41 protein-coding genes (2 of these 41 running past the window's edge) are annotated in these 57,671 nt (G+C 60.4%); 20 read left to right on the top strand and 21 right to left on the bottom strand.

The features are described from left to right. The 3 genes from HV782_RS18720 to HV782_RS18710 all read right to left on the bottom strand — a co-directional run. Positions 1-805, bottom strand: the 5' portion of a protein-coding gene (locus HV782_RS18720) for a gamma-carboxygeranoyl-CoA hydratase (protein WP_128615417.1). Its footprint begins 5 nt before the window's first position; 805 of the gene's 810 nt are visible here — the first part of the coding sequence; its start codon is at positions 803-805; its stop codon lies off the left edge, out of view. Between the two features lie 13 nt (positions 806-818). Continuing rightward, positions 819-2,423 (bottom strand): carboxyl transferase domain-containing protein, encoded by a 1,605-nt coding sequence (locus HV782_RS18715; protein WP_123462379.1) that lies wholly within the window; start codon positions 2,421-2,423, stop codon positions 819-821. Between the two features lie 104 nt (positions 2,424-2,527). Beyond that, positions 2,528-3,691 (bottom strand): isovaleryl-CoA dehydrogenase, encoded by a 1,164-nt coding sequence (locus HV782_RS18710; protein WP_186744406.1) that lies wholly within the window; start codon positions 3,689-3,691, stop codon positions 2,528-2,530. Between the two features lie 296 nt (positions 3,692-3,987). Here HV782_RS18710 and HV782_RS18705 point away from each other — a divergent pair, with 296 nt between their 5' ends. Continuing rightward, entirely contained in the window at positions 3,988-5,685 is a 1,698-nt protein-coding gene (locus tag HV782_RS18705) for an AMP-binding protein (RefSeq protein WP_186744404.1), read from the top strand. 665 nt (positions 5,686-6,350) lie between these two features. Here HV782_RS18705 and HV782_RS18700 read toward each other — a convergent pair. The 3 genes from HV782_RS18700 to HV782_RS18690 all read right to left on the bottom strand — a co-directional run bounded on the left by HV782_RS18700 (position 6,351) and on the right by HV782_RS18690 (position 8,871). Beyond that, entirely contained in the window at positions 6,351-7,250 is a 900-nt protein-coding gene (locus tag HV782_RS18700; protein WP_128616369.1) for a hydroxymethylglutaryl-CoA lyase, read from the bottom strand. A gap of 144 nt (positions 7,251-7,394) precedes the next feature. Continuing rightward, positions 7,395-7,793, bottom strand: coding sequence for a MerR family transcriptional regulator (locus HV782_RS18695; protein ID WP_042559912.1), 399 nt, complete (start codon positions 7,791-7,793; stop codon positions 7,395-7,397). 142 nt (positions 7,794-7,935) lie between these two features. Further along, a complete protein-coding gene (locus HV782_RS18690) occupies positions 7,936-8,871 on the bottom strand; it encodes a LysR family transcriptional regulator (RefSeq protein ID WP_128616368.1) in 936 nt (311 codons plus the stop codon). A gap of 171 nt (positions 8,872-9,042) precedes the next feature. Between HV782_RS18690 and HV782_RS18685 the strand changes: the two genes are divergently transcribed. Then, entirely contained in the window at positions 9,043-10,272 is a 1,230-nt protein-coding gene (locus tag HV782_RS18685; RefSeq protein WP_123462387.1) for an acyl-CoA dehydrogenase, read from the top strand. A 144-nt stretch (positions 10,273-10,416) separates the two neighbouring features. Here the strand turns inward: HV782_RS18685 and HV782_RS18680 are convergent, their stop codons facing one another. Together HV782_RS18680 and xthA are read right to left on the bottom strand one after the other, a co-directional pair. Then, entirely contained in the window at positions 10,417-11,751 is a 1,335-nt protein-coding gene (locus tag HV782_RS18680) for a substrate-binding domain-containing protein (RefSeq protein ID WP_186744402.1), read from the bottom strand. Between the two features lie 180 nt (positions 11,752-11,931). Continuing rightward, positions 11,932-12,744, bottom strand: a complete 813-nt coding sequence (gene xthA, locus HV782_RS18675; protein ID WP_186744399.1) for an exodeoxyribonuclease III — start codon at positions 12,742-12,744, stop codon at positions 11,932-11,934. 326 nt (positions 12,745-13,070) lie between these two features. On the opposite strand from xthA, the gene HV782_RS18670 reads away from it, so the two are divergent. The 3 genes from HV782_RS18670 (at position 13,071) to HV782_RS18660 (ending at position 19,186) form a co-directional block, all read left to right on the top strand. Next, positions 13,071-13,721 carry a GNAT family N-acetyltransferase gene (locus HV782_RS18670; RefSeq protein ID WP_186744397.1) on the top strand — a complete coding sequence of 217 codons (651 nt, stop codon included), beginning with the start codon at positions 13,071-13,073 and terminating at the stop codon, positions 13,719-13,721. Between the two features lie 66 nt (positions 13,722-13,787). Then, positions 13,788-15,515: an autotransporter assembly complex protein TamA gene (locus HV782_RS18665; RefSeq protein WP_186744396.1), complete on the top strand. Its 1,728-nt coding sequence runs from the start codon at positions 13,788-13,790 to the stop codon at positions 15,513-15,515. After that, entirely contained in the window at positions 15,512-19,186 is a 3,675-nt protein-coding gene (locus HV782_RS18660; protein ID WP_186744394.1) for a translocation/assembly module TamB domain-containing protein, read from the top strand. Before HV782_RS18665 ends, HV782_RS18660 begins: the two co-directional genes overlap by 4 nt. 165 nt (positions 19,187-19,351) lie before the next feature. Here the strand turns inward: HV782_RS18660 and HV782_RS18655 are convergent, their stop codons facing one another. The 8 genes from HV782_RS18655 to HV782_RS18620 form a co-directional block, all read right to left on the bottom strand. Next, positions 19,352-21,862 (bottom strand): fimbria/pilus outer membrane usher protein, encoded by a 2,511-nt coding sequence (locus HV782_RS18655; protein ID WP_186744392.1) that lies wholly within the window; start codon positions 21,860-21,862, stop codon positions 19,352-19,354. An 85-nt stretch (positions 21,863-21,947) separates the two neighbouring features. Then, positions 21,948-22,697, bottom strand: a complete 750-nt coding sequence (locus tag HV782_RS18650) for a fimbrial biogenesis chaperone (RefSeq protein ID WP_186744390.1) — start codon at positions 22,695-22,697, stop codon at positions 21,948-21,950. 72 nt (positions 22,698-22,769) lie between these two features. Then, positions 22,770-23,369 carry a fimbrial protein gene (locus HV782_RS18645; protein WP_186744388.1) on the bottom strand — a complete coding sequence of 200 codons (600 nt, stop codon included), beginning with the start codon at positions 23,367-23,369 and terminating at the stop codon, positions 22,770-22,772. A 109-nt stretch (positions 23,370-23,478) separates the two neighbouring features. Then, positions 23,479-24,126 (bottom strand): response regulator, encoded by a 648-nt coding sequence (locus HV782_RS18640; protein WP_123462406.1) that lies wholly within the window; start codon positions 24,124-24,126, stop codon positions 23,479-23,481. A gap of 22 nt (positions 24,127-24,148) precedes the next feature. Continuing rightward, the gene (locus tag HV782_RS18635) at positions 24,149-27,316 is read right to left on the bottom strand and encodes a hybrid sensor histidine kinase/response regulator (RefSeq protein WP_186744385.1); all 3,168 of its coding nucleotides are present in this window, start codon (positions 27,314-27,316) and stop codon (positions 24,149-24,151) included. Between the two features lie 86 nt (positions 27,317-27,402). After that, positions 27,403-28,590 (bottom strand): response regulator cyclic di-GMP phosphodiesterase PvrR, encoded by a 1,188-nt coding sequence (gene pvrR, locus HV782_RS18630; protein ID WP_186744383.1) that lies wholly within the window; start codon positions 28,588-28,590, stop codon positions 27,403-27,405. Continuing rightward, complete coding sequence (locus HV782_RS18625; RefSeq protein WP_186744381.1) at positions 28,577-31,390, bottom strand: ATP-binding protein; 2,814 nt, start codon at positions 31,388-31,390, stop codon at positions 28,577-28,579. Before HV782_RS18625 ends, pvrR begins: the two co-directional genes overlap by 14 nt. A 94-nt stretch (positions 31,391-31,484) precedes the next feature. After that, positions 31,485-32,489 (bottom strand): fimbrial protein, encoded by a 1,005-nt coding sequence (locus HV782_RS18620; protein WP_186744379.1) that lies wholly within the window; start codon positions 32,487-32,489, stop codon positions 31,485-31,487. A gap of 317 nt (positions 32,490-32,806) precedes the next feature. Here HV782_RS18620 and HV782_RS18615 point away from each other — a divergent pair, with 317 nt between their 5' ends. The 4 genes from HV782_RS18615 to HV782_RS18600 all read left to right on the top strand — a co-directional run bounded on the left by HV782_RS18615 (position 32,807) and on the right by HV782_RS18600 (position 37,733). Beyond that, positions 32,807-33,289, top strand: a complete 483-nt coding sequence (locus HV782_RS18615; protein ID WP_077573642.1) for a MarR family winged helix-turn-helix transcriptional regulator — start codon at positions 32,807-32,809, stop codon at positions 33,287-33,289. Further along, positions 33,279-34,748 carry an efflux transporter outer membrane subunit gene (locus HV782_RS18610; protein ID WP_186744377.1) on the top strand — a complete coding sequence of 490 codons (1,470 nt, stop codon included), beginning with the start codon at positions 33,279-33,281 and terminating at the stop codon, positions 34,746-34,748. Before HV782_RS18615 ends, HV782_RS18610 begins: the two co-directional genes overlap by 11 nt. A 15-nt stretch (positions 34,749-34,763) precedes the next feature. Beyond that, positions 34,764-35,966, top strand: a complete 1,203-nt coding sequence (locus HV782_RS18605; protein ID WP_186744375.1) for an HlyD family secretion protein — start codon at positions 34,764-34,766, stop codon at positions 35,964-35,966. 237 nt (positions 35,967-36,203) lie between these two features. Beyond that, the gene (locus tag HV782_RS18600; RefSeq protein ID WP_123462419.1) at positions 36,204-37,733 is read left to right on the top strand and encodes a DHA2 family efflux MFS transporter permease subunit; all 1,530 of its coding nucleotides are present in this window, start codon (positions 36,204-36,206) and stop codon (positions 37,731-37,733) included. A gap of 406 nt (positions 37,734-38,139) precedes the next feature. Here HV782_RS18600 and lpxH read toward each other — a convergent pair whose 3' ends face one another. Together lpxH and HV782_RS18590 are read right to left on the bottom strand one after the other, a co-directional pair. After that, complete coding sequence (gene lpxH / locus HV782_RS18595; RefSeq protein WP_123462421.1) at positions 38,140-38,886, bottom strand: UDP-2,3-diacylglucosamine diphosphatase; 747 nt, start codon at positions 38,884-38,886, stop codon at positions 38,140-38,142. Then, the gene (locus HV782_RS18590) at positions 38,883-39,389 is read right to left on the bottom strand and encodes a peptidylprolyl isomerase (RefSeq protein ID WP_186744373.1); all 507 of its coding nucleotides are present in this window, start codon (positions 39,387-39,389) and stop codon (positions 38,883-38,885) included. The genes lpxH and HV782_RS18590 overlap by 4 nt, the downstream gene beginning before the upstream one ends. Before the next feature lie 250 nt (positions 39,390-39,639). Here HV782_RS18590 and HV782_RS18585 point away from each other — a divergent pair, with 250 nt between their 5' ends. The 3 genes from HV782_RS18585 to HV782_RS18575 all read left to right on the top strand — a co-directional run bounded on the left by HV782_RS18585 (position 39,640) and on the right by HV782_RS18575 (position 44,423). Beyond that, positions 39,640-41,340, top strand: a complete 1,701-nt coding sequence (locus tag HV782_RS18585; RefSeq protein ID WP_128614802.1) for a glutamine--tRNA ligase/YqeY domain fusion protein — start codon at positions 39,640-39,642, stop codon at positions 41,338-41,340. A 15-nt stretch (positions 41,341-41,355) separates the two neighbouring features. Continuing rightward, positions 41,356-42,738 carry a cysteine--tRNA ligase gene (cysS, locus tag HV782_RS18580; protein WP_186744371.1) on the top strand — a complete coding sequence of 461 codons (1,383 nt, stop codon included), beginning with the start codon at positions 41,356-41,358 and terminating at the stop codon, positions 42,736-42,738. A gap of 467 nt (positions 42,739-43,205) precedes the next feature. Continuing rightward, positions 43,206-44,423: an MFS transporter gene (locus HV782_RS18575; protein ID WP_186744369.1), complete on the top strand. Its 1,218-nt coding sequence runs from the start codon at positions 43,206-43,208 to the stop codon at positions 44,421-44,423. Between the two features lie 189 nt (positions 44,424-44,612). On the opposite strand, the gene HV782_RS18570 is transcribed toward HV782_RS18575, so the two are convergent. Beyond that, complete coding sequence (locus HV782_RS18570) at positions 44,613-46,463, bottom strand: sigma-54-dependent Fis family transcriptional regulator (RefSeq protein ID WP_186744367.1); 1,851 nt, start codon at positions 46,461-46,463, stop codon at positions 44,613-44,615. A 372-nt stretch (positions 46,464-46,835) separates the two neighbouring features. Here HV782_RS18570 and HV782_RS18565 point away from each other — a divergent pair, with 372 nt between their 5' ends. From HV782_RS18565 to HV782_RS18540, 6 genes are read left to right on the top strand one after another with little or no spacing between them, the layout of a single operon-like run. Then, positions 46,836-47,930 carry an ABC transporter ATP-binding protein gene (locus HV782_RS18565; protein WP_123462433.1) on the top strand — a complete coding sequence of 365 codons (1,095 nt, stop codon included), beginning with the start codon at positions 46,836-46,838 and terminating at the stop codon, positions 47,928-47,930. Beyond that, complete coding sequence (locus tag HV782_RS18560; protein ID WP_186744365.1) at positions 47,930-49,039, top strand: ABC transporter ATP-binding protein; 1,110 nt, start codon at positions 47,930-47,932, stop codon at positions 49,037-49,039. The genes HV782_RS18565 and HV782_RS18560 overlap by 1 nt, the downstream gene beginning before the upstream one ends. Next, the gene (locus HV782_RS18555) at positions 49,036-49,902 is read left to right on the top strand and encodes a carbohydrate ABC transporter permease (protein ID WP_007912484.1); all 867 of its coding nucleotides are present in this window, start codon (positions 49,036-49,038) and stop codon (positions 49,900-49,902) included. The genes HV782_RS18560 and HV782_RS18555 overlap by 4 nt, the downstream gene beginning before the upstream one ends. 10 nt (positions 49,903-49,912) lie before the next feature. Continuing rightward, on the top strand, positions 49,913-50,713 hold the full coding sequence (locus HV782_RS18550) for a carbohydrate ABC transporter permease (RefSeq protein WP_123450806.1): 801 nt from the start codon (positions 49,913-49,915) through the stop codon (positions 50,711-50,713). 10 nt (positions 50,714-50,723) lie between these two features. After that, entirely contained in the window at positions 50,724-50,996 is a 273-nt protein-coding gene (locus HV782_RS18545) for a DUF2160 domain-containing protein (RefSeq protein WP_007912485.1), read from the top strand. A gap of 47 nt (positions 50,997-51,043) precedes the next feature. After that, complete coding sequence (locus tag HV782_RS18540) at positions 51,044-52,786, top strand: ABC transporter substrate-binding protein (RefSeq protein ID WP_123462437.1); 1,743 nt, start codon at positions 51,044-51,046, stop codon at positions 52,784-52,786. Between the two features lie 130 nt (positions 52,787-52,916). Here HV782_RS18540 and HV782_RS18535 read toward each other — a convergent pair whose 3' ends face one another. After that, on the bottom strand, positions 52,917-54,350 hold the full coding sequence (locus tag HV782_RS18535; protein ID WP_186744362.1) for a heavy metal sensor histidine kinase: 1,434 nt from the start codon (positions 54,348-54,350) through the stop codon (positions 52,917-52,919). Beyond that, positions 54,347-55,021 carry a heavy metal response regulator transcription factor gene (locus tag HV782_RS18530; protein ID WP_128614809.1) on the bottom strand — a complete coding sequence of 225 codons (675 nt, stop codon included), beginning with the start codon at positions 55,019-55,021 and terminating at the stop codon, positions 54,347-54,349. Before HV782_RS18530 ends, HV782_RS18535 begins: the two co-directional genes overlap by 4 nt. Positions 55,022-55,617: 596 nt before the next feature. Here HV782_RS18530 and HV782_RS18525 point away from each other — a divergent pair. Beyond that, a complete protein-coding gene (locus HV782_RS18525; RefSeq protein ID WP_186744360.1) occupies positions 55,618-56,865 on the top strand; it encodes a TolC family protein in 1,248 nt (415 codons plus the stop codon). Between the two features lie 49 nt (positions 56,866-56,914). Then, positions 56,915-57,671, top strand: partial view of an efflux RND transporter periplasmic adaptor subunit gene (locus HV782_RS18520; protein WP_186744359.1) — the 5' portion only. The gene runs 437 nt beyond the window's last position; only the first 757 of its 1,194 coding nucleotides appear in the window; its start codon is at positions 56,915-56,917; the stop codon falls past the right edge of the window.

Here is a 57,671-nt window from a genome sequence, read left to right as displayed (position 1 = left end):
GCGACTCCTTGGTGATGGCTTGCCAGCTCGGCGGACGTTTTTGCAGAAAGGCGCGCAAGCCCTCCTGGCCTTCCGGGCTGACGCGGATCCGGGCGATGGCGTTTTCGGTGTAGCGCCGCAGCGCCGGAGTCAGCGCGCCGTTGCCGACCTCACGCAGCAAATCCTTGCTGGCGCGCATCGCGGCGGGGCTGTTGAGCAGCAGGTTGTCGATCCATTGCTCGACGGCCTGATCAAGCTCGGCAGCCGGGTAGCTCTCGGACAGCAAGCCGATTTCGCGTGCCCGCTGCCCGCCAAAACGCTCGGCGGTCAACGCGTATCGACGCGCAGCACGTTCGCCGATGGCCTGCACCACGAACGGACTGATCACTGCCGGCGCCAGACCGATGCGCACTTCCGACAGGCAGAATTGCGCGTCATCGGTGCCAATTGCCATGTCGCAGCAACTGATCAGGCCCAGCGCGCCGCCGAATGCCGCACCTTGCACCACGGCCACGGTGGGGATCTTCAGTTTGGCCAGGTTGTACATCAACTCTGCCAGTTCCCGGGCGTCGTCGAGGTTGGTGTGGTAATCGAGTTCAGCCGACTGCTGCATCCACGCCAGATCGGCACCGGCACTGAAATGTTTGCCACGCCCGCGTACCAACAGAAAGCGCAGGCTGGCATCGCTGGCGACCTTGTCCAGCGCCAGGATCAGCTCACGGATCATCTCGGCATTGAAGGCGTTGTTCTTTTCGGCGCGGTTGAGCCACAGGGTGGCGAAGCCTCTTGGGTCGCGCTGCAGTTCCAGGGTGTTGAAATCGCTCATGAGATTCTCCCGATCACATCCGGAACACGCCGAAGCGGCTCGGTTCGATAGGCGCGTTCAGCGACGCGGACAAGGCCAGGGCCAGCACATCGCGGGTCTGCGCCGGGTCGATGACGCCGTCGTCCCACAGCCGTGCGCTGGAGTAATAGGGGTGACCCTGCTCTTCGTACTGGTCGAGGATCGGTTGCTTGATCTCGGCTTCCTGCTCGGCGCTGAAGCCCTGACCGCTGCGTTCGGCTTGTTCACGCTTGACCTGCACCAGCACGCCGGCAGCCTGCTCGGCACCCATCACGCCGATGCGTGCATTCGGCCACATCCACAGGAAACGCGGATCGTAAGCCCGCCCGCACATGCCGTAGTTGCCGGCGCCGAAGCTGCCGCCGATGATCACGGTGAACTTCGGCACCTTGGCGCAAGCCACCGCCGTCACCAGTTTTGCACCGTGCTTGGCAATGCCGCCGGCCTCGTATTTCTGGCCGACCATGAACCCGGTGATGTTTTGCAGGAACAGCAGCGGAATGCCGCGCTGGCAAGCCAGTTCGATGAAGTGCGCGCCTTTTTGCGCGGCTTCGGCGAAGAGGATGCCGTTGTTGGCGAGGATCGCTATCGGGTAACCGTGCAGGTGCGCAAAACCGCAGACCAGCGTGGTACCGAACAGCGCCTTGAATTCATCGAACACCGAGCCATCGACCAGCCGCGCGATCACTTCACGCACGTCGAACGGCTGCTTGGCGTCGGCCGAGACCACGCCATACAACTCGTCGCTGGCGTAAAGCGGCGCAATCGGGGTGCGTTGTTGCACCTCGCCCAGCTTGCGCCAATTGAGGTTGGCCACGCTGCGGCGGGCGAGGGCGAGGGCGTGTTCGTCGCTCTCGGCGTAATGGTCGGCCACCCCGGAAACCTTGCAGTGCACATCGGCACCGCCGAGGTCTTCAGCGCTGACCACTTCACCGGTCGCCGCTTTCACCAGTGGCGGGCCGGCGAGAAAAATCGTCGCCTGATTGCGCACCATGATCGCTTCGTCGGCCATCGCCGGCACATACGCGCCACCGGCAGTGCACGAGCCCATGACCACGGCAATCTGCGGAATGCCCATCGCGCTCATGTTGGCCTGGTTGAAGAAGATCCGGCCGAAGTGTTCGCGATCCGGAAACACTTCGTCCTGACGCGGCAGGTTGGCGCCGCCCGAGTCCACCAGATAGATGCACGGCAGGCGATTTTGCTGAGCGATGGTCTGCGCGCGCAGGTGTTTTTTTACGGTCAGCGGGTAGTACGAACCGCCTTTCACCGTCGCGTCGTTGGCGACGATCATGCATTCGACGCCTTCGACCCGGCCGATCCCGGCGATCACGCCGGCCGCCGGTACGTCTTCGCCATACACGGCGTGCGCGGCGAGCTGGCTGATTTCGAGAAAAGGCGAACCGGGGTCGAGCAAACGGTTGATCCGCTCGCGCGGCAGCAATTTACCCCGCGAGGTGTGGCGTTCCTGGGCTTTTGCGCCGCCACCCTGCGCCACTTGGGCGAGCAGGGTGTGCAGGGCGTCGACCTGTTCAAGCATCGCCGCGCTGTTGGCAGCGAACTCCGCTGAACGGGGATTGAGCTGAGTGTGCAGAATCATGGGCTACTCCGTAGCAGCTTGAAGTTTCAAGCTACAAGCTGCAAGTTGAGTCAAGAGCGCATGTCTCTTGTCGCTTGAGGCTCGCAGCTTGCCGCTGACGAAATTCATTTCGTTTCGTTGAACAGCTCGCGGCCGATCAGCATGCGGCGGATCTCACTGGTGCCAGCACCGATTTCGTACAGCTTGGCGTCACGCAGCAAACGGCCCGCCGGGAATTCGTTGATGTAGCCGTTACCGCCGAGAATCTGGATCGCGTCGAGGGCCATTTGCGTGGCGCGCTCGGCGGTGTAGAGGATCACCCCGGCGGCATCCTTGCGGGTGGTCTCGCCGCGCTCGCAAGCCTGGGCCACCGCATACAGGTAGGCGCGGCTGGCGTTGAGTTGGGTGTACATGTCGGCGACTTTGCCCTGGATCAACTGGAACTCGCCAATGCTCTGGCCGAACTGTTTGCGGTCGTGGATGTACGGCACGATCAGGTCCATGCACGACTGCATGATCCCGGTCGGGCCGCCGGACAGCACCACGCGTTCGTAATCGAGGCCGCTCATCAGCACTTTCACACCGCCGTTGAGCACGCCGAGGATGTTCTCTTCCGGTACTTCAACGTCATCGAAAAACAGCTCGCAGGTGTTGGAGCCGCGCATGCCGAGCTTGTCGAACTTGTTGCTGCGGCTGAAGCCTTTCCAGTCGCGCTCGACGATGAACGCGGTGATGCCGTGCGGGCCTTTTTCCAGGTCGGTCTTGGCGTAGATCACGTAGGTATTGGCGTCAGGGCCGTTGGTGATCCAGGTCTTGCTGCCGTTGAGGACGAAGTGGTCGCCGCGTTTGTCGGCACGCAGTTTCATCGAAACCACGTCGGACCCTGCGTTCGGCTCGCTCATCGCGAGGGCGCCGACGTGTTCGCCGCTGATCAGCTTCGGCAGGTATTTGCTTTTCTGTTCGTGGTTGCCATTGCGATTGATCTGGTTGACGCAGAGGTTGGAGTGCGCGCCGTAGGACAGTGCCACCGAGGCCGACCCGCGGCTGATTTCTTCCATCGCCACCACGTGCGCCAGGTAGCCCAGACCTGCGCCACCGTACTCTTCCGGCACGGTGATGCCGAGCAGGCCCATATCGCCGAATTTGCGCCACATGTCGGCGGGGAACAGGTTGTCGCGGTCGATCTGCGCAGCACGTGGAGCGATCTGATCGGCGACGAAGGACTGAACCTGATCGCGCAGCATGTCGATGGTTTCACCGAGGGCGAAGTTCAGGGATGGGTAGCTCATGGGTCACCTTTTGGCTTTTTTGTAGGGTGGGGAGGGCGGTCGAACGGCTCTCACCTTTACGTTAACGTAAGCCTGCGGCGGATGGCTGTCAATCACCCTTTACGTTAACGTCAACTTGAGCCAGAGTAAGGGCAGTTCAAGATTGAAGCGGAGCAGACCTTGTGGGAGCGAGCTTGCTCGCGAAAGCGTCAGATCAGTCAACATGGATGCTGAATCCGCTGGCCTCTTCGCGAGCAAGCTCGCTCCCACCGGGATTAAATCCGACAAACCCATAAATAAAGACAATAGGGGTCGTCATGGATCAACCCAGTGCAAACCCGCAGCGCAGCTACACCCGTGGTTCTCAGGACAAAGCCCTGCTGGCGATGACCATCGGGCAGAAGTTCGATCACACCGCCGCGCAATATCCTGACGGTGAAGCGCTCGTCGTGCGCCATCAGCAACTGCGCTATTCCTGGCGACAACTGGCCGATGCGGTGGACCTGCACGCCAGAGCGCTGCTGGCGCTGGGTATGCAGGCGGGCGATCGGCTCGGAATCTGGGCGCCAAACTGCGCGCAATGGTGCATCACGCAAATCGCCACGGCGAAGATCGGCGTGATTCTGGTCAACATCAACCCGGCCTACCGCAGCACCGAACTCGAGTACGTGCTCAAGCAATCCGGCTGCCAATGGCTGGTCTGTGCCGGAGCGTTCAAGTCCTCCAACTACCACACCCTGTTGCAAGGGTTGGTGCCGGAACTGGCCGAGCAATCCATTGGCCAGTTGCGCAGCGAACGCCTCCCCGAACTGCGAGGGGTAATCAGTCTTGACGCGCAACCACCGTCAGGTTTTCTGGCGTGGTCGCAACTGGCTGATCTGGCCACCAGCATCTCTCCCGAACAACTACACGAACGCAGTGACAGCCTGCACTTCGATCAAGCGGTCAACATTCAGTACACCTCCGGCACCACCGGTTTCCCCAAGGGCGCGACCCTCAGTCACTACAACATCCTCAACAACGGCTACATGGTCGGCGAAAGCATCGGCCTGACGCCTGCCGATCGCCTGGTGATCCCGGTGCCGCTGTATCACTGCTTCGGCATGGTCATGGGCAATCTCGGCTGCATTACCCATGGCAGCACGATGATTTACCCCAACGACGCTTTCGATCCGTTGCTGACCCTGCACGCCGTGGTCGAAGAGAAAGCCACCGGTCTGTATGGCGTGCCGACCATGTTCATCGCCATGCTCGACCAGCCGCAACGTGGCGAATTCGATCTGTCGAGCCTGCGCACCGGGATCATGGCCGGTGCCACGTGCCCGATCGAAGTGATGCGGCGAGTCATCAACGAGATGCACATGAGCGAAGTGCAGATCGCCTACGGCATGACCGAAACCAGCCCGGTGTCGCTGCAGACCGGGCCAAACGATGAGCTTGAATTGCGCGTGACCACCGTCGGCCGCACCCAGCCGCAGCTGGAAAGCAAGATCATCGACGAAGCCGGCAATCTGGTGCCGCGTGGCACCATCGGTGAACTGTGCACCCGCGGTTACAGCGTGATGCTCGGCTACTGGAACAACCCGCAGGCCACTGCCGAAGCCATTGATGAGGCGGGCTGGATGCACACCGGCGACCTGGCGAGCATGAACGCCGAGGGCTATGTGAACATCGCCGGGCGCAACAAGGACATGATCATTCGTGGTGGCGAGAACATCTACCCGCGTGAGCTGGAGGAGTTTTTCTTCACCCATCCGGCCGTGGCGGATGTGCAGGTGATCGGCATTCCGTGCTCGCGCTATGGTGAGGAGATTGTTGCCTGGATCAAATTCCACCCGGGCCACAGTGCCACCGAGCTGGAATTGCAAACTTGGTGCAAGGAGCGCATTGCGCACTTCAAGACGCCGCGTTACTTCAAGTTCGTCGAGGATTTTCCGATGACGGTGACGGGCAAGATCCAGAAATTCAGGATGCGTGAAGTCAGCATCGAAGAACTACGCGAAAAGCAGGCTTGATAGGGATCAAATGTAGGAGTGAGCCTGCTCGCGATTGCGGTGTGTCAGTCGATGCAAATATTGACTGATGCACCGGCATCGCGAGCAGGCTCACTCCGACAGGGGATTTGGGGGGATTCAGGAATCGCAGAAAGCACAAAGGGGAGCCGAGGCTCCCCTTTAATTTTGTCGTCGCGTGCTCTTTTTATTATTGAGGGGCGGTCTGTTGTTGTTTTTGGCAACCGTTGCCCTTTACCGCTGTTTTTGGCGACCCCCATCCGGGGTCAAGAGCAAACGTATTTTTTTGAGCGCTGATCTGCTTTCTCGTTAAACGATCCAACCGATTCGGGAGCTACCTGAAGGTAGTTTTATTGTTCTCTGCCCGGTTGCGGGTCACTCCTGAGAGCACCCTGAAAAGCACACCTTCTCCAAAAAAATCTGTTAGCTGCGTCTCTGCCGTGTTGTTTTTGTTATGTCAGAGTCGGTACGTCTTATTTTTATTGGTTTGCTGCTTTTTATTCTTGTTATGCCATAGAGATAGCAGAAGCCGTGCCAACTTTTAAAATGCCTTATAAATCAATGTCTTAAGATTTTTCAGGATTTTTTGATCAGGCAGAACCAGACAATTTGTTTCCGTGTTACCCGCTTGCGTCCACATTTCGGACGCAGCGGTAACACCCATCCCCTCACTGTGCGCTACGGGCCTTGGCCACGCGCGAACCGCTCGGGCGACCGAGCACGGCACTGATTTGCTGACCCGCGGCAATCAAGGCGTCCAGGTCGATACCGGTCTGAATACCGAGGCCATTGAGCAGGTACACCACATCTTCGGTGGCCACGTTACCGCTCGCGCCTTTGGCGTACGGGCAGCCGCCCAGCCCTGCGATAGAGCTGTCGAACACGGCAATACCTTCGAGCAGGCTGGCATAGATGTTGGCCATGGCCTGGCCGTAGGTGTCGTGGAAGTGCCCGGCGAGTTTTTCCCGTGGCACTTGCGCCGACACCACCTCGAACAGACGGCGAGTCGCGCCCGCCGTGCCGGTGCCGATGGTGTCGCCGAGGGACACTTCATAGCAGCCCATCGCATACAGCTCGCGGGCGACCATCGCCACTTGCTCGGGGGCGACCGTGCCTTCGTACGGGCACCCGAGCACGCAAGACACGTAACCGCGCACGGTAACGCCGTGCTGTTTTGCGGCTTCCATGATCGGTGCGAAGCGCGCCAGGCTTTCGCTGATCGAGCAGTTGATGTTGCGCTGCGAGAACGCTTCGGAGGCGGCGGCGAACACCGCGACTTCCTTGACCCCGGCGGCGAGGGCGTCTTCAAAACCGCGCAGGTTCGGCGCCAATGCACCGTAGGTGACGCCGGGCTTGCGCTGAATCTGCGCGAACACCTCAGCCGAACCGGCCATTTGCGGTACCCACTTGGGCGAAACGAAACTGCCGACTTCTATATAGCCAAGACCGGCAGCGCTGAGTGCATCGACCAGTTGCACCTTGTCGGCCACGCTGATCGGTTGGGCTTCGTTCTGCAGGCCATCGCGCGGGCCGACTTCGATCAGGCGTACTTGGGAGGGGAGGGACATGGGCGGACCTGCTCTGGTAAATTCGTGGAGAACCCCTGTAGGAGTGAGCCTGCTCGCGATCGCGGAGTGCCAGATAAAAACTGCTTGACTGATACACCGCTATCGCGAGCAGGCTCACTCCTACAGGGGGATTTGTGTTGTTTGTCAGATGGCCTGCTGGCTCTTGAGCGTCTGCTCCAGCGCCTGCACGCAGCGCTCTTCGGCGGTATCGAGTTCCAGCTTCATCTGCTCAATGTCGAGCAACTGTTGCTCCAGTTGTTCGCGACGCTCGCTGATTTTCGCCAGCATGCTGTTGAGCTGTTTGGTGTTACCGCTGGAGGGGTCGTAGAGTTCGATCAGTTCGCGGCATTCGGCCAGGGAAAAACCGATGCGCTTGCCGCGCAGGATGAGCTTCAGGCTGACCTTGTCGCGGGGCGAATAGATGCGTTCCTGACCGCGACGCTCGGGGCTGAGCAGGCCTTGTTCTTCATAAAAACGGATCGCCCGGGTGGTGATGTCCAGCTCGCGGGCGAGGTCGGAAATACTGTAGGTCTGACTGCTCATGAAAGCGCTCGAAAGAAGGTCTTGGCGCTAAGCTAATGGCTGGTTGACGTTTACGTCAAGCAAGAAAAGGATCGCAGCCTTGGGCGACTCCTGCACCTGTCTGTGCAGGAGCTGCCGAAGGCTGCGATCTTTTGCTCTTTCTTCAAACCGCCTGCTTATCCAGCTTCTTCTCCTGCGCCGTCACCTGCTGGCACAACTCGATCATCTGTTCTCGCATCCAGCGATTGGCCGGATCCTGATCGGTGCTTTCATGCCAATACAGGTGCGTTTCCACCGGCGGCACATCATTCACCGGTAAATTGAACGCCTGCAGTTCATGGCGTCGGGCAAACCGCTCCGGCACCGTCATGACCATGTCGGTCTGTTGCATCACCTGCGATGCCATCAGATAGTGCTGCGAGCGCAGGGCAATCTTGCGCTGAATGCCCATTTTGCCGAGGGCCAGATCGACATACCCCAGGCCGCTGCGGCGGCTGGAAATATGGATGTGGGTCAGCGACAGGTAATCATCCAGCGACAGTTTTTCCTTGCCCGCCATGGGGTGACCCTTGCGCATCGCGCAGACGTAACGGTCTTCCATCAATTTGACGTGGCGCACCTGCGGGTCGGTGTTGAGCGGCGCATCCACGGCGAAGTCGAGGCGCCCGGCGGCCAGTTCCTTGGTGGTTTCCCGGCGTTTGGACAGAAAACTTTCGATGATCACCGTCGGCGCCAGACGACGCAGGCGCTGGAACAGCGGCGGCAGAATCACCGCTTCGGTGAGGTCGGTCATGCTGATGCGGTAGGTCTTGACCGCTTGCGCCGGGTTGAAAATGCGGCTTTCCTGAACCGATACGCGCAGCAGCGACAGGGCGTTGCGCACCGGGCCGATGATGTTCTGCGCCATCGGCGTCGGCACCATGCCCTGGGCTGTGCGCACGAACAGCGGGTCGTTGAAGGTTTCACGCAACCGCGCCAGGGCGTTGGACACCGCCGGCTGGGTGATGCCGACAATCTGCCCGGCGCGGGTCAGGTTGGCTTCGGTGTAGATCGCGTCGAAGACGATGAAAAGGTTGAGGTCGACCTTACTCAGATTCATAACGCGGCTTCTCTTGTTTTTAGGGGCGAGTGTTCAGGGGCTGATGATCAGTGAATCATATATCGGTGATGAATGTTTATACACGCCGAGAATAGGCTAGGTAAATTATCAGCGCTGTTCTAGCATCGAATGCATGACTTAAACAACCTCTGCCACAGAAGGTATTCGCTCATGGATTTCGCTTATTCGCCCAAGGTGCAAGAACTGCGTGAGCGCGTGACCGCGTTCATGGACACTTACGTTTACCCGGCCGAAGCCGTGTTCGAACGCCAGGTTGCCGAAGGCGATCGGTGGCAACCAACGGCGATCATGGAAGAGCTCAAAGCCAGGGCGAAGGCTGAAGGTCTGTGGAACTTGTTTCTGCCCGAGTCAGAACTCGGCGCCGGCCTCACCAACCTGGAATACGCACCCCTGGCGGAAATCATGGGCCGCTCGTTGCTCGGTCCTGAGCCGTTCAACTGCTCGGCGCCGGACACCGGCAACATGGAAGTGCTGGTGCGCTACGCCAATGAAGAACAGAAACAGCGCTGGCTCGAACCGCTGCTGCGCGGCGAGATCCGTTCGGCGTTCGCCATGACCGAACCGGACGTTGCCTCGTCCGACGCCACCAACATGGCCGCCCGCGCCGTGCGCGATGGCGACGAGTGGGTGATCAACGGCAAGAAGTGGTGGACCTCCGGCGCGTGCGATCCGCGTTGCAAGATCCTGATCTTCATGGGCCTGAGCAATCCCGACGCTCCGCGTCACGCCCAGCACTCGATGATCCTCGTGCCGGTCGACACCCCCGGGGTGAAAATCCTCCGTCCGCTACCGGTATTCGGTTATGACGATGCGCCCCACGGTCACGCCGAAGTGCTGTTCGACAACGTGCGAGTGCCGTACGAAAACGTTCTGCTCGGTGAGGGCCGCGGTTTCGAAATCGCTCAGGGGCGACTTGGCCCAGGCCGCATTCACCACTGCATGCGTTCGATCGGCATGGCCGAGCGTGCGCTGGAATTGATGTGCAAGCGTTCAGTGAGTCGCACCGCGTTCGGCAAACCCTTGGCGCGTCTGGGCGGGAATGTCGACAAGATCGCCGACTCGCGGATGGAAATCGACATGGCACGCCTGCTGACATTGAAAGCGGCCTACATGATGGACACCGTCGGTAACAAAGTGGCGAAGAGCGAGATCGCGCAGATCAAGGTGGTTGCGCCGAATGTGGCGCTGCGGGTGATCGACCGGGCGATCCAGATGCATGGCGGGGCCGGGGTGTCGAACGATTTCCCGCTGGCCTACATGTACGCCATGCAGCGCACCCTGCGCCTGGCCGACGGCCCGGACGAAGTGCACCGCGCAGCGATTGGCAAGTTCGAGATCGGCAAGTATGTGCCGAAAGAGATGCTGCGCAGCGAGCGCTGATCCTGGACTGAGTTATCGTTCATCGCTGGCAAGCGAGCTCCCACAGTGTCCGAGTCGTACACAAAATTTATGTACGCTCAAAAAACCTGTGGGAGCTGGCTTGCCAGCGATGACGCAAGCAGGTTCAACACATCAACATCAGGCTCAATACACCCAAACCTCAACCCGCCGATTCTTGATTCGCCCCTCATCCGCGCTGTTCGCCGCCACCGGCATCAACGCGCCAAACCCGCGTACCTCACGCAACACCACGCCGTTCTTCACCAACTCCCGTCGCACCGCCATCGCGCGCAGTTTCGACAATAAATCCGCCCGCGCCGGGTCATCCTTTTCATCACCAAAGCCCACCAGCGTCACCGCCCGGTCGGTTTTGTCATGGCGTTCTATATAGTCGAGTACGCGGGCGAGATCCTGACGCGCCTTATTGTCCAGGTTCGCGCTGCCTTCCTCGAAACGGAAGTTCACCGTCAGACGTTGGGCGTGGCGGCTGAGGGATTGATAGCCCTCGGGCATCAGTGCATTCGGCGCGACGCTCATGGCGTGTACGGTCTGGCTGATAAAACCGTTGGCTGCGACGATTGCCTGCCCCTGCGGACTTTGCGCAAACGCAACCAACGCCTTCGCCCATGGATGGTTGCTGTCGGGCGGTAGGTAGAAGAACAAGCGCCGCGACAGCGGATAGTCCTCGGTGGCGATCAGGCTGTTGAAGGGGAGCATTGATTGCGACGCGCCATCGGCAATCGCCACGGCTTTGGCCTGACGCACATAGGGCAAACCGATAAAGCCAATGCCCTGCGGATCGGCGCTGACCGCGTCGGACAATTGCTCGCTGGACTCAAAGCGTTTCGCCGCGCTGTTCAGACTTTTCCCGCGACGATTGAGGACCAGTTCCTTAAACGTGTCGTAGGTGCCGGACTGGTCATCACGCGCATATAAATGAATCGACCCGCCACGCCCGCCAAGCGCTTCCCAGGTTTTCACCTCGCCGGCGAAGATCCGCGCCAGTTGCTCGGTGTCGAGCTGCTGCAGCGGATTGTCGGGGTGCAGGATGATTGCCAGGCCGTCGATGGCGATGACTTGCTCGGCTTCAGGACTCTTCATGTCGCCGAGCGCTTGCAGGCTCAGCAGTTCGCTGTCCTTGATCGGACGGGATGACGCGGCGAGGTCGGCAGCGGCGGCTTTCAGCGCCGTGAAGCCGGTGCTGGAACCGTGAGCGGCGATGTCCACGACCACGCGTTTACCTTGCGCGGTCTGGCCGACGACGCGTTGTTCGTTGGCGGTGTCCGGGGTTTCGCGGTGGACTTTGAGCAAGCCTTGTTCCTGCAACAGGCCCTCGACCAATGCGGGGCCAAGCGCCGCGCCGATGGTGTTGGAACCCTGAATGCGCAACACCGGGCCGTTTTCAGAGATGGGCAGGGTGGCGGCAGACACCGACAGCCATGCACTCGACAGAAAAACGAACAGAACACGCAGGGTCATGCCGGCACCGAATCAAGCCAAGGGGATTGCCGGGGAGATTAAGTCAGGCGCATGACCGAAACATGACACCGATGAAACTGTGGGAGCGAGCTTGCTCGCGAATACGGAGTGTCAGTCACCCGATATGTTTCTGATGCAACGCATTCGCGAGCAAGCTCGCTCCCACAGGCGATTCGAAGGTCAGGCCAGTTCCAGCCAGATCGGCGCGTGATCCGACGGTTTTTCCATCCCGCGCAATTCATAGTCCACGCCCGCGTCCTTGACCCGTGGCAACAGACCATGGGAGGCGAGGATCACGTCGATGCGCAGGCCACGTTTCGGCTCATCTTCAAAGCCACGGCTGCGGTAGTCGAACCAGCTGAACCTGTCGGTGACGTCCGGGTTCAAGTGGCGATAGCTGTCGGTCAGGCCCCAGTTTTTCAGGCGCGCCATCCACTCGCGTTCTTCCGGCAGGAAGCTGCATTTGCCGGTTTTCAGCCAGCGCTTCATGTTGTCCGGGCCGATGCCGATGTCGCTGTCTTCCGGGGAAATGTTCACATCGCCCATCACCACCAGCGGCTGTTCGTTGTGGAACTGGCTTTCCAGCAGGGCCTGCAGATCACTGTAGAAACGCTGTTTGGCGGGGAATTTGGTCGGGTGGTCGCGGCTTTCGCCCTGCGGGAAGTAGCCGTTCATGATGGTCACCGGCACGCCATTGGCGTCGGCGAACGTACCCCAGATGAAACGGCGCTGGGCGTCTTCTTCATCGGTGGCGAAGCCTTTGTGAACAGCGATCGGCTCGTTGCGCGAGAGCAGGGCGACGCCGTAATGGCCTTTCTGGCCGTGGAAATACACGTGGTAGCCGAGGGCGCGCACTTCTTCGAGCGGGAACTGGTCGTCGTGGACTTTGGTTTCCTGCAGGCCGATCACGTCCGGCTGGTGTTTTTCGATCAGCGCTGCCAGCTGATGCGGACGGGCGCGCAGTCCGTTGATGTTGAAGGAAACGATCTTCATGGTCGGCAGTCCTGGCAAAAGGGCGATGCTAGCTGACATGGGGGAGATGGGCCAGCGTGGGGCGGGAGAAATCATTTTTGGCGGTAGGATTTGTGTTGCCTGGGCGGGCCCCATCGCTGGCAAGCCAGCTCCCACAGGTTTCTCGGGTGCACATGAATGTTATGAACGACGCGGACACTGTGGGAGCTGGCTTGCCAGCGATGGGCCCCACCCGGTCGATGAAGATCCAGCCTTGGTCTATACCTGTGGGGAACTGCGCCAGCCGCAAAAGGTTCGTACCAACAAGAGCGCCGCCATTTGGACGCGCCTCGGGGAGAATCATCGTCATGCCTGAAACCCAGACCGCCATCGCCGATATTCACATGCTCGACCGCGGTTATTCCCGCGAAGCCCGATCGCTGCTGTATCAGGCCTATCGCCACGAACCGACCTTCGGTTACCTGTTCGAGGCCGAGCGGCCCGGCTATGAGCAACGGGTGCGCGCCACCGTGCGGGAGCTGGTCAAACAGCATTTTCTGCAGGAACTGCCGGCCATCGGCCTGTTGGTCAACGACCGGTTGATCGGCATCGCCCTGATCGCACCGCCACAGCGTCGCCTGGGGATTACCGAAAGCTGGGCATGGCGCCTGCGCATGGTGCTCAGCACCGGTTTGCGCTGCACTCGGCGTTATCTGGAGTACCACAATGCCGTCGCCGCCTGTGTGCCCGGCGATTCGGTGCACATGCTGCCGCTGCTCGGGGTGCACCCGCAGTTCCAGGGCAAACATTTCGGCGAGCAACTGCTGACCGCCGTGCACAACTGGTGCGCCGTCGATGAAACCTCTCAAGGCGTGGTGCTCGACACCGGCAACCCGCGATACCTGGAATTCTATAAACGTCAGGGTTATGAGGAGATTGGCGAAGTTGCCGTCGGCCCGGTGCGTGAACACGTATTTTTTCACGCCAATCCACAGCTGTTACAAACAGCAATGGCTTGACCATCGAACTTTTTCGGAAATTTCCTGTTCTATCACGCTCCCAAGCCCGTGATAGCATCCGCGCCTATGAAGTTTCCAGGAAGATTTACCAGTGGCGTGCTCATGCTGTTAACCAGCTGCGCGGCGCTGGCGCAAAGTGAATTGGATGTGCGGATCAAACCGTCCAACGATGAACTGAAGGCCAATATAGAGGGCTATATCGGCAGCCTCGGCGATCGTGACGAAGCAGCGTTGCTGCGCTTCAGTCGCGGTGCCGAGGAGCAGGCGCGCAAGGCCGCCCAGGCCTTGGGCTACTACCAGCCGCAGATCGACAGCGACGTCAAGGGCGGGGAAAAACCGCGGCTTGTGCTGAAAATTGATCCCGGCGAGCCGATTCGCCTGCGTAACGTCACCATCCGTGTCGACGGCCCGGCGGCCGCTCTCAAATCCTTTCGTGTACCGAACAGCGACGTGCTCAAGTCCGGCGCGGTGCTCAACCATGGTCGCTACGAAGACGCCAAACGGCTGATCCAGAACCAGGCCTCGCGTTTCGGCTTTTTCAGCGGCCATTTCACCAGCCAGAAACTCATGGTCGACCCGCGCGCGGGGGTGGCCGACATCGAACTGATCTACGACAGCGGCCCGCGCTATGCACTGGGCAAAGTCAAATTCGAAGGCGACACACCGTTCGACGAAGACCTGCTGCAACGCATGGTGCCGTTCAAGGAAGGCGAACCGTATGACTCCGAGTTGATTGCCGAACTCAACCGCGACCTGCAATCGAGCGGTTATTTCGAAGGCGTGCGCGTTGATGCCGCGCCCACGGCGGCGAAGAACGACGTGATTCCGGTGGACGTCAAACTCGACACGCGCAAGCCGCGCACCATGGGCCTGGGCCTCGGTTATTCGACCGACGTCGGCCCACGGATCAAGGCCAACTGGACCCGCCACTGGGTCAATCCGCAAGGCGACAGCTACGGCTGGGAAGCCGAACTGTCGGCACCACGGCAGAACGTCGGGCTGTTCTATGACATCCCGCTCGACCCGCCGCTGACCGACAAACTGCGCTGGGCCGGCGGTTATCAATATGAAGACATCGACGGTTCCGACACCCTGAGCAAGCTGCTGACGTTCGGCCCGGAATGGCACAGCAAGCTGCCCAGCGGCTGGCAGCGGGTCATTTCGTTGAAATGGCAGCGTGAGGAATACCAGCTCGGTGACGACTCCGGTCTCAGCACCTTGCTGATGCCCGGTATCAGTTACTCGTACCTGAAAAGCGACAACCGCATCGACCCGCACAATGGCTATCGCCTGACGTTTGAAAGCAAAGTGGCGAAGGAAGGCCTCGGCTCGGACAACAACCTGCTCTATGGCACCGCGTTGATCAAAGGCCTGACCACCGTATTCGACAACCATCGCTTCCTCGGGCGGGTGCAGGTCGGCGGCAGTGCCACCAACGGCTACAACTCGGTACCGCCGTCGCTGCGCTTCTTCGCCGGTGGTGACCAGAGCGTGCGCGGTTACGACTACCAGAGCCTGTCCCCGGAAAACGCCAAGGGCGACCGTATCGGCGGGCGCTACATGGTCGCCGGCAGCGTCGAGTATCAATATTCGATCGCCGAGAAATGGCGGGTGGCGACCTTCGTCGACCAGGGCAACTCCTTCAACAAACTCGAACTGCCGAACCTCAAGACCGGGGTCGGTATCGGTGTGCGCTGGGTCTCGCCGGTGGGGCCGATCCGCCTCGACCTGGCCCACGCGCTGGACGACGATGGCGGCATCCGGCTGCACTTTTCCATGGGGCCTGAGCTGTGAAGCGTGGTTTGAAAATATCCGCAGTGGTGCTGTTGGCGCTGCTGCTGTTGATTGTCTTGAGCATCAGCGCCGTGCTCGGCACCCAAGCGGGCAGTCGCTGGGCGCTGGGGTGGATGCCCGGTCTGAGCGTGGAGAATTTCCAGGGCCGCCTCGGCGGGCAGTGGAGCGCCGATCATCTGGCATGGCAGCAGGACAGCAGTCGGGTCGAGCTGGACAAGCCGATCTTCGCCTGGTCGCCGCTGTGCCTGACCCGCATGACCCTGTGCATCGACCAGCTCAAGGCGGATCAGGTCATTCTGCAATTCCCGCCGAGCGAGGAGACGACTGACAGTGGCCCGATCAAACTGCCGGACCTGCAACTGCCGGTGGCTATCGAACTCGGTGACGTGCAAGTCGGCAGCCTGCTGTTCAACGGCAGCGAGCAGCTCAAGGGCCTGCAACTGGCGGCGCACTGGACCGCCAAGGGGATGCAGATCGACAGCGTCAAACTGCAACGCGACGATCTGAGTCTGAACCTCTCCGGCCTGCTGCAACCGACCGGCAACTGGCCGTTGAACATCGCCGGCGACCTGAGCCTGCCATCGGTCGGCACAAGCCCCTGGACGCTGGCGCTCAAGGTTGACGGCGACCTGCTGAAAACCCTCAAACTGCATGCCGACAGCCGCGGTTACCTCGATGGCCAGTTGAACGGCGAGCTGCAACCGCTGGCGGAAAACCTGCCGGCCAAGGTGCGCATCACTGCGGAGGCGTTCAAACCGAGCGCTGATCTGCCGGACACCCTGCAACTCAATCAATTGGTACTGACCGGCGAAGGTGACCTGAAAAACGGCTATCAGCTAAACGGCAATGCCACGTTGCCCGCCGACAAAGGCCCGGTGGCGCTGCTGCTCAAAGGCAAGGTCGACGCCAGCGGTGCGCAGATCGCCGGCCTCGACCTGACGGCCAACGACAAACAAAGCCTCGCACTCACCGGCAGCGTCGACTGGAGCAAAGGCCTCACGGCTCAGGCCAACATCAATTGGCAGGATTTTCCGTGGCATCGGCTGTATTCCGAGATTGACGAGCCGCAAGTCGCCTTGCGTACCTTCACTGGCGAAGTCTCCTACACCGACGGTCAATACATCGGTAACTTCGCCGCCGCACTGGATGGCCCGGCGGGGGCGTTCAGCCTGAGCAGTCCGTTCAGCGGCAGCCTGAAACAGATCGCTTTGCCGCAACTGAAAATGGAAGCCGGGCAGGGCAAGGCCGAGGGGCATGTGAACGTGCAGTTCGCCGACGGCATCGCCTGGGACACTGCGCTAGAACTGTCAGCGTTGAACCCGGCGTACTGGGTCGCCGAGTTGCCGGGCACATTAGCTGGACCGCTGAAAAGTAAAGGCGAGATGAAGAACGAGCGCCTGAGCCTGACCGCCGACCTCGACTTGAAAGGCAAACTGCGCGGTCAGCCGGCGATCCTGCAAGCCAAGGCTGACGGTGCCGGCGAGCAATGGAACCTCAACGCCCTGCAAATCCGCCTCGGTGACAACAGCATCAACGGCAAGGGCAGCCTGCAACAGAAACTCACCGGGCAGATCGACATCAAGCTGACACGGCTGGCCCAGCTCTGGCCGCAGCTGCGCGGGCAGGTCACTGGCCAGGTCAACGTCGCCGGTACGCTGAAAGCACCGCAAGGCAAGCTCGACCTGCAAGGTGCGCAACTGGCATTCCAGGACAATCGCCTGCAAAGCCTCAACCTCGATGCCAGCCTCGACAATGCGCAACGGGCGAAGGTCGATCTGAAGGGCAGCGGGATTCAGGCCGGCGACACTAACCTCGGCGTGTTGACCGCCAGCGCCCAGGGCGACATCAAAAGCCAGAAGCTCAACCTCGACCTGATCGGGCCGAAACTGAAACTGGCCTTGGGGCTGGACGGCAATCTGGACAAGGGCAACTGGCGCGGACGTCTGGCCAGTGGTGACATTCAGGCCGGTGGGCAGGACTGGAAACTGCAAAACCCGGCCAGGCTCGAACGCCTGGCTGACGGCAAGATCAACTTCGGCGCGCATTGCTGGATGTCCGGCAATGCCAGCCTGTGCGGTGAAGACCAGCGGCTGCTGCCCGAGCCGAAATTGCGCTACCACCTCAAGCAATTCCCGATCGAAAGCCTCGCGCAATGGTTGCCGAAGGATTTCGCCTGGCAGGGCAAGCTCAACGCCGACCTGCAACTGGACCTGCCGGCCAGCGGCCCGAACGGCGTGGTCAGTATCGACGCCAGCGGCGGCACTTTGCGCATGAAGGAAAAGGATCAGTGGCTGGACTTTCCGTACCAGACCCTGAAACTCACCAGCAAACTCACACCGAAGCGCATCGACACAGACCTGAACTTCGTCGGCGGCAAGCTTGGCGAACTGATGGTGCAGGCCCAGCTCAATCCACTGCCAAAGAACAAACCGCTGAGCGGCTCGTTCCGTCTTAGCGGGCTGGATCTGTCGGTGGCGCGGCCGTTTGTACCGATGGTCGAAAAGCTCACCGGGCACTTGAACGGCAGTGGCACGATTTCCGGCGGGCTGCTGGCGCCGCTGGTCAACGGCACGGTGAAACTCAGCGACGGCGAAGTCTCCGGCGCCGAGTTGCCGCTGGAACTGAAGGATCTGCAACTGCAAGCGGTGATCGCCGGTGAAGCGGTGCGCCTCGACGGTGGCTGGAAGAGCGGCAAGACCGGCCAGGGCAGCCTCAACGGCAACGTCGCCTGGGGCCAGGCGCTGATGGTCGATCTGGCGTTGAAAGGCACGCAGTTGCCGGTCACCGTCGAGCCCTACGCCAAGCTGGAAGTAGCACCGGACCTGAAGATTTCCATGGCCGGCGACGAGTTGAAAATTGCCGGCAAGGTGCAGGTGCCGAGAGGCGAAATCACTGTGCGCGAACTGCCGCCCTCGACGGTGAAAGTCTCCGACGACACGATCATCGTCGGTGCGCAGACCGAAGAGGGCAAGCCGCCGATGGCGATGAAAATGGACATCGACGTGGTGGTCGGCGAAGACAAACTGAGTTTTGCCGGCTTCGGCCTGACCGCCAACCTGCAAGGTCACGTGCACATCGGCGACAACATGGACACCCGCGGCGAACTGTGGCTCAACGACGGCCGATACCGCGCCTACGGCCAGCGCCTGAACGTGCGCCGTGCGCGTCTGTTGTTCGCCGGCCCCATCGATCAGCCGTATCTGGACATCGAAGCGATTCGCCAGACCGATGACGTGATCGCCGGTATTCGCCTGAGCGGCAGCGCCGAGCAGCCGACCACGCAGATCTTCTCCGAGCCGGCCATGAGCCAGGAGCAGGCGTTGTCGTATCTGGTCCTCGGGCGGCCGCTGAGCACCAACGGCGAAGACAACAACATGCTCGCGCAAGCGGCGTTGGGGCTAGGCCTGATGGGCAGTTCCGGGGTGACCAGCGGGCTGGCCAAGGACCTGGGCATTCAGGACTTCCAGCTCGACACCCAAGGCAGTGGCAACACCACCAGCGTGGTCGCCAGTGGCAACATTTCCGAGAAGCTCAGTTTGCGTTATGGCGTCGGCGTGTTCGAACCGGCCAGTACCATTGCGCTGCGTTACAAGCTGAGCAAGAAGGTCTATCTGGAAGCGGCCAGCGGTGTCGCCAGTTCGCTGGATATCTTCTACAAGCGCGATTTCTAGATCGCGCTTGCTTCTTGAATCGGGTCGCTGTCATCGCTGGCAAGCCAGCTCCCACAAGTCTGTCCGGCGCACCTGAATGTTGTGCCCGGCAAGGACCCTGTGGGAGCTGGCTTGCCAGCGATGGCGTCCTCTGAGGCGCAATCGCTGGTGGGCGCAGACGAAGGGTTACTGGAGATCCGCTGATTTCTCAGAGGTTGTCGGGCGACACACCAGCGCCACCCGCTCGTAGTTCAGCGCCTTGTTGCGTTCCGGCAAGGCATAAGGCGCTTCGCAGCGCTGGTTCTGCCAGTTGATGGTCAGGGTACCGGCGTCGGCTTCCACCAGCGCCAGTGCCTTGCCGCCCGGGTCGGAGATCGCCAGTTGCTTGCCGGCGCTGTCCTCCAGCGAGGCGCCAAACGGGATCGGCTGGTGTTGCGCGTCGAACAAGGCGAACTGCACGCGGCGTCCGGTCTTGCTGGTGTAACGCGCCAGCACCACCGCACCACGGCGTGGCACCACTTGCCGGGTCGCATTGTCGATCTCGATATCGCCGCCCAGATCGCGGGTGTCGAGGTTGATCCAGTTCACGCGATAGGGCTGCGCATTGGGCACCACGGCGAAGCCGTTACTGCCGGTCTTGGCCCCGCTGAAACTGCCGATTTTCACCCCTTCCACGCCTTCGACCTGCGCCAGCGCGAATGTCTCGCCCACGGTTTGTCCCAGGTTGACCCCGCCGCCGTGGCCGACGATCGAACCTGCCAGGTTAAGGTTCTGCGAGTTGTAGCCGCGTCCCTGACTGTAGCCGGCACTGATATCCATCACCGAGGTGCGAGTGCTGAGGTTGACCGACCCAGAGCTGCCGCCGGTGCTGCTGTTGCCGGCTTGTACCGAGTAATAGGTGTCGCTGTCTTCCGACAGATAGCCATTGATGCCCATTTGCGTGGTGTCGCTGGATTTCTGCGTGCTGGCCGAGACAAAGGCCCGTGGTGCACGGGGCTTGGAACCCAGCGGGAACGACACGGACAGGTTGACCAGCGTGTCGTTGTTCGCCGGGCCGTAATTGCCGACATCTTTGGAGTAGGTGGCGCCGATGTTGTAACTCACATCCCCCCAATAGTTGCTGTAACCGGCCGACAGGCTTTGCGAACCGCCGCGTCCCCAATAACGCTGGTCGCTGGCATTCACGTAGACGCTGCCAAATTCCTGGTTGCGCCCCAGGCTCTGGTTGACGGTCAGGTCGGTGCGGGTTTTCGAGTTGCCGCTGCGTTGCTGGCCATCGCGGCTCAACTCCTCGACGTGCTCGGTGAGGGTGCGATAGCCCTCGGTCGAGTAACGGTAGGCGGCGAGGGTGAAGTTGGTGTCGGTGCCGGTGAACGTCTTCGCATACAGCGCGCGCAAGCTGTTACCGGTGACCGTTTCGGCGAAGGTGTTGCTCATGGAGTGGGTCAAGTCCAGTGAGATCGCACCGATGGCAGTATTGCGACCGGCCCCGACGGACAACGCCTTGAAATTGTCCGTGGCCTGCACACCGACGATCCCGGACAAGTTGCTGCTGATGCCATACGCCAGTGTGCTGCTGACAAACTGCGGGGTCTGCTGATCCTCGCTGTTGCTGTTGTACTGGCCGGCCGAGACGCTGTACTTCAACTGGCCCTGACGGACCATGATCGGCAGGCTGGAAAATGCTTGCACCGTCACCCGGCGTCGACCATCGGCTTCGATAATCGTCACTTCCAGGTCGCCATTGGAACCGCTGGGGTAGATATCGCTGATCTCGAACGGCCCCGGCGGCACGTTGGCGGTGTAGAGGATGTAGTCGTTCTGGCGAATCTCCACGGTCGCACTGGACTGCGCAATGCCGCGAATCACTGGCGCATAACCGCGCTCGCTGTCGGCACGCATGCCGTCGTCGGACGCCAGTTTCAAGCCGCGATAGCGCACGCTGTCGAACAGGTCGGCATCGGAGAAAATATCCCCGGCGCTGAACTGGCCTTTGAGTGCGGTCACGTCATGTTGCAGATAGCTGCGGTTGCTCTTGAACGTGCTGGGCTGGCCGGTGCTGCTGTTGAAATTCGACTCGTTGCGCAAGCGCCAGCCACCGAGGTTGATCCCGTTGCGCAAGCCGAGGTTGTTGGACAGGGTGTTGTCAGCCTGGGTGCTGTTGCGGCTGCTGCTCAACTGGTAGTTGATGAATGCGGCGGGCACGCCTTCGTCCCACAGCGCCGGGTCGACGTAACCACGGCGGCCACGCTCCATGGCGCTTTGCGGCACGCTGACCATCAGGCGCAGGCGCGGCACGTCGTAACGCACGCTGGCATGATCGATCAGGGCGGGCAAGTCGATGCAGGCGTCGGAGTCATCAGCGGCCAGTTTGCCGCTGGCTTGCAGTTGGCCGATATCGACCCCCAATTGCTGCACCATCTCCAGGGTCAGGCAGGCCTCGACCTTGCCCGTGCCGGGGTGGCGACGGAAGTCGATATCGCGACGGCCGACCAGGGTCTCGTTGCCGTAGAGGTCGACCCGGTAAATGCCGGGTAACACGCGACTGCTGGCGAGCAGCGATTGCAGGTCAACAGAGGAGGGCGCGCCTTGCAGAAACGATGTATTGAATTGTTCTTCGTCATCGGCCAGGCAGGTGCAACTGAACACCAGGGCAATCGAAAATGGCGCCAATCCGTCGCGCTTGAGTAAAAACATGCAGGAACCCTATATCACCTCCGAAACGAACTAACGGAGCGAAGAGAAATACAGTGACAGTGCGGCTGTAGCAGCGGCACGGAAGTTATGGCGCTTCTTTATTCAAACTGGCGCGGGCATCGAGATTGTTCGAAAGTTGCGCGCTGTAACGGTCTTGTGCGCCATAGTCATTAATGCTGCTGAATAACAAGCGCACTGTATTGGCGTTGTGAGGTTGTTTGAGGCTGAACTCTTTCTGTTCGCCGGGGGCGATCATCATCGAATCAAAAGGGTGTTCGCTGCCTGCGCCGGATTGCAGGGTGATATCGGCAATCGACACGTGATACTGGCCCGGGTTGTTCACCTGCAGTACTCGTTTGCCGGCGCGTTCGGCCAGGCGCCAGGTCAATTCGCTCGGCGCTAGATACGCGTTGTTTTTCAGTGCCGGCGGGCGGAAGAACACCTTGATGCGCTGGCGCACGGCCAGTTGCAAAGTGTTGGCCGATTTCGCCGACTGGGGAATTTCCTGCACGTTGAGCCAGACCACCGACTCGCGGTCGGTCGGCATGCCCGCGCCTTCGTAAATCACCCGCAAGATCTGCTGTTCGTCGCCGCTGACGCGCACCAGGGGCGGCGTGACGGCAAAGGGTACCGCGGCGGTTTCACTGGAATCGGTGTCGATCCACGACTGAATCAGTACATCTGCACCGCTGTTACGCACGGTGATCCCGGCTTCCTTGTGTTGGCCGTCGAAGACCAGACGGGTGCTGCTCAAGGAAATGCCGGCCATGGCCTGATTGGCCACGAGCAGACCCAAAAGGCCCGCACAAAAGGATAATGAGTGACGATAAAACATAGGGGGTACCGCGCAATTGAATGAGGGTGCAGGGCCGATCGGCCCCGCACCAGGCGTGAGTGTTCGCGCGGGTTATTCGTATTGCAGCGTGAACGGCAGAGTGGCGTCGCCACGACCGGCAACGGCGGTTGCCACGTCGGCGGTGGTGACGTAGGCGGCCGAGAATTTCAGCGTGGTGTTGCTGTCTTGCAGGGTATTTTCGATCTTCGCGGTGGACGGCGAGCTCAGGTCGATCAACGCGCCGTTGGAGTCGAGCAAGGCGATACCGATGTTCTTCGCAGCGCCCAGGCCGTCGATCAGCTTCAGCACTTTGGTCCCGGCAACGATGCCCGAGCCTGCGCCCTTGGTCGGTTCGAAAATCATCGCCACTTTTGTGCCGGCGTTGCAGTTGATCTTCATGTCGAAGTTTTCGGCGCTCAGGGTGCCGTTGCCTTTAGGTGCAGTGGCGGTGCCCATGTCCTTGATCGACACTTCGCCCATGTTGACCGAAATGGTTTTGTTGCTTCCGGCGCCTTCAACCGAGCAGGCATCGTTGTTGATGGTGCCGGTGAAGTTGATGGTGCCGCTGCCGGCCTTGGTTGGTGCTGGCGGAGCCGGTGGATCTTCTGCCAGCGCATTGCCCGTGGCGGCAATGATCGAAAGGGCGAGAAGTGCGCGAGTCAGCTTTTTCATGTTGTTTTCCAATGGTTGGGGTTAAAACAACAACACGATATAGCGCGCACTTTTGCTGGAACATCAGACGATTCCTAGAAGTCGTCTTTAACTGGAAAGTCATTATCTGTTAGTTAAACAAGTTGCGTTCTATGCAATAAGCCAATAAGTCCTGATCACTGCTGACTTCAAGTTTGCGCATGGCCGATATCTTTTGAGTGCTGATCGTCTTGGCGCTTCTGTTCAACCCACGGGCAATGTCGCTGACGCCCAGCCCCGAGACAAACAAACGCAATATTTCGTGCTCCTTGGGCGACAGTCGGGTAAAGCGTTCGTCGAGGTCAGCGTTGTCGACAATCACGGAAGTCGGCGGCGGTCCGTTGCTGCGTACCGGATTACCCCGGGCAATGGCCTTGAGCGCCGTTTCGATTTCGTTGTGCAGCTGGTTTTTCTGAATGATCGCCAGCACCCCGAGTTCTTGCAGGCGCGTCAGGATCAATGGGTTGGAAATCATCGTCAGCACCAGCACGCGGACGCCGGGGTAGTGCCGCGTCAGGTAGTCCACCAGTTTCAGACCATCGCCGTAGGTCGAGTCGCCGGGCATGTTGAAATCGGTGATGACCAGATCCACCCGGCGGGTTTCGAGCAGGTTGATCAGTTCGCTGGAGCAAACGGCTTCGCCCACCACGCGAAAGCGCTGGTCACGCTCAACCAGCTCGCGTACCCCCAGCAGAACGATGGGATGGTCATCGGCAATGACTACGTTCAGGGTTTCCATGGCTGCTTTATCCAGAGTGAAATTATTCAAGGGTATCCAACAGATCTTTCAATCGAGCCAGATGCTGGCGGACTTCCAGGTCCAGGGCGCGGGTCACGGCCATGCCGTGCAAACGGCACTCCAGTTCGACAAACGCTGTGGCCATGGCTTCGACCTGCACCGCACCCAGCGCGCCGGCCATGCTGTGCAACTGCTGCGCCACGCGATTGGCATCGGCGCTGTCCAGTGCCGTCAGGGTCGTGTGTATGTCCTGGCGCAGAGTGGTGACAAATAGTTCGCGCATTTTCGGCGACAGCTGGATCGGCGCGGGGGTGGCTTCCGGCAGCGCGACCTTGCAGTGTTTTTCCAGGTGCGCGCGCAGGGTGGCAAGGTTCAGCGGTTTGACCATCCACGCGTTCATGCCCACCGCAGCGCAGCGTTCGCCTTCTTCGCGCAGGGCGTTGGCGGTGACGCCGATAATCGGCACGGTCTGGTCCCGTTGGCGCAATGCTTCTGCCAATTGGTAGCCGTTGATGATCGGCATGCTGACGTCGGTCAGCACCAGATCGAAGCGCCCCGGCGACCACTGCGCCAGCGCCTGTTCGCCATTGGCCGTGACGACTACCGTGCAGCCCAGCACCTCCAGTTGCTCTTTGATGATTGCCGAGTTGATCACGTTGTCTTCCGCCACCAGTACGTGCAGATTCAAGCGCCGGGTCTTCTCCGTCGGCAACGGCTGCCTGGCGCTGCCGGCGCCATGCAGGGTTTGATGAATCGCCCAGGCAATCGCCCGGACATCGCCGGCATCGACTTCCCGCTCGACACCGCGCAACTGCGACGGGTTGGGGCCGCCTGCGGTGGCGATGATCCGTGACCCGGGCCACGGCGTGGTATTGGCCAGTGGCGAGAGCTCCACCAGCAGCGCCGATGACCCGGGCGCATCGGCCGGCAGCGCACGGCAGTCGAGGCCGAAACGGTTGAGCCAGGCGATCAGGTGCTGTGCCAGCTCAGTGACCTGGGCGCGCACATAAACGGCGGGGATGCCGGGATTGAACGCAGGGCAATCGGCCAATGCGCCGGGCGCGTGTTCCAGTGCCAGTTGCAGGGTAAAACTGCTGCCCAGTCCCGGTTCGCTGACCACGTTCAACTGGCCTGCCATCAACTCGCACAGCCACTTGCAGATGGCCAGGCCGAGGCCGGCACCAGCCTGTTCGGTGGCGTCGTTGACCTGATAGAACGGGTCGAACAATTGCTGTTGTTGCGCCTGGGAAATCCCCACCCCCGAATCGCTGACCTGCCATTGCACATTGGCACGACCGTCGACACTTTCCAGCACCCGTACCCGCAGCACCACACGACCGTTATCGGTGAACTTGATCGCGTTGCTCAGCAGGTTGTTGAGGATCTGGCGAATCCGTATCGGGTCGCCGCGTAGCCGGTCCGGCAGCGTCGCGTCGATGCAGGCATACAGTTGCAGACCCTTGGAAAGGGCGAAGGCGCTGTAGGTGCGCACGGTGTCTTCGGTCAATTCCAGCGGGCAGAAATCCTGCAGTTCGAGGGTCATCTGTCCGGCTTCGATTTTCGACACGTCCAGCACATCGCTGATCAGCTGGAACAACGTGACGGACGAGCGCTGGATGGTGTCCAGGTAATCCTGCTGACGCGGGGCGAGCGCGGTCAGGCCGAGCAGTTCCAGGGTGCCCAGCACGCCATACAGCGGGGTGCGAATCTCATGGCTCATGGTCGCGAGGAAGCGGCTCTTGGCCTGGTTCGCCGAGTCGGCGGCCTGGCGTGCATCTTCCAGCGCCGCCGCGTCTTCGACATGCCGGGTCACGTCATGCAGCGCACACAACCAGGCGTCCTGCCCCTGATAACGGGTGGGCACGAAAGCAACGTGCAGGTGGCGCCCGTCGAGTTCAAGGTCGGCGTGGCCGGGGGCGGTGCGCGAGGTGAGCAGGTTCATCAACTGGCCGTAGTCACGCCACTGCTGGGCACGCTGATTTTGCAGAAGCACATGGTGATCGCTGCGACGGATCACGCACAGGCCGGTTGGCGCGGTGTCGATCACCGCGCGGCTGAACGCTTCGCTCTCGGCGATGCTCGCGTGCGCGCTTTGCGCCGGCAGAATGACCCGGGTCTGGTACCAGCGATTGACCGCCCGACTGCAACCGAGCACGGCGATCACCAGCGCCAACAGGCACAGCAACGGCCACAGCGCGTAATCGAGAAAACTGCGCACACTGATGAAGTAGATTGCCGTCCAGTGTTGCTCGCCGGGGCTGCTCAGTTTGAACACCAGGCCGTCACGCTTGAAATTCACCCCTTCATTCAGCGCCTCGTCGGGTTTCAGGGCGCCGGTCAAGACTACGCCACGTGGGGTGATCAAGGTGAAGTCGTCGTAGATCGACCACTGCATCAGCCGCTCGATGTTATTGACCTGCGACAGGTTCATAAGAGAGCCCAATACCACCCAGGTATCGGCGCCCTCGACGGTTAACGCGGTGCTGGCCAGATTGATACTCACGTAGGCCAGCAGGGTTGGCGTTTTCTTGTCATCCTCGGCAGAGACATAGGGTTCCCAGTGCACCTGAAGATCGGGCGGCGGCGAGCGCTGCCCGCGCAGGCGCTTGTTCACCTGGGTCATCACTTCGACCAGATGGCCGATCTGCGTCTGCTCGTTACCGCGCAAGCGCCCGGCAGAGGGTACGGCCACATCAAAATTGTCGGGACCATTGATCAGCACGACCTCTGGCGACTGATAGTGCGAGGCTGACCAGAACGCGCTGTAGTAAGCGGCCAGATGGGTGCCGAGGGCAAAGATTTTCGGGTATTGGCTGGGGGCGATCCTGTCCGGATTGATCTTCAGGCTGTAGGGCAGCGAAAACGGCAGGCCGCGGCCCTCAAAAACTCCCGGCCCTTCATCGGGCAGAGGCCTTTGTGTGTAGGGCGGCAATAGGGCAGAGGGCAGCCGCTCACCCTTGGCGCTTTCCCGGGCGATATCCTGCAGGAACACTTCCTGTTCGCGGACATTCTCCATCAGCCGGGCAAAGTGAAACTGCAAGGTTTCGCGTCGCTCTTCGATCATCCGCGTCACCCCCACGTAGCTGATGCCCAGCAACAGCAACATCAGGGCGCCGAGCACCAGCAAACTCTTGTTCAGGCGCGATGAACTGCTGGCGAGTTTTTCCAGCAAGGCATTGGGATGTGGCATTAGCGAGCCTGGGCAGCAGTGGTGGGAGAGCCTTTGGACACAGTGACCTCGAAAGCAAATGACATTCGTCAACACCCGCTTGCGGGTCAATACGCGTTCGCCGGCCCGTCATGGGTCAGCAATTGCTGGAACTGATCCGCAGACACGGCGTGGGAGATCAGGAAACCCTGAACCTGAGTGCAGTCGATTTTACGCAACAGAGCAAGTTCTTGCGCGGTCTCGACACCTTCAGCCACCACCGTCAGCCCCAGCTGGCGACCGAGGCTGACAATGCTGGTCAGTGCCTGGGCCAATTCCTCATTGGCGTTGCAGCCTTGCACCAGCGTGCGGTCGATCTTCAACTCAGTGAAGGGCGCCGAGACCAGGTTCATGTACGAGCTGTAGCCCTTGCCGAAATCATCCTGGGACAGCTCGAACCCTTTGATCCGCAAGCGGCAGGCACCGGCGTAGAAATTGCTGATGTCGTCGGGCACCGAGCACTCCATCAGTTCGAAGCAGATGCGTGCCGGCAAGCCTTGATGAGCCAGCACGAACGCGTGGATGCGGTCGGGCAGGTCATGGCTGTTGAGCAAGTGAGTGGGCAGGTTGATCGAGACCGGAATGTCATAGCCTTGCTGGCGCCAGACGATCTGCGCGGCAATCGCCTGCTCCAACACACACCACAGCAGGCGTTCCTCGAGGCTGCAGGCGACCAGCGCCGACAGGAATGCCCCGGGTAACAGCGTGCCATGCTCGGGATGCATCCAGCGCACCAGAGCCTCGGCGGCGACGATCCGGCCATTGCTCAGGGCTTTCTTGGGCTGGAACCAGGCGTGCAGTTCGCCATTGCCCAGCGCTTGCAACAGACTCTGGCGGTCGATGCCTTCGCGGGTCTCGGCCGGCGGCGTCTGGCGCAGCGCCTGCAATTGATCGATCAGGCAGCGCAGGGCGGCCGTGTTCACCGGTTTGGAAATCAGCCCGATCACTTTCACTTGCAGATTGCTCGCCACCAGGCTGGCGCCCATCAACATGCGCCGGGAAGCGGCGCTCATGATCGCCAGCGCGGGGCGCGACCGATGCGCGGCGAGGCCCTGAATGAACTGCACACCGTCCATGCCCGGCATCAGCAGGTCGGTGAGTACCAGGTCGAAATCGCGTTGTTTCAGGCAGGCCAGTGCCGCTTCGCCGTCCCTGGCGCCGACCACGTCGAACACGCCCAGCTCATTGAGCAGGCTCTGCAAATACAGGTGTTGGAAGGGATGGTCTTCGACAATTAAAAGGCTACAGGGCTTCATGAGCAACTCGTTCGTAGGGAGCCAGGACAGCGAACAAGGCTCGCAGCGTAAAAGGTTTGACCAGGCAGTGATTCATCCCGGCGGCCAGGCACAGGGCGTCTTCACCGCGCATCGCGTTGGCGGTGGCGCCGATGATCGGGGTGGTGCAGCCCTGACGGCGCAGCGCCTCGGCCAGTTCGTAGCCGTTGAGCCGGGGCATGTTGACGTCGGTGAGGACGATGTCGAACGCGCCGTTGCGCCAGAGCGACAAGGCTTCTTCGCCATCGTTGGCCAGCGCCACCGAGCAGCCGAGTTCTTCGAGTTGATCGCGCAGGATCAACTGGTTGATGACGTTGTCTTCTGCCACCAGGATGTGCAGGTGCAATGGCCGTAACGTATGGCGTTCCTGGTGCTGCGGATGCGGGGCGATCGGACCGCCCTGAGCTTGGCGAACCGCGCGCTGGATCGCCGCGAGATCGTTCAGATTGACCTTCCAGCCGTCACGGCTGAACTGCGGTTCGTGGGCACCGTCGCTGCTGGCCAGCACGCGTGGCCCGTGCCATGCCGGGTTTGACGGTTGTCCGAAGGGCGCGGGATGCAGCTCCAGTAGTACAGCCGTCGCGTCGGGCTGGGTGGTGTCAGGTGCGCCGATTTGCGCGCGGGCTCCCCAGCGACGCAACCAGCCACTGAGGCTGTCGGCCAGTTCGCGGATGGGCGACACCACGTAGACGCTGTTTGCGGCCAATGTCGGCAAAGCGACAGGGGATGCGCCGGAGGAGGGCTGTTCCAGCGGCACGCTCAGGGAAAAACTGCTGCCCAGTCCTGGCTCGCTGACCATGCGCAGAGTGCCATTCATCAAGTGCGTCAGACGCTGGCAAATCGGCAGGCCCAGGCCCGTGCCGGCCACCACGTTGGTGTTGCCTTCGGTCTGGTAGAACGGTTCGAAAATGAACGCCTGATCCTCATGGGCGATGCCTTTGCCAGTGTCCGAGACTTGCCATTGCAGGCACACCCGTTCGCCTTCGCGACTGAGCAGTCTGACTCGTAGCACCACGCGTCCGGAGTCGGTGAACTTGACCGCGTTGCTCAGCAGGTTGTTGAGGATCTGCCGTACGCGGCTGGCATCGCCGATCAGCCGGTCCGGCAGTTTTGGATGGAGGCAGGCATACAGTTGCAGGCCTTTGCTCTGCGCCGCCGCCGCGTAACCCTGGACCACTTCCTGCACCAGCGTCGCCGGGCAAAACTCACTCAGTTCCAGCGCCAGTTGCCCGGCCTCGATCTTCGATACATCGAGCACGTCGCAGATCAATTGCAGCAACGTGGCGGACGAACCTTCGATGGCTTGCAGGTAACTTTTCTGTTGGCTATCGAGTTGCGTACGCGCGAGCAATTCCAGAGTGCCGAGCACGCCGTACAGCGGGGTGCGGATTTCGTGGCTCATGGTGGCGAGGAACAAGGTCTTGGCCTCGTTGGCCGCATCGGCCGATTGGCGCGCCTGTTCCAGCGCGGCTTCGATTTGTCGGCGCGCACTGATGTCGCTGAACGCACACAGCAACACGTCTTCACCCTTGTAACGAGTCGGTGCGCAGCTCAGGTAAAGGTGGCGGCCGTCGGCGGTCTCGAAGTAATCCGTCAGGAACGGCTCGGCAGCATCGAAGGCATCGCGAATCCAACCGGCGCCCAGTTGCTCGCCACAGGTGCCCAGCCATTGCCGGGCGAGGGTGTTTTCCAGCACTACCTGACCGTCGCTACGGCGCAGCACGCAGAGCGCCACCGGGGCGGTCTGGATCACGTCGCGGCTGAACAGCTCGCTTTCCACCAGCGCCTGGATCCGGTGAATCGCCGGGTTGATCACGCGGTGCTCCAGGCGCCGGGTCAGCAGGCATACCAGGCTGATACTCAGCAAGCAGAACAGCAACGCACCGAGCATTTGTGGCCACAGCGCCCACAGCACCGCGAGTAAGTCGATGGAGTAGGTGAGTTGCCAGTCGGATGATTTCAGTTGCTTGCGCAGCACCAGTTGCTCGGGCAGCCACCCGTCTCCGACAAACCCGAAGAAGTCCTGTTGCCGCAGCAGCGGCAGGTTCTGCCCGGGCGGCGGCTTGTGGCTGTTGCTGAACAGCGGCATGCCTTGCGAGTTGAACATGGTGAACTCGCCGGCACTGTGGTCGCTCAGGGCGCTGGAGACTTCGCGGTCGTCCATTTCCAGGCCGAGCCAGCCGGAGTTGATGTCGCGCGCGTCTAGACGAATGAAGATGTATAGCTGCGAGTGGCCGTCGGCGGCATGGGTCAGCCAGAGTTCTTTGATGTTGCCGCTGTCGTGGTGCTTGAGGGTCTGCAGTTGTTCGAGCATGGTCTCGGGGAAACGGCCGATCACCGCGGTTGCGTTGTACAGGCGCAACACTTGGGTCCGGGGGCCGCTGCTGACGTAGACCAGGTTGAGCTGCCGGGCCTTGAGGTAATCGCGCATGCGTCGGGTCAGCCAGATGCTCCATTGCTGCCCCGGCGCTTGCCCGAGCAGCAGGCGGATCTCTTCCTCGGAGACCGGCAAATCCATGTTGGCCATGCGCGTGGCCGACAGGCTCAGGCTTTCGAGCAGTGCTTCACGGGTGGTGAAAAAGGTATGCGCTTCAGCAATCGCGCTGCTCATATAGCTGCGCCGCTGGGAGACTTCATTGTTGAAGGTGAACAGCAGAAAGCTGTACACGCCGCCGAGAATGCCCAGCAGCAGCACCAGCGCGAAAATGCGCAACAGGCGTCGCGCAGCGTGGGGCGTGGACAAGACCGGGCTGATCTGGTGGAGGTAGTTCTTCAATCGCATCCCGGCACATTAGGAGCGGCCGGGCATGATGAAAATCAGACGATTCTTAAAGAGGGCTGCGCGAACAATTGGCTATAGCAACGCATCAATGGATTCAAAGGTAACTCATGACAAATGCAATCGTTGCGTTAGCTGTTCCGGCGCGCATGCCCTTGTCGAACCCACCATTGCCACCTGTTTCAGCGACGCGAAAGTAACGAGCGCTCAGGGGGATCTTCAAGTTGCCTCCCGCAGAGGAATAGTCCGCGAATACATAGCTTTGATGTAAGACTAAGGGGTTTCCATCGCTATTGAGTACTTGCAAAGCCACACCCTGAGCAGTCGAATCTGCACTCAGCTTTACGATACCTCTTGTGGAATTTTGCGAGGGAGAAGTCAGGGTAGGCTTGAGTGTATAAGTTACCTTTTTTATGCCTGGCGGACAGTTGTTAAGGCTGATGTCAAATTTGACCGGCTCAGAATATGCGCCGTTGTGGGCAAAGCTACTCATGTCATGCGACCCCATGTCTACTTTGATGTCAGGCGTTTCACAGGATTGAGGCACAATCGTTGTGCCATTGGTCGCCATTGCTAGTGGTGATACACCATCTGCATGGAAAGTCCCAAGTGTTCCTGCCGGGATTTTCTGTACATCGACTACATCCGCTATTTTGAATAGCCGTAGCACGTGTCTTGTGGTGTCCCATCCGTATCCGCCCGCTTGTCGGCGAATACCCGGATAAATGGGTATCGCTACATCGTCTCTGAAGGACCACTGCCATGCGAGCCCGGTGTTTCCGATTGCGTAAACAAGGTCGCCCGATTTAGACACACCGACGTTGTTCTGAATACCATATGAAAATTCGTTCGTACATCTATACGAGCTGGGCGTAGGTCCAAGTGTTAATGAAGGACTTTCATATATTACGGTGCCGTTAGGTGTGTCACGGGGGATCGAAAGGGTAGCTGGTATTTGCATAGTGATAGTTGTTTGATGATGACCCGGGAAGAACGAGCAATTAGCCGCGCCCGCGTAGCTGGGCGCGAAAAGTAACGACAGACATAGCGTGTGAATCAATTTCGTTAGCTTGAGCGGGCGCTGGAGTTTGAAACGTTTCATGAAGAGGGTTTACGTAATCGGCCAATGAATTGCGTACGTTAAACACGCCGTCTGGTTGTAGACATCAGGCGATTCTTAGAAAGCATCTCTTCCTTTGCACCGTGTCGCGGCCATCGCGAGCAGGCTCACTCCTAAATGTGGAATGCGTTCCCCCCGTAGGCGAAGCCTGCTCGCGATGGCCTTCTTCTATGCGCCACAAAAACCCAGCCCACTGGTCAACTAATTACCAAGCCCCCTAACTATTACGTTGACATTCGCTGCCTAGGCAGTAACATCTCGACATACATTCACTGCCTAGGCAGTTATTAGGTGAGCACATGAAGCATTTCACCCCGGACGAATTCAAACACTGTCATCTCGGCCTGTTGCTGGGTCGTGCTGCGCTGCTCAAGGACCGGATCATCGACACCCACATGGAGCCGCATGGCATTACCGCCGCGCAGTTCAAGGTGTTGATCATCATGGCCCAGTTCGGCGTCGACACCCCGGCCGAGCTGTGTCGGCATCTGTCGCTGGACAGCGGTTCGATGACACGCATGCTCGATCGTCTGGAGCAGAAAGGCTTTCTCGCTCGCCAGCGCAGCGAAGGCGATCGCCGTCAGGTGCAGCTCAAGTTGACCGAACAAGGCCAGCAACTGGCCGATCGCCTGCCGCACATCGGCGCCGATGCGATGAATGAACTGGCCGGCGCCGTCACTCCGGACGAGTTGAAGACCCTGGAATACATCCTCAAGAAAATCCTGCTGGCAGCCGGTGATCCGATCACTATCCAGCGGTTAGGTGAACACAATGAGCGGTAACACCTTGCGCAGCAGCCTGACCCTGGTGCTGTCGGCGATGATCCTCGCCGGCTGCGCCAACTACAGCGGCCTCGACACTCAAGGCAAAAGCCTTGATGCGAAAAGCCTCAATGTCAGCCAGTCCCTCAACGGCGTGACCCTGTCGCCGGCCGCATGGCCGAAGAGCGACTGGTGGACCAGCCTTGGCGATTCGCAACTCGACGGTCTGATCCGCGAAGCCCTGCACGACAGCCCGGACATGCAGATCGCCGAGGCCCGCGCGCATCAGGCCAGCGCCGCCGCGTATGCCGCCGATGCCGAACGCTATCCGACCCTCGACGCCAGCGCCGGTATCAGCCGTTCGCGCCTGGCCAAGGATCAGGACCCGCGAGGGCAGGGCGATGCCTACGCCACCGTGCGTAATGTCAGCGCCGGCTTCAATTACAACTTCGACCTGTGGGGCGGCCAGCGTGATGCCTGGGAAGCCGCACTCGGTCAGGCCCGCGCCGCTGAAGTCGATCGTCAGGCTGCACAACTGAGCCTCGCCGCCGACGTCGCTCGCGCTTACAGCGATCTTGGTCAGGCGCACATCGTTTATGACCTGGCGAACGAAGACCTCAAGCGCACCAAACAAATGCTCGACCTGAGCCAGCGTCGCCTGAGTTCCGGGATCGACAGCCAGTACCAGTTCCAGCAAACCCAGAGTCTGGAAGCCAGTTCCGAAGCCAGTCTGATCGACGCGGAAAAACGCCTGAACAGCGCGAAAATCGCTTTGGCCGTGCTGCTTGGCAAAGGCCCGGATCGCGGCAACGAAATCGCCCGGCCAAAAGTCCTGCAAGCCAGCGCTGTCGCCGTGCCGTCGGTGCTGCCGGCGGAATTGCTTGGCCGTCGCCCGGACCTGGTCGCTGCGCGCTGGCGCGTCGAAGCGGCGAGCAAGGACATCGACTCGGCGAAAACCCGCTTCTATCCCAACCTGAACCTCACGGCCTCGGCCGGTGCCGAATCCCTGTTGGGTGACGCGATGTTCGGCTCGGCCAGTCGTTTCTTCAACATTGCCCCGACCATTTCGGTGCCGATCTTCGACGGCGGACGCCTGCGCGCCAACCTCGATGCGCGCGACGCCGATTACGATCTGGCGGTGGCGCAGTACAACAAAAGCCTGGTGAAAGCCCTGGGCGATGTCAGTGACACGATCAACCAGCTGCGTGATATCGGCCGGCAGATCGGCGCGCAGCAACACGCCACCGACATTGCTCAGGATTCTTACAACACCGTCGTCCAGCGTTACGGTTCCGGCATCGGCAACTACCTGGACGTGCTCAGCATCGAGCAGCAATTGCTGCAGGCCCAGCGTCAACTGGCCAACCTCAATGCCGAGCAGATCGACCTGTCGATTCAATTGATGCAAGCGCTGGGCGGCGGCTTCCAGGGTGAAACCCTGACCGCAGCCAACGCCACCCCAGCCACGCCGCACAACTAATTCAAGGTATTTGTCATGGCCACTGCCGAAAACACTCAAGCTCAAGGCTCCACCCCCGACACCGGCAATCCGCGCAAACGCAAAGTGATGCTGTTGGCGCTGGCCGTTGTGGTCGCGCTCGCCTGCGCCGGCGTCTGGGCGTACCACGAGTTCATCGGGCGCTTTAACGAAAGCACCGACGACGCCTACGTCAACGGCAACGTCGTCGAAATCACCCCGTTGGTCACCGGCACCGTGGTCAGCATTGGCGCGGATGACGGTGATCTGGTTCACGAAGGCCAGGTGCTGATCAACTTCGACCCCAACGACGCCGAAGTCGGCCTGCAAAGTGCCCAGGCAAAACTGGCGCGCACCGTGCGTCAGGTGCGCGGCCTGTACAGCAACGTCGATGGCATGAAAGCCCAGGTCAACGCGCAACAGGCTGAAGTGCAGAAGGCCCAGGACAACTACAACCGCCGGAAAAACCTCGCCGCTGGCGGCGCGATTTCCCAGGAAGAACTGTCCCACGCCCGCGACGACCTGACCTCGGCGCAAAACGCCCTGGCCAACGCCAAACAGCAACTGAAAACCACCAGCGCGCTGGTCGATGACACCGTGGTGTCGTCGCACCCGGATGTGATGGCGGCCGCTGCCGACCTGCGTCAGGCCTACCTGACCAATGCCCGCAGTACCTTGATCGCGCCAGTCACCGGTTACGTCGCCAAGCGCACCGTGCAACTCGGTCAACGGGTCCAGCCGGGCACCGCGCTGATGGCGGTGATTCCACTGGATCAACTGTGGATCGACGCCAACTTCAAGGAGACCCAGCTGCGTGACATGCGCATCGGTCAGCCGGTTGATATCGAGTCTGACATCTATGGCAGCGACGTGAAATTCAGCGGCACCGTCGACAGCCTCGGCGCCGGTACCGGCAGCGCGTTTGCCTTGCTGCCGGCGCAGAACGCCACGGGTAACTGGATCAAGATCGTGCAGCGTGTGCCGGTGCGCATTCACATCAATGCCGAAGAACTGGCCAAACATCCGCTGCGCGTCGGCCTGTCGACCAACGTTGAAGTCAACCTGCACGACCAGAGCGGCCCGGTACTGGCGCAGCAACCGCCGCAAAAAGCCTCGTTCAGCACCAACGTCTACGACCGCCAACTGGCTGAAGCCGACGCGATGATTGCGCAGCTGATCCACGACAACAGCGCTGCGCTGAGCAAAACCGCGCAACGCTGAATCTTTCCCCTGTGGGAACAGGTTCTCAAGGTGATGAGATTTACTGTGGTGAGGGGATTTATCCCCGATGGACTGCGCAGCAGGCCCGGCTTTTCTGAATCAAAGGAGGGGCCGCTTCGCGGCCTATCGGGGATAAATCCCCTCGCCACAGTGTTTCCTTGCAACATTGATTTTTTCCCACAAGGGCTGCTGTGTCTGTAACAGACAGGGCGCCAACCCGGTTCCAAAGGATTCACAATGAGCAATAACGCCTCTTTCACGCCGCCCAGCCTGTTGCTCAGCACCATCGGCCTGTCGCTGGCGACGTTCATGCAAGTGCTCGACACCACCATTGCCAACGTGGCGCTGCCGACGATTTCCGGCAACCTCGGGGTCAGTTCGGAGCAGGGCACGTGGGTGATCACCTCGTTCGCCGTGAGCAACGCGATTGCGCTGCCGCTGACCGGTTGGCTCAGCCGTCGTTTCGGCGAGGTGAAGCTGTTTCTCTGGGCCACCATTCTGTTTGTGCTGGCCTCGTTCCTCTGCGGTATCTCGACGTCGATGCCGGAACTGATCGGTTTCCGCGTGCTGCAAGGCCTGGTGGCCGGGCCGCTGTACCCGATGACGCAGACGTTGTTGATTGCCGTGTATCCGCCCGCGAGGCGCGGCATGGCCCTGGCGTTGCTGGCGATGGTTACGGTGGTCGCGCCGATTGCCGGTCCCATTCTCGGTGGCTGGATCACTGACAGCTACAGCTGGCCATGGATCTTCTTTATCAACGTACCGATCGGCATCTTTGCGGTGATGGTGGTGCGCTCGCAACTGGCCAAGCGTCCGGTGGAAACCAGTCGCCAGCCGATGGACTACGTCGGGCTGATCAGTCTGATCATTGGCGTCGGTGCGTTGCAGGTGATCCTCGACAAGGGCAATGATCTGGACTGGTTCGAGTCGAACTTCATCATCATCGGTGCGGCGATTTCGGTGATCGCGCTGGCGGTGTTCGTCATCTGGGAAATGACCGACCAGCATCCAGTGGTCAACCTGCGCCTGTTCGCTTACCGCAACTTCCGCATCGGCACGCTGGTGCTGGTGCTGGGTTACGCCGGGTTCTTCGGCATCAACCTGATCCTGCCGCAGTGGCTGCAAACCCAGATGGGGTACACCGCAACCTGGGCCGGTCTGGCCGTGGCGCCGATCGGTATCCTGCCGGTGTTGCTGTCGCCATTTGTCGGCAAGTACGCGCACAAGTTCGACCTGCGTCTGCTGGCCGGGCTGGCGTTTCTGGCGATTGGCTTGAGTTGCTTCATGCGGGCGGGGTTCACCAATGAAGTGGACTTCCAGCACATCGCACTCGTGCAGCTGTTCATGGGCATCGGCGTGGCGCTGTTCTTCATGCCGACCCTGAGCATCCTGATGTCCGACCTGCCGCCGAGCCAGATTGCCGATGGTGCCGGCCTGGCGACCTTCCTGCGGACCCTCGGTGGCAGCTTCGCGGCATCGTTGACTACGTGGATCTGGATTCGCCGCGCCAATCAGCACCATGCGTACATGAGTGAAAGCATCAGCACTTTCGAACCGGCAACCCGGGAGACCTTGAATCACCTGGGCGGCGCGAGCCAATCGGCGTACGCGCAGATGGACCAGATCCTCTCCAGCCAGGCGTACATGCTCTCCACCGTGGATTACTTCACGCTGTTGGGCTGGGGGTTCATGGGGCTGATTCTGATTGTGTGGCTGGCGAAACCGCCGTTTGCCGCGAAGGCAGGGCCGGCGGCTTCCGGACACTAAGGTCAAAAGCCCCTCACCCTAACCCTCTCCCAGAGGGAGAGGGGACTGACCGTGGTGCATGTTCGAGGTACGCCGACTTGCAATACCGAGCCGAACTCAGGTTTTGAAAAGCACAGAGATCGGCTCCCTTTCCCCCTCGCTCACTAGGGGAGAGGGGACTGACCGAGTTGATTGTTTGAGGTACGCCGACTTGCAATACCGAGTCGAACTCAGGTTTTGAAAAACATAGAGAACGGCTCCCTTTCCCCCTCGCTCACTAGGGGAGAGGGGACTGACCGAGTTTTTTGTTTGAGGTACGCCGACTTGCGATACCGAGTCGAACTCAGGTTTTGAAAAGCATAGAGAACGGCTCCCTTTCCCCCTCGCCCCCTTGGGGGAGAGGGCTGGGGTGAGGGGGTAAAGTTCTTCAGCCGTGCGGCAAAGCCAGCGGCGGGGCGAAGTCGAACGGCGCCAAGGCGTAGCCGCTCTCATCGACCTGCAACGCCCATCCCTGACGATCCCAATCCCCCAGCACAATCCGCTTGGCCGCCTGCTCGCCGAGCTGCAGTTTGTGGATCGCCGGGCGGTGGGTGTGGCCGTGAATCAGGGTTTTCACCCCGTATTGCTGCATGATCCGTGGAATCTCGTGCGGCGTGACGTCGACAATGTCGTTGGCCTTCATCCGCGTCTGCGCACGGCTTTCGCTGCGCAGTTTGCGCGCCAGTTTATGGCGGGTGCTCAGCGGCAGATGGCGCAGGATGAACAGGGTGATCGGGTTGCGCAGGTAGCGACGCAGCTTCATATAGGCTTCGTCGCGGGTGCAGAGGCTGTCGCCGTGCATCAACAGCACCGGCTCGCCATAGAACTGCACGACACTCGGGTCCTTCAATAGCGTGCAGCCGGCTTCTTTGCAGAAGGCCTTGCCGAGCAGGAAGTCGCGATTGCCGTGCATCAGAAAGATCGCCGTGCCGCTGTCGCTCAATTGGCGCAGGGCCTGGCAGATGGAACGCTGAAAGGGCGTCATGGCGTCGTCGCCAATCCACGCCTCGAAGAAGTCGCCGAGGATGTACAACGCACTCGCCGAGCGGGCGCGTCCGGCGAGCAAATCCAGAAACGCCCGGGTAATGTCCGGGCGCTCCTCTTCCAGATGCAAGTCTGAAATCAGCAATATCACGCTTCGATGATCTCGGCTTTCTCGATGATCACGTCGTCTTTCGGCACGTCCTGGTGACCGGCCTTGGAAGTGGTGGCAACGCCTTCGATCTTGTCGACCACGTCGGTACCGGCAACCACTTTACCGAACACGGCATAACCCCAGCCCTGAGCGGTCTTGGCGGTGTGGTTGAGGAAGCTGTTGTTGGTGGCGTTGATGAAGAACTGCGCCGAGGCCGAATGCGGGTCCATGGTGCGGGCCATCGCCAGGGTGTACTTTTCGTTCTTCAGGCCGTTATCCGCTTCGTTCTGGATGCTGGCGCGCTTGTCTTTCTTTTCCTGCATGCCAGGCTGGAAACCGCCGCCCTGGATCATGAAACCCTTGATCACACGGTGGAAAACCACGTTTTCGTAGTGACCGGCTTTAACATATTCGAGAAAGTTGGCAACGGTGATTGGCGCTTTTTCCGCGTCCAGTTCGATGACGATGTCGCCATGATTGGTGGTCAATTTAACTTGAGTCATGATCGCTACTCTTTATAAGGAATTCGTGGTTTTCGGACACTGAGTCCCGAAACCGGTTCAGCCTGCTTCGGCCAAGGTGCGCAGTTTAGCGTGACAGGCGCGAATTTCGAGGCTGTTTTTCATTTCCCGGCGATTAAATGCGCTCCTTTATAGGCCGTGCTCTGTCAGGCCCTTGACAGCATCGGCTATGATAGCGGCTTTGTTTTGTCTGGCCCCCTTTGCGGCCGCGCACATGTAAGTCAAGGATCCTATGAGCAAGCCCACTGTCGACCCTACCTCGAATGCCAAGTCCGGCCCTGCCGTGCCGGTCAATTTCCTGCGGCCGATCATCCAGGCAGACCTGGACTCGGGCAAGCACACCCAGATCGTCACCCGTTTCCCGCCTGAGCCCAACGGCTACCTGCACATTGGTCACGCCAAGTCGATCTGCGTGAACTTCGGCCTGGCCCAGGAGTTCGGGGGCGTCACGCACCTGCGTTTCGACGACACCAACCCGGCCAAGGAAGACCAGGAATACATCGACGCGATCGAAAGCGACGTCAAATGGCTGGGCTTCGAGTGGTCCGGTGAAGTGCGCTACGCCTCGCAGTATTTCGACCAGTTGCACGACTGGGCCGTGGAGCTGATCAAGGCCGGCAAGGCCTACGTCGACGACCTGACCCCTGAGCAGGCCAAGGAATACCGTGGCACGCTGACCGAGCCAGGCAAGAACAGCCCGTTCCGCGACCGTTCGGTTGAAGAGAACCTGGACCTGTTCGCCCGCATGCGTGCCGGTGAGTTCCCGGACGGCGCCCGTGTGCTGCGCGCGAAGATCGACATGGCCTCGCCGAACATGAACCTGCGCGACCCGATCATGTACCGCATCCGCCACGCCCATCACCACCAGACCGGTGACAAGTGGTGCATCTACCCGAACTACGACTTCACCCACGGTCAGTCGGACGCCATCGAAGGCATCACCCACTCGATCTGCACCCTGGAGTTCGAAAGCCATCGTCCGCTGTACGAGTGGTTCCTCGACGCACTGCCAGTGCCGGCGCACCCGCGTCAGTACGAGTTCAGCCGCCTGAACCTCAACTACACCATCACCAGCAAGCGCAAGCTCAAGCAACTGGTCGATGAAAAGCACGTCAATGGCTGGGACGACCCGCGCATGTCCACGTTGTCGGGTTTCCGCCGCCGTGGCTACACCCCGGCTTCGATCCGCAACTTCTGCGACATGATCGGCACCAACCGTTCCGATGGCGTAGTCGACTTCGGCATGCTCGAGTTCAGCATCCGTCAGGACCTGGACGCGAACGCTCCGCGCGCCATGTGCGTGCTACGTCCGTTGAAAGTCGTGATTACCAACTATCCGCAAGACCAGGTCGAGAAGCTCGAACTGCCGCGTCATCCGCAGAAGGAAGAACTCGGCGTGCGCAAGCTGCCGTTCGCCCGTGAAATCTACATCGACCGCGATGACTTCATGGAAGAACCGCCAAAGGGCTACAAGCGCCTGGAGCCGAACGGCGAAGTGCGTCTGCGCGGCAGCTACGTGATCCGTGCCGACGAAGCGATCAAGGATGCCGACGGCAACATCGTCGAACTGCGCTGCTCCTACGATCCGGACACCCTGGGCAAGAACCCGGAAGGCCGCAAGGTCAAAGGCGTGATCCACTGGGTGCCGGCGGCTGCCAGCATTGAGTGCGAAGTGCGTCTGTATGATCGCCTGTTCCGTTCGCCGAACCCGGAGAAGGCCGAGGACAGCGCGAGCTTCCTCGACAACATCAACCCTGACTCACTGCAAGTGCTGACCGGTTGTCGTGCTGAGCCATCGCTTGGCGACGCACAGCCGGAAGACCGTTTCCAGTTCGAGCGCGAAGGCTACTTCGTCGCGGATATCAAGGACTCGAAACCCGGTCAGCCGGTATTCAACCGTACCGTGACTCTGCGTGATTCGTGGGGCCAGTGATTCAAGGGATTTAACGTGCTAACGATCTACAACACGCTCACCAAGAGCAAAGAAGTCTTCAAACCGCTGGATGGCAACAAGGTGCGCATGTACGTGTGCGGCATGACCGTGTACGACTACTGCCACCTCGGCCATGGCCGCAGCATGGTCGCGTTCGACCTGGTGACCCGCTGGTTGCGTTTCAGCGGCTACGACCTGACCTACGTGCGCAACATCACCGACATCGACGATAAGATCATCAATCGTGCCCGCGAGAACGGTGAATCGTTCGACGCGTTGACCGAGCGCATGATCGCCGCGATGCACGAAGACGAAGCGCGCCTGAATATCAAGAAGCCGGACATGGAGCCGCGTGCCACGGATCACATTCCGGGCATGCACGCGATGATCCAGACCTTGATCGACAAGGGTTACGCCTACGCCCCGGGCAATGGCGACGTGTACTACCGCGTCGCCAAGTTCATGGGCTACGGCAAGCTGTCGCGCAAGAAGATCGAAGACCTGCGCATCGGTGCGCGCATCGAAGTCGACGAGTCGAAAGAAGACCCGCTGGACTTCGTGCTGTGGAAAGCCGCCAAACCGGGCGAGCCGAGCTGGGAATCGCCATGGGGCGCCGGGCGTCCGGGCTGGCACATCGAGTGCTCGGTGATGTCCACCTGCTGCCTCGGCGAGACCTTCGACATTCATGGCGGCGGCAGCGACCTCGAGTTCCCGCACCATGAAAACGAAATCGCCCAGAGCGAAGCGGCCACCGGCAAGACCTACGCCAACGCGTGGATGCATTGCGGCATGATCCGCATCAATGGCGAGAAGATGTCCAAGTCCTTGAACAACTTCTTCACCATTCGCGACGTGCTCGACAAGTACCACCCGGAAGTCGTGCGTTACCTGCTGGTGTCGAGCCACTACCGCAGCGCGATCAACTACTCGGAAGACAACCTCAAGGACGCGAAGGGCGCACTCGAGCGTTTCTACCACGCGTTGAAAGGCCTGCCGAACGTTGCCCCGGCCGGCGGCGAAGCGTTCGTCGAGCGTTTCACCACGGTGATGAACGACGACTTCGGCACGCCGGAAGCCTGCGCCGTGCTGTTCGAGATGGTGCGTGAGATCAACCGCCTGCGCGAGAGCGATCTCGACGCAGCGGCCGGTCTGGCGGCGCGTCTGAAAGAGCTGGCGAGCGTGCTGGGTGTGTTGCAGTTGGAGGCGGATGACTTCCTGCAGGCGGGCGCTGAAGGGCGTGTCGATGCGGCTGAGGTTGATGCACTGATTGCTGCACGTCTGGCGGCGCGGGCGGGGAAGGATTGGGCTGAGTCCGATCGTATCCGTGATCAGCTGACGGCGATGGGCGTTGTGTTGGAAGACGGGAAGGGTGGGACTACCTGGCGTCTGGCTGACTGATTGCCTTATCTGCTTTAAAACAAAACCCGCCTTGTGCGGGTTTTTGTTTGGGCGCGAGAAAAGCCCCTCACCCTAACCCACCCGAAACGTCGGGCCGCCCGGAGGGAGAGGGGACCGATTGGGGGATGTTCAGGAAATACGCCGACTTGAACGTGCTGCTTTGAATCCATAATCGACTGGTTTTTTCAGGTCGATGTACAACGCCAGACACCTCGGTCAGCTCCCTCTCCCTCCGGGAGAGGGCTGGGGTGAGGGTGAGGGTGTCAAAGTGCCGACCTGGTCCAGATTTGAATCCATAATCAACTCGGTTTTTCAGGTCGATGTACAACGCCAGACACCTCGGTCGGCTCCCTCTCCCTCCGGGAGAGGGCTGGGGTGAGGGTTGCTTTTGACGTTCGCGTAGGTCTTGATGTCGGCAACGCGTTCAGCCGGATGCTGAGCAGCGACGATCATGTAAGGGAAACACCATGGCCAATCACTACCGCGAGCTGCTAACGACCCCCGGCGCCACCGGGTTAGTGCTCGCGAGTTCTATCGCGCGCTTGCCACAGGCAATGATCGGCATCGGCATCATCACCATGCTGGTGCAGCAAACCGGTGTGTACTGGCTGGCCGGTGCCGTCGCCGGGACTTTCACCCTGGCCAATGCGTTGCTCGGCCCACACATCTCCAGACTGGTTGATCAGCATGGCCAGAGCCGCGTGCTACCCGTCGTCACGGCGTTCAGCATTGCCATGTTGCTGGCACTGATCCTCGCGGTTTACATGCGGGCACCGGCCGCACTGCTGTTTGTTCTAGCGGCGCTGGCGGGGACGATGCCGAGCATGCCGTCGATGATCCGCGCCAGATGGACGCAGTTGTTCCGGGGCAAGCCGCAATTGCACACAGCGTTCTCGCTGGACACCGTCCTCACCGAGCTGGCCTATATCGTCGGCCCGCCACTGGCGATCGGTCTGAGCGTGAGTTTTTTCGCCGAAGCCGGGCCGCTGGTTGCGGTCGGGTTGTTAGCTATTGGGGTGACCGCGTTTCTGCTGCAACGCCAGACTGAACCTAAAGTTGTCGTGGGCCACGCCAGCCATGGCGGCTCAACCCTGCTGATTCCCGGCGTTCGCACCATTGTTCTGGCGCTGTTGGCGATGGGCGTCATTGGTGGCGCAATCGATGTCGCGGTCGTCGCCTTCGCCAATGCGCAGGGCTGGCCAGCGTCGGCGACCTTCATCCTTGCTGCCTATGCGTTTGGCTCATTGGTGGCGGGCCTGACGTTTGGTGCATTGCGGGTTTCCCTGGCGATTGAAAAACAGTTTCTGGTCGGGATATTGGTGACGGCGTTCACCGGTGTGCTGCCTGTTTTTGCAACGGATGTTTATGTGCTGACAGCGGCGCTGTTTATCGCGGGCATCTCGTTTGCGCCAACGATGGTCGTGGTGATGAAAATGGGGACGATCATTATTCCTCCGTCGCGGATCACCGAAGGGCTGACGTGGATGACCACGGGTATCAGCATTGGCGTTGCGCTAGGCGGCATGCTGGCGGGGCTGGTGATTGATGCGTGGGGCGCGCGGGCAGGGTTCGGCGTGGCGATTGGTGCAGGGTTGATGATGGTGGTGGTTGTGCTGGTGGGGTTGCGGACATTGGAGGCGGCTTCGGTTGCGCATGTTGAGCCAGAACTTTCGCCCTCACCCTAGCCCTCTCCCCCAGGAGAGGGGACTGAATGGGGGATGCTCAATAGATACGCCGACCTGAACGTGCGGTACCGAATCCATAATCGCCACGATGTTTCAGGTCGATGTTCAGCGCCAGACACCTCGGTCAGCTCCCTCTCCTGGGGGAGAGGGCTGGGCGGGCGGCGTTCCGATGAGGGGAACGGGGTTCACTCAACCCTCAATCTGGCGCAGCCGCTTGTAAAGCGTATTCCGACTCACACCCAATCGCCGCGCCAAATGGGAAATATTCCCCCCGGAAGCCTTCAACTCCCGGTTCAACGCCTCGACATCATTCAGATCCAGCCCCAACGGCGCCGCGCTCTCAACCGGCTCCATCTCCAGATCAACAAAAAAATCATCCGGCAAATGCTCAGGTCTGACCGGCTGCTCCTCAGCCATCGCCAACGCCACCTGCATCACGCTGCTGACTTGCCGTAAATTCCCCGGCCAAGGATGTCGGCTGAACAGCTCCAGCACCTCCTGGCTCAACCCCGCCCACTGCGTCGGTTCACGATGCTGCTCCCACAACCGCTTGAACAACGCCTCTTTATCACTGCGCTCCCGCAGCGGCGGCAGTTCCAGGGTCAAACCGCCAATGCGGTAGTACAAATCCTCACGAAACCGGCCCAATTGCACTTGTTCACGTAAAGAGCGATTCGTCGCTGAAATGATCCGCAAGTCCACCGGGAACAGCTCGCTACTGCCCACCGGTTGCACGCAACGTTCTTGCAACACGCGCAGCAACCGCGCCTGCGTCGGCAACGGCATATCGCCAATCTCGTCGAGAAACAGAGTGCCTCTGTCAGCCTTGCGAATCAGGCCGATGCTGCCTTTCTGGTTGGCGCCGGTGAACGCGCCTTTCTCATAGCCGAACAGTTCGGACTCGACCAGTTCGGCGGGGATCGCCGCGCAGTTGACGGCAATGAACGCCTGTTTGCTACGGGAGCTGGCCTGATGCAGGGCTTTGACGAAGACCTCTTTGCCGACGCCGGTTTCACCGTGGATGAGCAGCGGAATATCCTTTTCCAGCAACCGTTCGGCCTGGCGCACGGCTTTTTCCACGCGACTGTCGCCGAAGTGCAAGGTATTGAGGCTGATCGCGTTCGACGTTCTAACCGGTGGTTCCGCACGTTTCGGCTCGGCAAACACCCGCGGCTGGAGCGGCGCTTGTTGCGGCCGCTTCAACAGACACTGAAAACGGTTACGCCCGGACGTCTGCAAGGCAAACGGCAAGCCCTCCGGCTGATTGAGCAACTCCAGCAGCGACACCTTGAACAGGCTTTCGACGCTGACCCGCGACAGGCGCACACCGAGCAGATTGTCCGCACGCCGATTGGCCGACAGCACCTGACCGCTCTCATCAAAGATCAACAACCCCGCCCACTGACTGTCGAGGTTGTTCAACCCGGTGTTGAAGGTCAGTTGAAAATGCTGGCCGTGGAACAGGTTGAGAATCAGCCGGTTTTCCACGGTCTGGCTCATCATCTTGACCATGCCCAGGGTGTGCGACGGCGGCAGGTAGCTGTCGCTGGACACGTCGAGCACCGCGATGACTTTGCGCTCGGCGTCGAAAATCGGTGCGGCGGAACCGGTCATGAAACGGTTGGCCTTGAGGAAGTGCTCGTCGTGCTCGATATGCACCGCCTGTTCGCAGGCCAGAGCGGTGCCGATCGCGTTGGTGCCGCTTGAGCGTTCCCTCCAGCTCGCGCCGGCCCGGAACCCCCGCGCCAGATTCGGTTCGATAAAGCGTTGCGTGCCCCACGACGTCAGCACCTGGCCCTGATTGTCGGCGAGCATGATCAGGCAATTGGAATTGCTCAGGATGTTTTCGTAATAGGGCAGGACTTCCTGATGGGTGGTCTGCACCAGCGCATGGTGACTGTCGAGCAACTGCGCGATGCCGGCGGCAGGCAGTTGATCGAAGGCCGGGGTGCTGTGGTGGTCGAGACCGAAGGCGCGGCAACGTTGCCAGGACGTCTGGACGATCGCGTCGTGGGACAGCGGCGGGGCAGGTGCGGCCATGGCGGGTCAGCCTCTGATGCAGCGTTTTTATTGTTGTTATGAACCCAAATCCCGAGAACCACACAGATCAACTGTGGGAGCGAGCTTGCTCGCGAAAGCGTCGTATCAGTCACCGAATCGGTTGAATGACACACCGCATTCGCGAGCAAGCTCGCTCCCACAGGATCTCCGGTGTTCACCGAAATGAGTTCATAGAGTGTTGTTCACTATTGTTCATTGTCAATCGCTCAACTGTTCAAATGTGTTCAGCAATGAACGCCCGTTCGCCACGTTTTCGCCACTTTTCACGACAAATCAACCACTTGCCATTTCTGGCACGAATGTCGCTCTGATGCACAGGTCGCTTGACTCCAATAATAAAAAGGCCGAGCCATGTCACTCACCCTGGAGCACGTCAGCCGCACCGTCGAGGGCCAGACCTGGATCGACGATGCCTGCCTGAAATTCGAACCCGGTTCGTTCAACGTTTTGCTTGGGCGCACGCTGTCCGGCAAAACCAGCCTCATGCGGTTAATGGCCGGGCTGGACAAGCCCGACAGCGGGCGCATCCTGATGAACGGCGTCGATGTCACCCAGCGCCCGGTGCGGTTGCGCAACGTGTCGATGGTCTATCAGCAGTTCATCAATTACCCGACCATGACCGTGTTCGAGAACATCGCCTCGCCCCTGCGTCAGGCCGGGGTCTCGAAAGAAATCATTCAGAGCAAAGTGCTGGAAACCGCGAAGATGCTGCGCATCGAGAAGTTTCTGCAGCGCTATCCGCTGGAACTCTCCGGCGGCCAACAGCAGCGCACGGCGATGGCCCGCGCGCTGGTCAAGGATGCCGAGCTGATCCTGTTCGACGAGCCGCTGGTCAACCTCGACTACAAGTTGCGCGAAGAACTGCGTCAGGAAATGCGCGAGCTGTTCAAGGCGCGCCATACCATCGCGATCTACGCCACCACCGAACCCAACGAAGCGCTGGCACTCGGCGGCACCACAACCATTCTTCACGAAGGCCGGGTGATTCAGAGCGGCCCGTCGACTTCGGTGTACCACCAGCCGCAAACCGTATTGGCGGCGGAATTGTTCTCCGAACCACCGATCAACCTGATGCCGGGACGCATCGCCGGCAACGAAGTCAGCTTCGCCAATTTTGTGCACTTCCCGTTGAACGTCGATCTGCGCCCGGTGGGTGAGGGCGAGTTTCGTTTCGGCGTGCGCCCCAGCCACATTTCGCTGGTGCCGAGCAACGATGACGATCTGGAACTGGCGGTCACCGTCGAAGTGGCGGAGATCAGCGGTTCGGAAACCTTCCTGCACGTGCGCAACGAGCATTTCCTGCTGGTGCTGCACCTGCCGGGGGTTCACGAATACGACGTCGATGCGCCGATCCGCATCTACATCCCGACCCATAAACTGTTTGTGTTCGATGCGCAGGGCCGTCTGGTGCAAGCACCGGGCCGGCGTGTCGCGAGGGTTGCCTGATGGCCGAAATCCGTTTGCAGCACCTCGCCCACAGCTACAGCAAAACCCCGAGCGGCTCGGAGGATTATGCCATCCGCGAGATGGATCACGTCTGGGAGCAGGGCGGCGCCTACGCCTTGCTCGGGCCGTCGGGTTGCGGCAAGTCGACGTTGCTCAACATCATTTCCGGCCTGCTCAGCCCCTCGCAGGGCCATGTGTTGTTCGACGGCAAAGCGGTGAATGACCTGACGCCGGAGAAGCGCAACATCGCCCAGGTTTTCCAGTTTCCGGTGGTCTACGACACCATGACCGTGTTCGATAACCTCGCCTTTCCGCTGCGCAATCAGGGCATGGCCGAGGCGAAAGTGCACAGCAAGGTGCAGGAAATTGCCGAAGTCCTCGACCTGCAAAACCTGCTGAGCAAAAAGGCCCGTAACCTCACCGCCGACGAAAAACAGAAAGTCTCCATGGGCCGTGGTCTGGTGCGTGACGACGTCTCGGCAATCCTCTTCGACGAACCGCTGACGGTGATCGACCCGCACCTGAAGTGGAAACTGCGGCGCAAGCTCAAGCAGATCCACGAGCAATTCAACATCACCATGGTCTACGTCACCCACGATCAACTGGAAGCCTCGACCTTCGCCGACAAGATTGCGGTGATGTACGGCGGCCAGATCGTCCAGTTCGGTACGCCAAGGGAATTGTTCGAGCGGCCGAGCCACACCTTTGTCGGCTACTTCATCGGCAGTCCGGGGATGAACCTGATCGACGTGCAGCCGCAACCCGGCGGCGTCGGTTTCGCCTCGACGCACCTGCCGTTGTCCGACGCCATGCAACGGCATATCGAGCACGGTCAGTGGAAAAATCTGAAGGTCGGCATCCGCCCCGAGTTCATTCATGTGTGGGACGAGCCGTTTGATGACGCGATGCAGGCGCGGGTCGTACACGTCGAAGACCTCGGCACCTACAAGATCATGACCCTCGACCTCGATGGCGCGCCACTCAAGGTGCGCCTGACCGAAGACAAACCGGTGCCGCAGGGCACGGCGTACATCAGTTTTCCGGCGCAGTGGTTGATGGTCTATGCCGATGAATTTCTGCTTGAAGCCGGTGATGAGGTGCAGCCATGAACAAGGTGCAGAACAACAAGGCCTGGTGGCTGGTATTGCCGGTGTTTCTGCTGGTGGCCTTCAGTGCGGTGATCCCGATGATGACCGTGGTCAACTATTCGGTGCAGGACATCTTCGACCAATCCAGCCGCTACTTCGTTGGCGCCGACTGGTATAAGCAAGTGCTGCTCGATCCACGTCTGCACGACTCGCTGCTGCGGCAGTTCATCTACTCCGCGTGCGTGTTGCTGATTGAAATCCCGCTGGGCATCGCCGTCGCCCTGACCATGCCGACCAAGGGCCGCTGGTCGTCGGTGGTGCTGATCATTCTGGCAATCCCGCTGCTGATCCCGTGGAACGTGGTCGGCACGATCTGGCAGATCTTTGGCCGCGCCGACATCGGTCTGCTCGGTTCCAGCCTTAACGCGATGGGCATCAGCTACAACTACGCGGCTAACACCATGGACGCCTGGGTCACGGTGCTGGTGATGGACGTCTGGCACTGGACTTCATTGGTGGCGCTGTTGTGCTTCTCCGGTCTGCGGGCGATTCCCGACGTGTATTACCAGGCGGCGCGCATCGACCGGGCGTCGGCGTGGGCAGTGTTCCGCCACATTCAGTTGCCGAAGCTGAAAAGCGTGCTGCTGATCGCGGTGATGCTGCGTTTCATGGACAGCTTCATGATCTACACCGAGCCGTTCGTGCTCACCGGCGGCGGGCCGGGTAACGCCACGACCTTCTTGAGTCAGACGTTGACGCAGATGGCGGTAGGGCAATTCGACCTCGGTCCGGCAGCGGCGTTTTCGCTGGTGTACTTCCTGATCATCCTGTTGGTTTCGTGGCTGTTCTACACCGCCATGACCCATTCCGACGCCAACCGCTGAGGGCCCGGCCATGAGCAAGAGAAAGCTGATTCCGCTGCTGGTGTACATCCTGTTCCTGCTGGTGCCGATCTACTGGCTGCTGAACATGTCGTTCAAGAGCAACACCGAAATCCTCGGCGGGTTAACCCTTTTCCCACAGGACTTCACGCTGGCGAACTACAAGGTGATCTTCACCGATCCGAGCTGGTACAGCGGCTACATCAACTCGCTGTACTACGTCAGCCTGAACACGGTGATCTCACTGAGCGTGGCGTTGCCGGCGGCGTATGCGTTTTCGCGTTATCGCTTCCTCGGCGACAAACACCTGTTCTTCTGGCTGCTGACCAACCGCATGGCGCCGCCGGCGGTGTTTCTGCTGCCGTTCTTCCAGTTGTATTCGTCGATCGGGCTGTTCGACACGCACATCGCCGTGGCACTCGCGCACTGCCTGTTCAACGTGCCGCTGGCGGTGTGGATTCTTGAGGGCTTCATGTCCGGCGTGCCCAAGGAAATCGACGAAACCGCCTACATCGACGGCTACAGTTTCCCCAAGTTCTTCGTGAAGATTTTTATCCCGCTGATCGGCTCCGGCATCGGCGTGACGGCGTTTTTCTGCTTCATGTTTTCCTGGGTCGAACTGCTGCTGGCGCGCACGCTGACCTCGGTCAACGCCAAGCCGATCGCGGCGGTGATGACGCGCACGGTGTCGGCCTCGGGCATCGACTGGGGCGTGCTGGCGGCGGCGGGGGTGTTGACCATCCTGCCGGGCATGCTGGTGATCTGGTTTGTTCGCAACCACGTGGCCAAGGGCTTTGCCCTCGGTCGGGTCTGAGGAGCTGATGATGGAATGGATGAGCTGGACTACACCTACCGCAGCTTTCTTCATCGTCATCGGCCTGATTCTGGTTGGTATGACGACATGGGAGTTGCGCTCGCCGAGCATCCTGCGGCGAGGTTTTCTGCCGATTGCCACCACCCGTGGCGATCGCTTGTTCATCGGTCTTCTCGGCAGCGCCTACCTGCATCTGCTGGTGATCGGCGCTACCGACTGGAGCATCTGGGTGGCGTCCGCGTTGTCCCTGGTGTGGCTGTTGGCTGTGATGCGTTGGGGCTAGTCGAGTCGTTCGGCAACGCGGCTCCACAACTTAAACAGGAGGTCTCTATGTTCGACAAAAACAATAAGCTGCGACATAGCATTTCATTGGCAGCCATGCTGGCACTCAGCGGTTTGAGCGCCGCCGCGTGGGCGGATGCCTACGAAGACGCGGCGAAAAAATGGATCGGCAGTGAATTCAAACCGTCGACCCTGACGGCGGAGCAGCAACTCGAAGAACTGAAGTGGTTCATCAAGGCCGCCGAGCCGTTTCGCGGCATGGAAATCAAAGTGGTTTCCGAGACCCTGACCACCCACGAATACGAGTCCAAGGTGCTGGCCAAGGCCTTCACCGAAATCACCGGGATCAAGCTGACCCACGACCTGCTGCAAGAAGGCGACGTGGTGGAAAAAATGCAGACGGTGATGCAGTCGGACAAAAACATCTACGACGGCTGGGTCAACGACTCGGACCTGATTGGTACGCACTTTCGCTACGGCAAGACCGAATCGATCACCGACCTGATGGCCAACGAAGGCAAGAACTTCACCTCGCCGACCCTCGACATCAAGGACTTCATCGGCATCTCGTTCACCACCGCGCCGGACGGCAAGGTTTATCAGCTGCCCGACCAGCAGTTCGCCAACCTTTACTGGTTCCGCGCCGACTGGTTCGAACGCGCCGACCTGAAAGCCAAGTTCAAGGAAAAGTACGGCTACGAATTGGGCGTGCCGGTGAACTGGTCAGCCTATGAAGACATCGCCAAATTTTTCAGCGAAGACGTCAAGGAAATCGACGGCAAGCGCGTCTACGGGCACATGGACTACGGCAAGAAAGACCCGTCGCTGGGCTGGCGTTTCACCGATGCCTGGTTCTCCATGGCCGGTGGCGGCGACAAGGGCCTGCCCAACGGCTTGCCGGTGGACGAGTGGGGGATTCGCGTCGAGGACTGCCACCCGGTCGGTTCCAGCGTGACCCGTGGCGGCGACACCAACGGTCCGGCGGCGGTGTTCGCCACCACCAAGTATGTCGACTGGCTGAAGAAGTACGCGCCACCGGAAGCGGCAGGCATGACCTTCTCCGAATCTGGTCCAGTACCGTCGCAAGGCAACATCGCCCAGCAGATTTTCTGGTACACCGCGTTCACCGCCGACATGACCAAACCGGGTCTGCCGGTGGTCAACGCCGACGGCACGCCGAAATGGCGCATGGCGCCGTCGCCGCGCGGACCGTATTGGGAGGAGGGCATGAAGCTTGGGTATCAGGACGTGGGGTCGTGGACGTTCATGAAATCCACGCCTGAGAAACAGAAACTCGCGGCGTGGCTGTATGCGCAGTTCGTCACCTCGAAAACCGTTTCGCTGAAGAAAACCATTGTGGGCCTGACGCCGATTCGCGAGTCGGACATCAACTCGCAGGCGATGACCGATCTGGCGCCGAAGCTCGGTGGCCTGGTCGAGTTCTACCGCAGCCCGGCCCGCGTGCAATGGACCCCGACCGGGACCAACGTGCCGGACTATCCGCGTCTGGCGCAATTGTGGTGGAGCCACATCGCCGAAGCGGCCAGCGGCGAGAAGACCCCGCAACAGGCGCTGGATGGTTTGGCCAAGGATCAGGACGCGATCATGACGCGTCTCGAACGCTCCAAGGCGCAAGCGGTGTGTGCACCGAAAATGAACCCGGAGCGCGACGCGCAATACTGGTTTGATCAACCGGGTGCACCGAAACCGAAACTGGCCAACGAGAAGCCGAAGGGCGAGACCGTGAGCTACAACGAACTGCTGAAATCGTGGGCGGATGCGCGCAAGTGATAGTGGAACGGTGAAAGGCAAACGGCACCGCAAGGTGCCGTTTTCATTTGTGCTTGATCGACCGCCATCGCTGGCAAGCCAGCTCCCACAGGTTTCTGTGGTGTGCACAAAACTCTGTGTACACCGCAATTCACTGTGGGAGCTGGCTTGCCAGCGATGGGGCCATTGGTGTCGCCACAGGAAAGCCCAAGCGGAACACGGTCATGGCGCCGGGCAGGCTTTTCACCTCCGCCACCCCCTGATGCAGGCTCATGATCGAGCGCACAATCGCCAGCCCCAGCCCGGTGCTGCCCTGCGAACGCGAGCGGGCGCTGTCGACGCGGTAGAAACGATCGAACAGATGCGGCAGATGCTGCGCCTCGATCCCCGCCCCCGGATTGCTCACCAACAGCGAAGCCTGTGTCGCGCCTTGCTCGATCAGCAGCGTCACGGTTTTCCCCTCCGGGCAGTGGCGCAGCGCATTCGACAGCAAATTGGAAACCGCCCGCTGAATCATCAACCGGTCACCCTGCACCGACGCGCTGCCGACGACGTTCATGTGAATGTTCTTTTCCTGCGCCGACAACGAAAACATTTCGGCCACTTTTGCGACCTCAGCCTCCAGCGCCACCGATTCAAACGGCGCCAGCGCCGACGGATGACTGACTTGCGCCAGAAACAGCATGTCCGAAACAATCCGCGCCACGCGCTCCAGCTCCTCGGTGCAGGACACCAATACGTCCTTGTATTCCTCGGTTGTGCGTTCGCGGGACAAGGTCACCTGGGCTTTGCCCATCAGGTTGTTGATCGGCGTGCGCAGCTCATGGGCCAGGTCATCGGAGAACTGCGACAACTGCTGCACCCCGGCATCCAGCCGATGCAGCATGACGTTGATGCCCTGGGCCAGTTCGCTCAATTCCTGTGGCATGTTCACCACCGACAGCCGATGGTCCAGGTCCTGGGTCGAGACCATCGCCGCCACTTTGCGAAACTCGCGCATCGGCGCCAGGCCGCGCTGCACCGCACCCCACGCTGTGAGGCCGATGAACACCAGCAACAGCGGCAGGGCAATCAGCGTCGAGCGCAGATAGGCGCTGAGCAAGGCCTGATCGTGGGCGTTGTCCATCGACAGCAACACCGGCACGCGGTTGCCATCCTTGAGCCGAATCAACTTCGATGCGGTAAGGAATTTCGCCCCCTCGGCATCGGTACTGTCGCTGTAGGTCAACTGATCGGTCGCCGCTCGCACTGCCCGCAATTCGACCCGCGGATCCCTCAGCCCGGAGCCGGCTTTGAGCAACGGCGAACGCAGGTTCAAGCGGTCATAAATGGTCAGCGTCAGGTTGTCATGGCCCATGACCTGATCGAGCAGAATGTGCGGCTTGCCACTGACTTCCTTGGCGTCGACGTACAGCGACAGGCTGTGCTCCACCTGCGCCATCTTCTTTTGCAGGCTGTCGCGCGACAGCGCGTTGAGCTCATGGGTCAGGGCGAAATACGCCAGGATCGCCAGAAACACCACCAGCATCGCGCCGAGCGTACTCACTGTCAGACCGAGGCGCATCGACAGGCTGGCCGGCTTCATTCCCGCGCCTCCAGCACGTAACCGACACCGCGCAGGGTATGGATCAGCTTGTGCTCGAACGGGTCGTCGATTTTTGCCCGCAAGCGGCGGATCGACACTTCGACCACGTTGGTGTCGCAATCGAAGTTCATGTCCCACACCAGCGAGATGATCTGCGTGCGGGTCAGCACCTCGCCGGACTGGCGCATCAGCAGGTGCAGCAGGGCGAACTCCTTGGTGGTCAGGTCGATGCGCTGCGCGCCACGAAACGCCCGATGGCGGCCCGGATCGAGTTCCAGATCGGCGACTTTCAGTACCTGCGGCACCGGGATGTTTTCGCTGCGGCGCATCAAGGTGCGCACCCGCGCCAGCAGTTCGGGAAACTCGAACGGCTTGACCAGATAGTCATCGGCGCCCAGGTCCAGACCGCGGATCTTGTCCGCCAGCCGCCCGCGTGCGGTGAGCATCATCACCCGCGTTGAGTGGGTGCGGCGCAGTTGTTCCAGCACGCCCCAGCCGTCCAGTTCCGGCAGGTTCACGTCGAGAATGATCAGGTCATAAGTCTGCTGTTGCGCCAGATGCAATCCATCGGCACCGGTGGCGGCGTGGTCAACGATATAACCACTTTCGGTCAAACCCTGATGCAAGTATTCGGCAGCTTTAAGCTCGTCCTCGACGACAAGGATTCGCATGATCTATCACCAATTTTATTTAATGGATATTTAATTAAGGTGGCCGGGAAAGTTATTGTTTTTGTAAGGTCTTCCGGACGTTGTTCTTTAACGATAAGAAGCCCCTCACCCTCACCCTAACCCTCTCCCAGAGGGAGAGGGTTAGGGTGAGGGGCTTCAGAACTGCACCGACGTGGAACATCTTTACGGAATCCATAGTCGACTTGATTTAACAGGTCGATGGAAAGTGTCATACACCTCGGTCGGCTCCCTCTCCCCCGGGAGAGGGCTGGGGTGAGGGGAAGTCCGGACAATAAAGGTTGTAGTGGCTACAGGGTCAACCGCCAAGCGCTTTAAAACGGTGCTCTGCGACAGCCGGTCGCAGCAAAAGCCACAAAATCCTTATGAGTTTGATTCCCGCAAGTGCTGTTCAGCAGATAACTATTGTGTTTTTGTTTCGATGTATTTCGATAGAACCGTTTGCACTTCGCATCCTAGAACAAAACAACTTCGGCAAACCGTGGATGACGGATTTGTAATCTTCCAGTCACCTTGTCGATAAGTTCAAAACTCTACCGTGGCGGCATCAAAGATTCTTGATTAAAGGAAGTCTTCCATTGCCCGGTTTAACAGAACTGATGGCGCGATCACGCCTGAAAAAAATAGCCAGCGGCATTCTGTTGCTGGCCACTGCAAACCTTGCGGTTGCATCGACCCTGACTCTGGAGCAGGCCCTGCAAACGGCCTTCGCCGGCAACCCGGATCTGGCCGCCGCGCAGTGGGAAATCGGGATTGCCGAGGGCGATCGCCAGCAGGCAGGCCTGATCCCCAACCCCGAGGTGTCGTGGGAGGCTGAAGACACCCGGCGCAACTCGCGCACCACCACGGTGATGCTCAGCCAGCCGATCGAACTGGGCGGCAAACGCGGCGCCCGCATCGACGTCGCCAGCCGCGCGCAGGACGCTGCCGGCATCGAACTGGAGCGCAAGCGCAATGCCTTGCGTGCCGATGTAATTCAGGCGTTCAACAGTGCGCAAACCGCGCAGCAGCGTTTGCAGCTGTCCCGGCAATCTCTGCAATTGGCCGAGCACGGTGTGCGGGTGGCGCAAGGGCGGATCGAGGCGGGTAAATCGTCGCCGGTCGAGGGTACGCGGGCGCAAGTGCAGCTCTCGGAAGTGCGCCTTGAACTGAGCCGAGCCGAACGCGATCAGGCCACCGCGTACCAACAACTGGCGCAGGTCATGGGCGCGCCGTTGCCGACGTTGACCAAGGTGCAGGCACCCACGCAAAGCATGCCGGCCGTTCCACCACCGACAAAATTGCTCGAACGTCTGAACGAGACCGCCGAATTGCGTCTGGCCACGTTGCAGATTGATCAGCGCGAAGCGTCGCTGGGCCTGGAAAAGTCCCAGCGCATTCCCGACCTCACCGTGAGTATCGGCAGTCAGTACAGCGAAACCGAGCGCGAGCGGGTCAACGTGGTCGGGCTGTCGATGCCGATTCCGTTGTTCAACCGCAATCAGGGCAACGTGCTCGCCGCTGCTCGCCGAACCGATCAGGCGCGGGATCTGCGCAACGCCACCGAGCTGCGTTTGCGCACGGAAATCCAGACCAGCCTCGAGCAATGGCAGACCGCCAACGGCGAAGTCAAAGCCTTCAATCAGACCATCCTGCCCGCTGCGCAAAGTGCGGTGGACAGCGCCACCCGTGGTTTCGAAATGGGCAAGTTCGGCTTCCTCGATGTGCTCGACGCCCAACGCACGTTGATCGCCGCGCGCAGCCAATACATCCAGGCCGTCAGCGAGGCGACCGACGCCCGCGTGCGCCTCGAACGGATCTTCGGCGACCTCAGTGTCAGCCCTTGAATTTGACTTTTCACATCACTGCGCGCGGGCACGGCGCAGAGGAGTTTGCATGGATAAAAAACTGATGGTGGTCGCGGTGGCGACCTTGGCGCTGGGCATTGGCATCGGCTCGATGTGGGCGGGCAATGCACCGCTCGAGGCTCACGCCGATGAGGCGACAGAACATGCGGATCACGCCGAAGAAAACGCGGCAGCCGAAGGCGAGCATGACGAAGAGGGGCATATCGAATTGAGCGCCGAGCAGATCACCTCGGCGGGCATTCAACTGGCCGAGGCGCAGGCGCAGAGCTTCAGCCTCGGCCTGTCGTTCCCCGGTGAAGTGCGTTTCGACGAGGATCGCACCGCCCACGTTGTGCCGCGAGTGCCGGGAGTGGTCGAGTCAGTGGCGGTCAACCTTGGGCAACCGGTGAAAAAAGGTCAGTTACTGGCGGTGATCGCCAGCCAGCAGATCTCCGATCAACGCAGCGAACAGGCGGCTGCGCAACGCCGTCTGGCCTTGGCGCGGACAACCTACGAGCGCGAGAAAAAACTCTGGCAGGACAAGATCTCCGCCGAACAGGATTTCTTACAGGCTCGCCAGGCACTGCAAGAAGCGGAAATCACCATGAACAATGCTCGACAGAAAATCAGTGTGCTCAGCGGCAGCGTGGTCGCCAGCGGCGGCAATCGCTACGAACTGCGCGCACCGTTCGACGGCGTGGTGGTGGAAAAACACCTGACACCCGGCGAGGTGGTCGATGAAAGCACGGCTGCTTTCACCCTGTCCGACTTGTCCCGTGTATGGGTCACGTTCGGTGTTTCACCCA

Source organism: Pseudomonas monsensis, assembly GCF_014268495.2.
Lineage (GTDB): Bacteria > Pseudomonadota > Gammaproteobacteria > Pseudomonadales > Pseudomonadaceae > Aquipseudomonas > Aquipseudomonas monsensis.
This window is presented reverse-complemented; position numbering and strand designations above follow the sequence as displayed.

Coding starts and splice junctions, on each gene's coding strand:
- xthA (WP_186744399.1), bottom strand. CDS start 12,744: ATGAAGATCGTTTCCTTCAACATCAACGGACTGCGCGCCCGTCCGCAT.
- HV782_RS18560 (WP_186744365.1), top strand. CDS start 47,930: ATGGCCGAAATCCGTTTGCAGCACCTCGCCCACAGCTACAGCAAAACC.
- HV782_RS18535 (WP_186744362.1), bottom strand. CDS start 54,350: ATGAAGCCGGCCAGCCTGTCGATGCGCCTCGGTCTGACAGTGAGTACG.
- HV782_RS18540 (WP_123462437.1), top strand. CDS start 51,044: ATGTTCGACAAAAACAATAAGCTGCGACATAGCATTTCATTGGCAGCC.
- HV782_RS18610 (WP_186744377.1), top strand. CDS start 33,279: ATGAGCGGTAACACCTTGCGCAGCAGCCTGACCCTGGTGCTGTCGGCG.
- HV782_RS18530 (WP_128614809.1), bottom strand. CDS start 55,021: ATGCGAATCCTTGTCGTCGAGGACGAGCTTAAAGCTGCCGAATACTTG.
- HV782_RS18565 (WP_123462433.1), top strand. CDS start 46,836: ATGTCACTCACCCTGGAGCACGTCAGCCGCACCGTCGAGGGCCAGACC.
- HV782_RS18670 (WP_186744397.1), top strand. CDS start 13,071: ATGCCTGAAACCCAGACCGCCATCGCCGATATTCACATGCTCGACCGC.
- HV782_RS18700 (WP_128616369.1), bottom strand. CDS start 7,250: ATGTCCCTCCCCTCCCAAGTACGCCTGATCGAAGTCGGCCCGCGCGAT.
- HV782_RS18575 (WP_186744369.1), top strand. CDS start 43,206: ATGGCCAATCACTACCGCGAGCTGCTAACGACCCCCGGCGCCACCGGG.
- HV782_RS18690 (WP_128616368.1), bottom strand. CDS start 8,871: ATGAATCTGAGTAAGGTCGACCTCAACCTTTTCATCGTCTTCGACGCG.
- HV782_RS18600 (WP_123462419.1), top strand. CDS start 36,204: ATGAGCAATAACGCCTCTTTCACGCCGCCCAGCCTGTTGCTCAGCACC.
- HV782_RS18620 (WP_186744379.1), bottom strand. CDS start 32,489: ATGAAACGTTTCAAACTCCAGCGCCCGCTCAAGCTAACGAAATTGATT.
- HV782_RS18645 (WP_186744388.1), bottom strand. CDS start 23,369: ATGAAAAAGCTGACTCGCGCACTTCTCGCCCTTTCGATCATTGCCGCC.
- HV782_RS18695 (WP_042559912.1), bottom strand. CDS start 7,793: ATGAGCAGTCAGACCTACAGTATTTCCGACCTCGCCCGCGAGCTGGAC.
- HV782_RS18715 (WP_123462379.1), bottom strand. CDS start 2,423: ATGATTCTGCACACTCAGCTCAATCCCCGTTCAGCGGAGTTCGCTGCC.
- HV782_RS18550 (WP_123450806.1), top strand. CDS start 49,913: ATGAGCAAGAGAAAGCTGATTCCGCTGCTGGTGTACATCCTGTTCCTG.
- HV782_RS18705 (WP_186744404.1), top strand. CDS start 3,988: ATGGATCAACCCAGTGCAAACCCGCAGCGCAGCTACACCCGTGGTTCT.
- HV782_RS18650 (WP_186744390.1), bottom strand. CDS start 22,697: ATGTTTTATCGTCACTCATTATCCTTTTGTGCGGGCCTTTTGGGTCTG.
- HV782_RS18585 (WP_128614802.1), top strand. CDS start 39,640: ATGAGCAAGCCCACTGTCGACCCTACCTCGAATGCCAAGTCCGGCCCT.
- HV782_RS18570 (WP_186744367.1), bottom strand. CDS start 46,463: ATGGCCGCACCTGCCCCGCCGCTGTCCCACGACGCGATCGTCCAGACG.
- HV782_RS18640 (WP_123462406.1), bottom strand. CDS start 24,126: ATGGAAACCCTGAACGTAGTCATTGCCGATGACCATCCCATCGTTCTG.
- HV782_RS18615 (WP_077573642.1), top strand. CDS start 32,807: ATGAAGCATTTCACCCCGGACGAATTCAAACACTGTCATCTCGGCCTG.
- HV782_RS18680 (WP_186744402.1), bottom strand. CDS start 11,751: ATGACCCTGCGTGTTCTGTTCGTTTTTCTGTCGAGTGCATGGCTGTCG.
- HV782_RS18685 (WP_123462387.1), top strand. CDS start 9,043: ATGGATTTCGCTTATTCGCCCAAGGTGCAAGAACTGCGTGAGCGCGTG.
- HV782_RS18590 (WP_186744373.1), bottom strand. CDS start 39,389: ATGACTCAAGTTAAATTGACCACCAATCATGGCGACATCGTCATCGAA.
- HV782_RS18605 (WP_186744375.1), top strand. CDS start 34,764: ATGGCCACTGCCGAAAACACTCAAGCTCAAGGCTCCACCCCCGACACC.
- HV782_RS18665 (WP_186744396.1), top strand. CDS start 13,788: ATGAAGTTTCCAGGAAGATTTACCAGTGGCGTGCTCATGCTGTTAACC.
- HV782_RS18655 (WP_186744392.1), bottom strand. CDS start 21,862: ATGTTTTTACTCAAGCGCGACGGATTGGCGCCATTTTCGATTGCCCTG.
- HV782_RS18635 (WP_186744385.1), bottom strand. CDS start 27,316: ATGCCACATCCCAATGCCTTGCTGGAAAAACTCGCCAGCAGTTCATCG.
- pvrR (WP_186744383.1), bottom strand. CDS start 28,590: ATGAAGCCCTGTAGCCTTTTAATTGTCGAAGACCATCCCTTCCAACAC.
- HV782_RS18545 (WP_007912485.1), top strand. CDS start 50,724: ATGGAATGGATGAGCTGGACTACACCTACCGCAGCTTTCTTCATCGTC.
- HV782_RS18710 (WP_186744406.1), bottom strand. CDS start 3,691: ATGAGCTACCCATCCCTGAACTTCGCCCTCGGTGAAACCATCGACATG.
- HV782_RS18555 (WP_007912484.1), top strand. CDS start 49,036: ATGAACAAGGTGCAGAACAACAAGGCCTGGTGGCTGGTATTGCCGGTG.
- HV782_RS18625 (WP_186744381.1), bottom strand. CDS start 31,390: ATGCGATTGAAGAACTACCTCCACCAGATCAGCCCGGTCTTGTCCACG.